This is a genomic window from Desulfosalsimonas sp., from assembly GCF_046483245.1.
GTDB lineage: Bacteria > Desulfobacterota > Desulfobacteria > Desulfobacterales > Desulfosalsimonadaceae > Desulfosalsimonas.
In genome coordinates this window covers 1-41,580 of sequence record NZ_JAWODO010000079.1, presented here as the reverse complement: position 1 = coordinate 41,580, position 41,580 = coordinate 1, and the positions used below count along the sequence as shown (strand labels likewise).

The window sequence follows — 41,580 nt, the reverse complement described above, 5'->3', positions numbered from 1 at the left end:
CTTTTTTGATGCGTTTGCGGTACTCCTCGACTTCAGCGGACCGCTCATCCTGCTCACCCAGTTCCTTGTGAATGGCCCGGACCTGTTCGCGCAAAAAATAATCCCGCTGGTTTTTCGATATTTCATCGCGCACATGGGACTGGATCTTGGCCTGAACCGTGGAAAGCTCAACTTCCTTGGCCAGGTAGTTGTTGACCTGCTTGAGGCGTTCCACGGGGTCTTCGGTCTCCAGCAGCCCCTGGGCTTCTTCGGTTTTGAGCTTCAGGTTGGAGGAAACCAGGTCAGCGAGTTTTCCGGGATTTTCGATCTCATCGAGCAGCATGCTGATCTCACCGGTATACTCGCCGCGGATGTTTAAGATCTTTTCACAATTTTCCCGGACATTTCGCATCAAAGCCTGATGCTCCACATCGGATATATCCGCCAAATCATCCGGAAGTAGATCAAATGACACCTCGTAGAACTGTTTTTTACTGGCAAACCGCTTGACCCGGCCCTTTTCCAGGCCGTGGATCAGCACCTTGAAGTGCCCGTCCGGCAGCTTGATCATGCGCAGAATCCGGCAAACCGTTCCCACTCGGTAAATATCTTTGGATTTCGGATCCTCGGCCATGGGATCCTTTTGTGCGGCCAAAAAAAGCAGCCGTTCATTTTTCATGGCCGCCTCCACTGCGCGCAGGGATTTTTCCCGGCCGATATAAAGGGGCAAAACCATGTCTGTGAAAATCACCATGTCCCGCACGGGCAGCAGGGGAAGCCGATCCGGGATTTCAACCTCCCGTTCGTCGCTTTCATCTATGAGTCGAATCAGATCGTCCTTATCACTTTCGGCCATTGTTACTCCTGAAAAAAAGTCAAATATTTAAATTTTTGCCATCCTGACCGCCGTTTGTAATCAAACCACGATCCCGAGTCAATAGCCTTGTGACGGCAAAAAACGATTTTGCATCCCCCGGGGATATGATAATTGGGGTTTTACTGCGTCAGTGTTTTGAAATATGGAGATGAAGAATAAACCCATTTTATTTTTCGCCTGTATGTATGATTCATTATTTAACAGGGTTGAGGACATGTCAAATCTGATTTTCTGGTTTCTGGTATTTTGCACCGGTCTTTGCATGGGAAGTTTCTTAAATGTCTGCGTCAGCCGGCTTCCCCAGGGACTGTCCATTGTCCGGCCGGGCTCCCGGTGCCCGGACTGTTCGGCGCCCATTGCCTTTTTTGACAATATCCCGGTTATTAGCTGGCTGCTGCTGAGGGGCCGCTGCAGGGCCTGCGGCCGGACCATTTCAGTACGCTATCCCATAGTGGAACTTGCCGCCGGGGCCATGGCTGTGCTTGTGGTTGTCCAATACGGTCCCGCTCTGTCCGCCCTGATTTATTTTCTGTTGATCTGTGCACTGATTACCATTTCCCTTATCGATTTGGATCATCGCATCATCCCGGATTCCATCAGCCTGCCAGGCATCGGCGCCGGGTTTTTGGCCTCGTTTCTGCTCCCTGAACTTTCCTGGCTTGACTCATTGATCGGCATACTGGTTGGCGGCGGCATGCTCTATGCTGTAGCCCTGGGCTATTACCTGTTTGCCGGCAAGGAAGGCATGGGCGGCGGCGACATCAAGCTGCTGGCCATGCTCGGGGCCTTTATCGGCTGGAAAGGCGTTTTTTTCACCATTTTTGTGGCATCACTGATCGGAACCCTTACCGGGATTGTCATGATGCTGGCGGCCGGGAAAAATCTCAAGTTTGCCGTGCCTTTCGGACCGTTTCTGTCACTGGGCGCCTTGGTTTACCTGTTTTTCGGGCAAAGCCTGATTCAATGGTACTTTTTTGGCCCCCGGCCCTGGTAACCACCCGGCAAACCCCCATGAATTTGGACAAGCCTTTAAATCATGCTTGACACGGCTGTTTTGGCCAAGTATTGTTATCCAACAATCAAGATCGAAAAAATTGATTCCGAGCAATTATGATTTTCAATTGCATAATATGACTGCTGACCCGTATTTGGCCTCAATTAGCGCCATAAATCATCGCCTTTAATCGTTTCTGCCGCATCCAGCAAGGCAGACGAACCCCTGAATATCAACCACCCCAAAAGCAATGAAAGGAGTCGTGCAGTGAACAAGGCAGATTTAGTAAACGAAGTGGCAAAAGTCGTCAGCACAAAAAAAGAGGCGCAGGCAGCAGTCGATTGTGTGATCCAGACCATCACCGATGCCATGTCAAAAGGAGACAGCGTAACTCTGGTCGGATTCGGCACATTCAAACCCGTCAAGCGCGAAGCTCGCACCGGAAGAAACCCGCAAACCGGAGCCGCCATAAATATCAAGGCGCGCAAGGTCCCCAAGTTCACCCCGGGAAAAGGCCTGAAAGAAGCCCTCAATTAATTGTGCAGGCACCCCCGGTACTGTGCCGGACGGCCTTTGGTCCGACCAATGGGCAGGCATCCGCTTTTAAAAAAGGCGACACGCAGTCACATCTGACTTGCGTGTCGCCTTTTTTGATGTTGCCCATGGCTTGTCAGCCAGGTGCTTTATCTATTGCCTGAACGAAAACCGTCTTTTCCGCCAATCTCTGCGTTCGGCTCAAATTTTAATCCTCAAAATACGTCGAGTATTCCTGCGGTTAAAATTTTCGCCGTCCTTGACCTTGACGGAAAATCCTGGTTTTCGTTCGGGCACTATCTAGCAGGTTCCGCCGCAGCTCGAGCACCCCTGTCCCAGCTCAATGCTTGAGCTGATGGCAAACCCGAACCCGGTAAAATCGATTTTAATAGGCTGGGCTTCCGCCAGGAAATCCTTGTTTGCAATGAACTGAAAATGATTCACGTCAAAAACTTCATCGGATTCGTTTGGTTCATCCAGAACCATTGCCAAAGACGGCCCCCCTCACCCACCGGGGTTGAGCAGGACCCGTATTGGCTTGGGGTCCTTGTCTTTGAAAAACTCCGAGATCTTCTCGTATGCTGCATCCGTTACTTCAAGCATGTTTATCCCTCCAAGGTTCATATTATGGCGATACAAATTAAAAATTATAGAATCTATCCGCAAATATCGTCATTGTCAACAAAAATTTTATTTTGACTTGCTTTTGCGGATCTGTTATTGCACCGGAAACCGTGAAAACACGGCATATTGTTTTTTAACCGGCTGCGATCCTCCGGCGCCGTATATACACAATAACCACGATTAAATAAAAAGAAAGGATACAAGCATGGAACAAACCTTGTCCATTATCAAGCCCGACGGCGTCAGCCAAAGCCTGATCGGCGAAGTCATAAAGCGTTTTGAGACAAACGGCATACGGATTGCGGCCATGAAAATGCTGCAGATGACAAAAAAACAAGCCCAGGGCTTTTATGCCGTCCACCGGGAGCGGCCATTTTTTGAAAGCCTGACCGATTTCATGACCTCGGGCCCTGTCGTGGCCATGGTGCTTGAAGGCGAAAACGTGATTGAGAAAAACCGCACCCTCATGGGGGCCACCAACTACGAGGAAGCCCAGGAAGGCACCATCCGCCGGGATTTTGCCACGGACATTGAAAAAAACGTGGTGCACGGCTCAGATTCACCCGAAACCGCGGCCTTTGAAATCAGCTACTTCTTCAATCAGTTTGAAATTATCAAATAACCGTTTGACAGGGAGCGGATATAAAATTTTCGCCCCATGACTTTTTGATGGCACCGTAAAAAGTCTGATTTCAGATGGCGCCGTAAAAAGTTCAAGATCAAGGCTTGCGCAATTTCGAAGAATGCAGCGTACTTAGCCGTACGTGAAATTCTGAAAAATTGCGCGTAACGCAGATATTGGACTTTTTACGGCGCCATCACTTTTTTACTCTTTGCTTTTTAGCACGGAGAGAAACGCGCTTTGCGGGATCATCACCTCCCCGGCCATCTTCATCCGCTTTTTTCCCTTTTTCTGCTTTTCCAGCAACTTGCGCTTCCGGGTAATATCACCGCCATAGCACTTGGCGGTCACGTCCTTGCGGTAGGCGTTGATGGTTTCCCTGGCAATGACCTTGCCGCCGATGGCCCCCTGGATGGCGACTTTAAACATGTGCCGCGGGATTTCCTCCTTTAGCTTCTCACAGCTCTGCCGGGCCCGAAACGGGGCCTTGTCTTTGTGCACCAGCTGGGACAAGGCATCCACGCGTTCGCTGTTGATCAAAATATCCACACGCACGATATCCGACTCCCGGTAATCGAGCATGTCATAATCAAATGAACCATAGCCCTGGGTGACGGTTTTGAGCCGGTCGTAAAAATCATAAACCACCTCGGCCAGGGGCATTTCAAACACCATTTCCATGCGGTTGCTGCCAAAGTACTGGTAATTGGTGTTAATCCCCCGACGTTCCAGGCAAAGCTGCATGATCTGGCCCATGTAGGTATCCGGCGTGAAAATCGAGGCCCGGATGTAAGGTTCCCGGATATAGGCAATATTGACCGGGTCGGGATAATGGGCCGGATTTTCGATTGTCAGCACGGTGCCGTCATTCAGACCGATTTCGTACTGGACCGAGGGCGCGGTGATAATCAGGGAAAGATCGTATTCCCGCTCCAGGCGCGCCTGGACAATCTCCAGATGCAGCAGCCCCAGAAAACCGCACCTGAACCCGAAGCCAAGCGCCGCGGATGTGTCCTTTTCATACACAAGGGAGGCATCGTTTAATTTCAGCTTGTCCATGGCAGCGGCCAGATCCGGATACTCGTCTGTGTCCACCGGGTAAATGGATGAAAACACCACGGGCTTGGGTTCCTTGAAGCCCGGCAGGGCCCGGCTGCAAGGGCGTTTTTTCAATGTGATGGTATCTCCGGTGCGCGTGTCGCTCACCGTCTTGATTCCGGCAATGATATAGCCCACCCGGCCTGCGGTGATAAACTTCTGGGGCACCCGCTTGATCTGGAAAATCCCTGTTTCCTCCACCGTGTATTCCGCGTGGTTGGACATGAACATGATTCGGTCGCCGGGCCGCAGGGTGCCGTCGATCATCCGGAAATGCACCACAGTGCCCCTGAACGGATCGTAATGGGAATCAAAGATCAGGGCCTTGACAGGCGCGTCCGGATCTCCCTGGGGCGGGGGCAGCTGGGTGACAATGGCTTCCAGGATCTCTTCTGTGCCGATCCAGTCCTTGGCTGATGCCAGGATGGCCGTGTCGGGATCAAGGCCGAGTTCATCTGCAATCTGGAGCTTTACCTTTTCAATGTCAGCCGAGGGCAGATCAATCTTGTTGATCACCGGAATGATCTCCAGGTCATGCTCCAGGGCCAGATAAAGGTTGGCAATGGTCTGGGCCTGAACCCCCTGGCTGGCGTCGACCAGCAGCAGCGCGCCCTCGCACGAAGCCAGCGCCCGGGAGACCTCGTAGGAGAAATCCACATGACCCGGGGTGTCAATGAGATTGAGATAATAGAGATGGCCGTCTTTTGCGGTATACGGAAGACAAATGGTCTGGCTTTTGATGGTAATGCCCCGCTCCCGCTCCAGGTCCATGCTGTCTAGCATCTGGTCCTTGAAATCCCTTTCAGCCACAATGTCGGTGGACTGGATCAGACGGTCGGAAAGTGTTGATTTTCCGTGGTCAATATGGGCGATAATGCTGAAGTTGCGAATGTTTTTCATATAATTCCAATTGGATAAAACGATTCAAACTCTCCGGGAAAAAACCCGGAGAAAAATGTGTTCTCCTATCAATTCAAAACAGGCCTGTCAAGACAGACCAGCCTGACGCAGCGTTTTAAGTACCTTCAAAAAAGTTGCTGTTCGTGCCTGGTTCTATAATTTTCGCATGATGCCGGCCCGGTGGCGGTTTGCTCCCTGCTGACCGCGTGCGCGCTCAATGCGACTCGCAAACCACCCCCGGGCCGGCATCATGGCCGACTGTGTACAAAGTTTTACACAAAAGGGGCCCGGAAACACATCTAAGGATGCCTGAGGTCGGGGGCTGTTTTTGAAGCGACATTGAGCGTTTACGAAAAAATGTTACCAGGGCTGCTCGATGCGCACGGTCAAATACAGATCCCCCTTGTTTCCTGAACCGTCATCCCGGCCCAGGCCTTTTAAGCGTAGCACTTTTCCGTCCCGGGTGCCGGGCGGAATTTTGAGCCGGTACATGCGGTTGTGAAACCCCCAGGGAACGTTGATCCTTTTCGTGGCCCCGGCAGCAGCTTCATACGGGGTGATGCGGAGGGTCTCATGAAAATCCGGCTCACTGCCCCCGCCCCCGGGCCGGATGACCTGGAGGTGATCACTTTTTTTCCGCCGGATGCTGCTCCGGTGATACCCGTTTTGCCCGCGGTTGTCGGGCAGCAGGGGAAACAGCTTTAAAGCGATCATCCCGCAGACAAACCCGCCGATATGCGCCCACCAGGCAATGCCCGCCTGCTGGGCCTGGGCGCCGGCGGCATTGAGCAGCTGCATCAGAAACCACAGCCCCAGAAAGAAAAAAGCCGGTATCTCCACAAAAAACGGAATAAACAAAATCGGGATCAACGTCAGAATCCGGGAATGGGGATAGAGCAGAAAATAGGCTCCCATAACCCCGGCAATCGCCCCGCTGGCCCCGATAACCGGGGTTGTGGACTGCGCGTTTAAGGCAAAGTGAAACAACCCGGAAACAAGGCCGCAGCCAACGTAAAAAATCAGAAAATAAAACGACCCGAGCCGGTCCTCCACGTTGTCGCCGAAAATATAGAGGCTCCACATGTTAAACAGCAGGTGCAGAAACCCGCCGTGGAGAAACATGAACGAAAACAGGGAAAACACCTGCTGAAACGGCGTAAAATAGGCTGATATCTCCCCGGAGGTATAACGCGCCGGCACCAGGCCGTAGGTGACGATGAACTGCTGCAGTTCCCGGGGGCCGTAACTGATCTGGGACAAAAAAACCAGGACATTGACGGCAATGAGCACGTGGGTGACCAGGGGATAGTGCCTGGCCGGTATGGTATCGCGCAATGGAATCATTTATGCCGGCCTTGCCCGGGATTTTGTCCCGGAAAAAGTAAGTCGGTCACTTATTGTCCGACGGTCATGCTCAGATCCACGAACCGGGCGGCATGCGTCAGTGCCCCCATGGAAACAATGTTTACACCAAGTTCTGACAGGCGGGCAATGCGCCCGGCATCCACCCGGCCGGAAACCTCAATTTCAGCCGCATTGCCGATTTCTGCCGCAGCTTCTGAGATGGCGGCATCATCCATGTTATCGAGCATGATCACATCCGCCCCGACATCCACGGCCTCTTTAACCTGGGCCAGGGTTTCGGTTTCCACCTCGATTCGCACAAGATGGGAAATCCGCCCGCGGACCGCTTGGACTGCAGCCGTGATACTGCCGCAGGCCGCAATATGATTGTCTTTGATCAGCACCCCGTCATAGAGTCCCATACGGTGGTTAAACGCCCCGCCCACGCGAACGGCGTATTTTTCCAGGACCCGCCAGCCGGGTACTGTTTTGCGGGTGTCGGTAAGGCGCATGGGCAAAGATCCCATGGCATCCACATGACTGCGCACGTGAGTGGCAATCCCGCACAGGCGCTGGAGAAAATTTAAGGCAATGCGTTCGCCGATCAGCAGGGTGTCTAAGCTGCCGGTCATTTCAGCCACCACTGTGCCGGGACAATCAATGAAATCCCCGTCTTCAGCCTTTGCCTGAAATGAACCAAGCCCGCCCACGCGCTCATAGATCCGGGGCACAAAATCGAGCCCGGCAATGACCATGGGCTCTTTGGTTTCGATCCACGCCCTGCCCGGCCGGCCTGACAGGCCCAGGGCGCTGGTGGTGATATCGCCGTGGCCGATGTCTTCTTCCACGGCCAGATCGATTAACCGCTTGACCTGCAGGGAAAAGGGAATTCCATGAACCCGGGTCATGTCTGCACCGATTCAAGCTGTTGGATTTTTTCCCGGTTGGCTTCCAGTTTTTGGATTTTTTCGGTTGCATCCGCGTGCTGTTGCCTGACCTGCTCGACCACGTCAGCCGGTGCCTTGGCCAAAAATCCCTGGTTGTTTAATTTTTTGTCCAGGCCCTGGATTTCCTTTTCCAGCTTGGTGATTTCCTTGTCAAGCCGGGCCAGTTCCTTTGCAAAATCAATCACCCCTTCCAGGTAAACCGATACGGCGGCGCAGCTGACAATGGCCGTGGCCGTTCCCTTGGGTTTTTCCCCGGCAGAAGCGATTTCCAGATCTGCAATCCGCGCCAGGGTGACAATCATGTTCCGGTGGCCTTCCAGGTTGGCGCGCACGTCGGCATCCTCTGCCTGAACAAGCACGGACAGGGATGCGGACGGGGAAATGTTCATCTCGCCGCGAATGTTTCGCACTGCGGTGATGACTTCCATGATCTGCTCCATGCCGGTTTCTGATGCTGCATCGGCATTGATTTCCGATAATTGCGGATCCCGGCCCGGAAACGGCGCACGCATGATGGAATCGGCTGTGCCGGGCAGGCGGTGCCAAATCTCCTCTGTGACAAACGGAACAAACGGGTGAAGCAGAATCAGCACGTCATGGAGCACCCGCCACAAAACCGCCCGGGCCGCATTTTGGGATTTTTCGTTAATTTTTCCGTAAAGCGCGGGCTTGGCCGCCTCCAGATACCAATCGCAGAACTCGTGCCACACAAACCGGTACAACCCGTTTGCCCCTTCATTGAAATAATAATTGTCCAGGGACTCGGAAACCAGCTTTGTGGTGCGTTTGAGCCGGGAAAGAATCCAGCGATCGGCCAGGGACAGGTCGGATTCCGCAAATTCCGGGTGCTCGGCTTCCAGGTGCATCAGGGAAAACCGGGCCGCGTTCCACAGCTTGTTGATAAAATGCCGGTAGCCCTCAATGCGCTTTTCAGACAACTTGATATCCCTTCCCTGGGCGGCGAAGGCCGCCAGGGTAAAGCGCAGGGCATCTGTTCCGTAGTTTTCAATCACGCTGATAGGATCAATGACATTGCCCGAGGACTTGCTCATTTTCTTGCCATCTGCATCCCGCACCAGGGCGTGGACATAGACATCGTAAAACGGCACCTGCTCCATGAAGTGAATGCCCATCATCATCATCCGGGCCACCCAGAAAAACAGGATGTCAAATCCGGTGACCAGCACCGAGGTGGGATAGAATCTTTCCAGCAAAGGCGTTTTTTCCGGCCAGCCCATGGTGGAAAAGGGCCAGAGCGCAGAGGAAAACCAGGTGTCTAACACGTCCGGATCCTGGACCAGGGCGCTGGAGCCGCAATGCGGGCACACCTCGGGCGCTTTGGTGGCCACGGTCAGTTTTTCACAATCCGAGCATGTCCAGGCCGGAATCTGATGGCCCCACCAAATCTGGCGGGAAATGCACCAGTCCCGGATGTTTTCCATCCACACAAAATAGTCGTTTTTCCATTTTTCAGGCACTATGCGCGTCTGTTCCTGCCGAACCGCATTCACTGCGGTTTCGGCGAGGGGGCGGGTTTTGACAAACCACTGTTTGGACAAATTGGGCTCCACCACTGTGGCGCATCTGTAGCAGTGGCCCACGCTGTGCTCATAATCTTCGATTTTGACCAAAAGGCCCTGCTCCTGCAGGGCGCTGACAACGGCCTTGCGGCACGCAAACCGGTCCATGCCCGCAAAGTCCCCGGCAGCCTCGCTCATGATGCCGTTGTCATCAATGACCTTCACAGATTCCAGGCCGTGTTGCTGGCCCACTGCAAAGTCGTTGGGGTCATGGGCGGGGGTGATTTTCAGCGCGCCGGTGCCGAATTCCATGTCCACGTAATCATCGCGGATAATCGGAATTTTGCGGCCGGTTAAGGGCAAAATCACGTGATCTGATGAAATGTCTGCATAGCGGCCATCGTCCGGGTGCACAGCCACGGCCGTATCGCCAAGCATGGTCTCCGGGCGGGTGGTGGCCACTACGGGGCCGCCCTCTTCGTTTTCATAAGGATACCGGATGTGGTAGAGATGTCCCTCCAGGGTTTCATGCTCCACCTCAATGTCGGCCAGGGCTGTATTGCAGCGGGGACACCAGTTGATGATGTAATTTCCCTGGTAGATCAGGCCCTGCTCGTAGAGCTCCACAAAAACCTTGCGCACGGCCGCAGACAGACCTTCATCCATGGTAAACCGCTCCCGGCTCCAGTCGCACGAGGCGCCCAGGGATTTCAACTGCCGAATAATGGCGCTGCCGTATTTCTGCCGCCACTGCCACACCGCCTGGATAAAGTCCTGTCTTCCCATCTGGTGGCGGTCAACCCCGTCTGCGGCCAGCTGGCGCTCCACCACATTCTGGGTGGCAATGCCCGCATGGTCGGTGCCGGGCAGCCACAGCACATTATCCCCGCACAGCCTCCGATACCGGCACAAAATGTCCTGCAGGGTGGTGTTAAGGGCATGGCCCATGTGCAGCACGCCCGTTACATTGGGCGGCGGGATGACAATGGAGAAGGCCGGGGCCTCGTTTGCCGAGCTTTGATCGGCTTTAAACAGTCCGTTTTCTTCCCAGTACGCATACCAGCGCTTTTCCACTTCAGCGGGCTCATAGCCCTTGTTGATCTCTCTGCCAGACATTTGTTTTATTGCACTCCAATCCACAAAAAGATGGGGATTGAACCAATCCCCATCAGCAAAAGTTTTGTTTGCAAACGCACAATTCGGGCCGGCTCCGGGCCCGGTTGATGCGAGTTATCCTTCGGAATTGCGGCTCAGCAGGTATTGCTTGAGATGTTCAATATCCTCCGAGACTTTCTGCCAGATCACTTCCTTTAACACCCGGTCAATCATGTCGCCGTAGCGCTTCTCAATAACGCGTTCCAGCGCCCGCTCAAGCTGCCGCTCGGAAACCGCCTCCACCTCTTCGGTCAACTCAAGAATATCATCGCTGCCGTTTTCAGCGCCCCTGGCATTTTCCTCTGCGTTTCCGGGCTCCATGCCTTCAACGGTCTTTTCTTCCTCCGATACATCCACGCCGGGCTCAATTTCCTCTACAAGCTCAATAATTTCATTTTCAGGTGAAACCAAATCAAAATCAAACTCTGGATCCCGGGACAAATCCATTTGCCGGGAATCGCCGGACTCATCCCCGGTTGCCCCGGAAATTCCGTTTCTGGCCTCATCAAGCAGGCCCTCGGTCATCTCCACAATGGCATCATCATCCTCAGAAGTGCCCACAACGATTTCAGAAAGCTCGATGATTTCTTTGTCCGGATCCTTCTGGCTGTCCTCGGTCATAATGGGCCTCCCTGAAAAATTCAGTGCCGAATAAGTTTACTGTCTGTTGAAAACCCTGTTATAATCTTGTAAAACTATCCTAACCGCCTGATGTTGTCAAGAAATTTGAATCCTGCCGGAAAACCCGGCCGACCCCGGCCTGATGGGCCCGGAGCCGCAAACCTTATTGAACACGGCAATACAGCATGAGACGATTCTACATAAACCCGTCGGAACTGGACCGCCCCGAGCCCTGCATTACCGGAAAAGAGGCCCGCCACCTGAAAACCGTGCTGCGCCTGTCCGCCGGAGACCGCATCCGGGTCACCGACGGGGCCGGCCGGATCTGCGATGCCCGCATCATTTCCATGGAAGGAAAAACCGTGCGCGTTGTGATCGAAAACCGGATTGAAGCCGGCAACGAATCGCCCCTGGACCTTATTGTGGCCCAGGGCTTTTTAAAAGACAAAAAAATGGATGATCTTGTGCGGCATCTCACCGAGCTCGGGGTGACCCGGTGGGTTCCCATGATTACCCGCAGAACCGTTGCCCGGCCGGATGCCCGCCGGATGAAAAAGCGCACCGAACGATGGCAGGCCATTTCCCTGGAGGCCATCAAGCAGTGCGGCCGAAGCATGGTGCCGGACATCGCGCCGGTGATGGATTTTTCCGAAGTGCTGTCTTTGGGGGCAACCGTGGATAGCGGACTTTTTTTCTGGGAACAGGCCCGGGCTCCCCTGGCCGCCACCGCGGAGGACAGCCCGGGCTCCATACTGCTGCTGCTGGGCCCGGAAGGCGGGTTTACGGAAAAAGAGGCCGCGGATGCTGAAGCTGCCGGATTATGTGCGGTTTCAATGGGATGCCGTATCCTTCGGGCCGAAACCGCCGCCATTTCCGCCTGCACCCTGGTTCAGTACGTTTTCGGGGATCTTCAAAAAAGTCCTTGACAGGTTTTACCACATTGCCTATACATTTTTTAAAAATTTATGCCGAGGTAGCTCAGTCGGTAGAGCAGGTGACTGAAAATCCCCGTGTCGGTGGTTCAAATCCGCCCCTCGGCACCAATAAAATCAAGGGTTTACAGATTTTGTCTGTAAGCCCTTTTTTAGTCTGTAAGCTTGTTGTAAGTTTTGTGAAAAAAAATCTTGTTTTGCCGATGGGGTCATGGGATTATAAGTATCAGAAGCCCGGCCATTCGCAAAAAAGACCCTCACCCGTTCCTGATTGCGATTGCCGGGTTTCTTTATGCCCTGGCGTTAAAACTGGCTTGCTCATTTAACGATGGCTGGCCGATCTCGGTTGAAGCAATGCCATCCCCTTATGATAAAATTTTATCGGCCTTAAATCGCTTCTCAGGGCTTCAGTATTTTTCAAGCCCCCTGGCAATGGCACAAGTTTTTCCGTGGTGGGTTTGGCAGACCACGTGCCATACCTCCAACAATCCGGCAAAATCTTCCGGCTTGTCTGTATGGTCATGTTCATGGTCGCACCCGGTGCATATAAGCTCTCCGTGCCCGGCAAAGGCGGTTTTCTCAAGGCATTGTTCGTAAAATCTGCAATCAACGTTCCGATACGGCTGTTTTGACATGGCATCACCTCGCATAAAAAAAAGGGGCTGACATCTCCCTTGCCAGCCCCGTGGATAGAATCCATGCCTCTCTCCCATGCCTGCTACACTTCTTCAAAAAGCTGATTGACCTTGCCCACCACCTCATCAGCTTTCTGTGCCTGCCGGTCGGCTGCGTCCACGGCCTCGGCATCCTGGTAGGATTTCACAGCCTCGTGTGCGGTCTGAAAAACGCCGGTGGCCTCGGTCAAAAAGTTGTCCACGGCCTGCTGCTCGGAAAATTCATCCGGTGCAACCCGCCGCTTGTATGAATCAAGCAGATTTTTTCGGGTGTCGTCATCAAGCCCTGTGAGCACCTTGTTTCCGTTCGCGATAGCACTCAAGGTCACGGTGTCGCCGGTTTTGATGGCTTCTGTTATCATGGCAAGGCGGTCTTTTGGTTTCGCCTCCCGAATCACCTGCCGGATTTCGCTATCGGTTCCTTTGGGGGACAGGTCGGCCCTCTGGTTGATGGTCTGCTCAAGGCTCTGCCTGCGTTTGCTCAAGGCATCGTAAGTTCCGTTCTCCAACTGGGTGCATTTTTTCTGGAGGGTAACAGCCCGCTGGTGTCTTTGCCTGATCCGTGAGGCCTCGCTATCATAGGGTGACGGATTTTTCTCCAAGTTTTCCAATTCCCGGAGCCCCTCGGAAAACGCTCCGATCCTGCTTGTGGCGTTCCGTACGGTTTCCGATCCCTGGCCATACAGGGCTTGCAGGTGCTCACTTTGCTTCAATAATGCTTCGCTGGACATTTTAGACATTTTCATTTTTCCTTTCGTTTGATGTTTCTGGTTTCCGGGTCCAATACCCCGCTCCAACCACAACTTGACCGGCTTGCGGTTCAACCGGCCCGTGCCACGCGCAAATGATGGGGTTTTTTAAGCCCCGCCTTTGCTCAAGCCTTGTGATTCGTGCTTTTGTGCGTTCATTCATTGTCAATTTTCCTCCAATTCTTGTTCAAGTTTTGTAATACGTTCCTCAATATCGGAATCCTTGATACAGCCGATCAGGACGTTTGCCAAAAATCCCAACTTGCCGGCCCGGACTGCATCAATTTCCCCGGCCTCAAGCCTGTTAATGAGATTTGCCAAATATCGCCTTGTGTCGCCTAAAGATTTCAACCTTTTTTTGCTCAAATCAACCCCCTTGTTTGCTGGAATCTGTGTTATAAATTCGCCGCTGACTCCCGGCTGCTCTGGGTTTTTGGGTGCATACCCCCCTTGATTGCCTGCCTTCCGCGCCCAGGACAACCGGCCATGTTTGGGATATAATCAGGGCGTTCTGTCTGGCTGGCTTTTCGCCGCCGTGTCTTGCCATTTTTCAATTGAACCGTGATGAAGTATTCAACCCCAAAACAATCCATTTTCCACTCAAGGTCTGTCTGTTCTCGAATGGCTGGGTGGTTGCACGTTGCCTGGTTCGGAATGCCACCAGCCCATTTCGGCATTTCCTGAGGGCGATAATACGGGCAAAGTTTCCCGTTTGCTTCACAATGGGTCCGCGTGAAATCGTCCGGTAGCTTGCTGGACTGTTTTTTAAATAGTGCTTGCTGTTTCATGGCTTGCCCCCTTTTTTTAGATTATCAATCTGAAAACTTACAATGAGCTTACATTTTTGATAGTTCTGATTCAAATGCCTGTAATTCTGCATTATAACATGGATAATATGGGGATTATAAATCACTTGCCCGCAGCATGGCGGTATCTTTTTTCAATTTCCTGAATGTATTTTGTAAGCGTGCTGTAAGTTAAATACTCCGCGCCTGCCCGATTGCCGCAGAATAAGAAAGGCACCTGGTATCTGATATAAAACGCGGTCACGGATTGCAGGCAGGCTTCCGGCTTCATTTTCGATTTATACCGGCCCCTGGCTATATCATCCATTCCGGCCTCGATCACCACGGCAAACAATTCATAAGCCCTGCCCCTGGCCAGCTCTTTTTCAAATCTCTGCCGGTCCTTGCCCATCAAACAGCCGATAAGATCATCCAGGCTTTTTCGCTCAATCCCCACTCGATCATCGAATCCTGCAAGGCTGTAATCTCCGGTGGACAGTCCTGTCCGCTCGGTTTCCACCTGCCAGCGGTCGAATCGGTAAGGCTGCTGTTCTCGGGTGTCTATGTAAATTTTGAAATTATCCATCAATTTTGCCCTTCCCTATCCACCCGGCCATCCGGCCAAACATGAGCATACAGGCTGCCGTCTGGTGCCGGGGTTTCCAATAAAAGCGTATAGCGACTGTCGGCACAATTATATTGGATTTCGCCGTTCCTCGCAGCGGTGGTCCATTCGCTTTCACTGATCCCTAAAAATTCCCAAGGACGCTGGTTTGCAACTGCCCATTCCAGCTCATCCTGCGGCTTCAGATAGCTGGGGTGTGGCCCGTGGTTCTGCGGTTGCGTTCTCATCGCATCCAGGCCGGATATATCAAGCAAGCCGTCCTTTGCTTTTTTGACAAGTCCGTGCTTGTATGCTTCCTTGGTGTCCTCGATCTTACCAGCCCTGGCCGCTTGTTCGGTTTTCAGGTCGATGTATTCGAGCTGCTCAGCAGACAGACCATAGCGGTTGCTATCCACGGTAGGCGGTTCATCTTCCAGGTGGACAGTTTCTTTTTCAGATTCATTTTTACAACCACAACCACTGCTGTCTGTTGTAGGAGTGTCTATTGTAGGAGTGTCTATTGTGGGGGGTGAATTTGACAACGGTGCGTTGTCATTTTTGACACCAGTTATTGTCAATTTTGACAACGGTGTCTTTTTGGACAACGCTTTCCATTGATTGAATTTTTCGTTTATTCGGTAGCTTGGATGTTTTTTGTTGTCATTTTTGACAACGATAACGATTTTTCTTTCCTCTAAAGCCTGGATAGCTCGCAGCACGTTTCGCTTGGAAATGCCGGTGGACTCTGCAAACTGATTCAGTGCTATCCAGTCGGACCGCTTCTCCCATCCATAGGTTTTTCGGATTATGACCATTAACACCTGCATCTGTTCTCCGGGTATCCGAAGATGTGTCAAGCGATCAAGCAAGCCATTCGGGATCTTTGCATAATTATCAGTAATCCTTGACTTGCTGCCGGTTTTTTGGTAATTTTCAGTCATCGCTTCACCCGCTTTTTTTGCCCGTGCCCCGGATCTGGCCCGCCGCCTTCCGGGGTTTCTTTTTGTTTATCCATTTTGCAGCCTCACTTACATGGCACGTACATTTTTCAGCCCTGCCCCATAATTGCCTGAAATAAAAATCACTTTGCCACCTGGACAGGTGATTCAGGGTCCCCGGCCTGGCTGGTGTTCTGGCGGGTCTGACTATCAATCCAGGCTTCCAGATCATTGCTCTTGTAACGGACAAGGCGGCCCATTTTTATAAATTTTGGCCCGGTGCCGCGGTGCCGCCAGATTTCGAGTGTATTCGGCTGAATGCCTAAAAGATTTGAAACTTGCTCTGTAGTGTAGAATTCCATGATTGCCTCCAAATAAGGGTTTTCGATGTTTTGGAGACAAGATACGGCGGGCTTGCCGGGGCTGTCTGTACTGATAACCCCGGTTTTGTTTACCTGGCAGGATTTTACTTTTTGGGATTTTTGGTAAGCTTCTTTACTCTGTCAAAGCTTATTTTTTCGGTAAGTGTATGAATTTTTGATATATTGATTGCAACCCAACTGCACGCGGCATTATAAGACTTGCCATTTTCCAGGCATAGGCGGTCAATCTCTGCTTGCATCAGCCGGTTTCTTTCCTGGCGTTCCTCTGCTGTCAAACCCCAGGACTCTTTTCCGCCCTGGCTGCGTTGCTGCTCTGTCTTTTCGGCCATCAATTTATAAGCCGTTCCGTGGATCTTGTCCTGTGCCTTCTCCAGGATAACATCAAGCGCGTTTAGATCCTCTGTGCCTTCCAGGATCTCTTTTGCCCGGCCCAACTCTGCTGGCGGGTCAATGCCCAAATCGTTTACAATCTCATGCAAGAAACTTATCTGATCCGCCGGGGTTCCCTGCCATTTGCCGGGCTCAATTTCCCGGACAAGCCGTGCGCGTTTTTTGGGCGGGTTTTCAAGTAGGTAATCGCCCTCGTTTCCCGTATGGACAAAACAGCCCATGAAAACCGGGTCCGCCCCGGCTTCCGGCGGGTTAATCATGGTTATGGTGTCGCTCACGCGGGCCTTGACATAAACAACCATTTTATTCATTTGCAGCCCTCCCCACGGATATATCAATCACGTTTCCACTTGCTTCATGGGCGGCCTGTCGTTCGATCCACGCGCCGATTTTTTCAATATCCGGCCTTAGGTATTCCAGGTCGAATTTCTCGGTATAACTGGCTATTGTGACATCATTGTTTAGGCGGTGGTTCAACAATAGTTTTGTTCTCCATAGCTCCACGCCGATCTCCGCCGCGATACTCCGAAAGGTCCGCCTTAGATCATGGGCGGAAATTTCCGTGCCTATAATCTCCGTGATCTGATCCGTAATAAACCTGGACGGCCCTATGTGGCCTGTCTTGCTCTTGTTGCTGCAAAAGACATGGTCGTTATACCTTGGCCTTTCCTGGAGCAAAGCTTGTGCTTGTGTGGACAATGGCAGGGTTACAGGCTGTTTATTTTTCGGGTCCGGTATATGCCACGTGCCGGCCTCCAGGTTCACCCGGTCCCAGGTCAGCCCGGAGACTTCGCCCCACCTTGCCCCTGTCAATATGGCAAAAGATACGGCATCAACGATTGATCCGGCGGCCATTGTGGTGGCAGGGTCCGCCCGGAGACTTTCAAGAAAATTCCAAACTTCGCCGATCCGGTCTAATGGTATGCGCCGGTTTTTCGGCTCAATCCGGTGCCATAGCTTCGCCCCTGACAGGACATTGACCGGGTTTGCTGTGATAATGGGGGTGCCGCCCGGCCTGTATGCTTCCATTGCATAATTGAAAAGCGCCCGTGCTATCCGAAAAGACAGGTTTGCGCTGGCCTTGCCCCGCTCGGATAATTCCCGGAATAGCCTCATGACATCATCACGGGTTATATCCACCACGGGCTTGTCCTTCCAGACCGACAGCGGCCCATTGAGTCGCTTGTCAATATCCTTGATAGAGGTTTCCTTTAGATCCCGATCCCTTTTGTAATCCTCTGCCACCTGCTCAAGCGTTATGGATTCGGCAATTTTCCGCCTTTTAGCCCCATTCGGGTCAATGCCGTTTGCCATATCCTGTAAATACTTCTTTGCCTGCTTCCGGGCCTGATCCACGGTGAAAATGCCAAACTCTCCAATTTTGACGCGCCGGTCCTTGGCGTTCACCTTTCCCTGGCAGATAAACACTTTGCCTTTCGGGGTTAAGCGGATACCAAAACCACGGGTTTCTGCATCCCAAATAAGCCGCTGCCCGGATTCCGGGAGTTTAAGGTTTTCAATAACGGGTTTTGTAAGCTTTTGGCGGTTAACCTTTTTGGACTTCTTTTCAGGCATGGCGGGCCTCCGTGGTTAAAATTGTGTAAGTTTTTCTGTAAGCGCCTTGTAAGTTAGCTGTGTAAAATTAGGTAAAGCAAACTGGGGACTAATTTAAAAGAATAATCCCTGTTTGTCAAGCTTTAAGAAACTTACATAAGGTTAATAAAACCACGTAAAGCCCCGCGTTTTAGGACTGAAAATCCCCGTGTCGGTGGTTCAAATCCGCCCCTCGGCACCAATAAAATCAATAAGTTAAGGCGGCCCCTAAAAAGGCCGCCTTTCTTATTTGTAAACTTGATGGCGCCGTAAAAAGTCCAATATCTGCGTTACGCACAATTTCTCAGAATTTCACGTACGGATAAGTACGCTGCATTCTTCGAAATTGCGCAAGCCTTGATCTTGAACTTTTTACGGCGCCATCTGAAATCAGACTTCTGAGTAACTTCAGAAAAAGTTACTTCGAAGACTTGGATGTGTTGCTCCGGACTCCTTTCGTGTGAAACTTTGCACGCAGTCGGCCATGATGCCGGCCCGGGGGTGGTTTGCGAGTCGCATTGAGCGCGCAAGCGGTCAGCAGGGAGCAAACCGCCACCTGGTCGGCATCATGCGAAAATTACAGCAACTTTTTTGAAATTACTTAGTGCCCGAACGAAAACCAGGATTTTTCGTCAAGGTCAAGGACGGCGAAAATTTTAACCGCAGGAATACTCGACGTATTTTGAGGATTAAAATTTGAGCCGGACGCAGAGATTGGCGAAAAAGACGGTTTTCGTTCAGGCACTACTTAGAAGGAACGCATATGAAAGTTGATCTCTACAATTGCCGTGCCCCCAAAAGAGCGACGAATCTGAGCATCAATAGAAAATTCTAAAATCCCCCATGGAATCAGGACGGATTTAATACAATACCCACCGGGCAGTGATCCGAGCCGTGGATGTCGTTGTCGATAAACGCGTCTGCAATCCGGCCGCTGTCAAACAGGTCTTTTGAGACGAAAAAGTAATCGATACGCCACCCGGCGTTATTTTTTCGGGCGTTAAAACGGTAGGTCCACCAGGAGTACTTCACGGTATCCGGGTAAAGGGCCCGGAAAGTATCCACATAGCCCCTTTGCTCGATATGATCGAGCCAGTCGCGCTCAATGCGCAAAAAACCCGAGCGGTTGGCATTGGATTTCGGGTTTTTCAGGTCAATTTCATTGTGGGCGGTGTTAAAATCACCGGCCACAATAACGCCTTTGCCCTGTTTGCGCAAATCATCGGCATGATCAAAAAACGCATCGTAAAAATCGAGCTTGTACTGCAGCCGCTCGTCGCTCATCTGGCCATTGGGAAAATAGACGTTGAAAAAGACAATGTTTCCCAGAGACATTTCTATAATGCGCCCCTCATTGTCAAAGCGCGGCTCGCCGATGCCGTAGCGAACGTGTTCGGGGGTGATGCGGGTATAGGTGGCCACGCCGCTGTAGCCTTTTTTCAATGTTGCGTGGCTGAAATAGGCTTTGTAATCTCTGACCCTGTGCATGCTTTCCGTGAGCTGGTCCTGCTGGATCTTGGTTTCCTGGAGAGCCACGATGTCGGCATCGAGTTTGTCAATGGATTGCAGAAAATCCTTTTTCATGACCGCCCGAAGGCCGTTGACGTTCCAGGAAATCAGTTTTAAAGGGGTATTTGCCAAGCTGTTTTCTCCTTTTAGGCTTATGCAAAAGCCGGCCGGCCGGATAAAGGGTTTGCGATACCATTTTTCACAGTTCCATACCACATGTCCGGCCCGGCTGCAACCACTGCTCCATGCCCTGTGTGCTTGACTTTCTGGCTTTAGATGCTAACATCAGAAAAATGAAATCATTGTTCCCATTGCCGACCCGGATTCTCATCGGTGTACTTTTGTTTGCAGGCTTTTGTGTGGCTGGCTGTGATCAGCAGGATGCGACCCGAACAGTTGATCTGAGCCAGCGCAAACAGGTCGAGACCCCTGCAGCGCTTGAATCGCTGACCTATGCATGCCTGCCCCAGTATTCCCACAGGGTGTCATTTGCCAGACATCACCATTTGGTGCAATATCTAGCCAAAAAAACAGATCTGGCCATCCGGCAGGTTTTTCCGGATACATTTGAAGAGCACATGCAAATGGTCCGGTCCGGACAAATCGATATCTCATTTTCCAATCCTCTGGTTTATACCCGCATTGCCGACCGGGATCAGGCCCGGGCCTTTGCCCGGATCGTGGAGAAAAACCAGACCCCCACCTTCAGGGGCCAGATCATCTGCCGAGCAGACAACAAGGCCATTGAAACCCTGGAGGACTGCCGGGGAAAAAGATGGATGGCCGTGGATCGGTCATCTGCAGCCGGCTATTTGTTTGCTCTGGATCATTTTCTGGAAAACGGCATCTCCAAATCCGATTTCCAAAGCATATCCTTTGCACCCGGGCCCGGCGGCAAGCAGGAAACCGTGGTCCAGGCCGTGTACCTGGGCCAGGCCGATATCGGCTCCATCCGGGAAGGCACCCTTGATCTGGTCAAAGACCGGGTGGATCCCGCGGCCATTCGCGTACTGGATCAAACCCGGGCATTTCCCAGCTGGGTGTATGCCGCAAGAAAAGACCTGGAAACCGAGGTGGTGGAGAAAATCAAGCAGGCTTTACTGGAACTGGACCCCGACAATGCCGATCACCGAAAAATCCTTGAAAAGGCGCATTTTGAGGCGGTGATTCCGGCGCAGGATACTGACTTTGACGCCATCCGCAGGCTTCTGGAAAAAATCGGGGAAAACGCATATGAATAAGCTGCCATTCTCCTTTCAGCGCCTGAAAATCAAGAGCAAACTGCTGTTGGGACTGTCGGCTGTTGTTCTGTGCCTGGGCCTGATTCTGGGCATTATCGGCACTCATATTGCCTCCACGGAACTGATACGGGAAAACAAGGAACGCGGCAAGATACTGGCCGCCAACCTGGCCTACAGATCTGATGAAGCCATGCTGACCCGGGATTTTCTGCGCCTCAAAAACCTGGTGGATGAATTAAAGAATGCCAATTCAGACCTTGCTTATGCGTTTATCCTGAATCCGGCCGGCCGGGTGCTGGTGCATACGTTTGAACAGGGGTTTCCGGTGGGGCTGTTAAATATCTATTCGGAAAACCAGCCAAACACTGCCACCATGCTTCTGCTGACCAATGAGGGAAAGATCTACGATTTTGTCCAGCCCGTGGAAATCCAGCAGGAGCGGATCGGAATGGTGCGCATCGGCATGCACCGGCAGCGGCTGGAAGCCATGATCAACCGGCTTCGTCTCTGGATTTTCGGGCTCACGGCTGCGGTCACCATTGGTGCCATCATACTGGTTCTGTGGTTTTCCTCAAAATTTACCAACCGGATCAGATGCCTCACGGAATCGGCCAACGAAGTCATCAAAGGCAATCTCGAGGTTCAGTCCGCCCCGGAGCCGAAGCGCCAGTGCTGGGAAATCAACAAATGCCAGGCACACTCCTGCCCCGCATACGGGGATACCCGGCGCAGATGCTGGTATATCACAGGCACCCTTTGTCCTTCCTATCATTTGAAGCAGGATGCCCAGGGTGATTTAAACTGCCTGAACTGCCCGGTTTATCAGCAGAATGCAGGAGATGAGATCCAGGAACTGGCAGAAGCCTTTGATTACATGGCCATGACCCTGCAGGAGCGCATTGACCAAGCCCGCAACGCGGAAAAGGAGCTTTCCAGGCAAAAGGAACTGCTGCGCACAACTCTGGATGTCACCCCCGACATGGTGGCCCTGCAGGATGAAAACCTGATTTACCGGGCCGCAAACAAAGCCTTCTGCTCTTATTTTCAATTAAATGAATTCGATATTGTGGGAAAAACCGATTTTGATATTTTCAGTGAAGCCCAGGCGGATCAAAATTACCATGAAGACCGGCAGATCCTGCAGACTGGAAAGCCCATGTCAAAGGAAATCAGCGTCAAGCAGGGGGACATGGTGATATGGTTTCATATTTTAAAGGTTCCGGTGTACGCCGAGGGCCGGATTTCCGGTCTTCTGCTGACCGCCAGAGACATTACGGTGATCAAGCAGTACCAGGAACGCCTGGTGCAGTCCCAGAAAATGGAGGACCTTGGCCGCCTGGCAGGCGGAGTTGCCCACGAGATCAACACGCCTTTGGGCATTATTCTGGGCTATGCACAGATGCTGCTCGAAGACGTGGACCCGAACAGCCAGATGGCGGCGGATCTGAAAATCATTGAAAAACAGACCAAGATCTGCAGCAGTATTGTCTCGGATCTGCTCGGGTTTTCCCGGCAGAGTCAGACCGCACGTACGGATGTAGATATCAACACATCCATACAAGAAGTCATCTCCCTGGTGGAGCACACCTTCAGCTTAAACCGGGTCCGGATTCTTTATGACCTGGATCCCAACATCCCGGAAATCGAGGGCGACAAGGACAAGCTCAAGCAGGTCTGGTTAAATCTTTTAAACAACGCCCTGGATGCAATCGAGCATGACGGCTGCATCCGGATTACCACAAAGCTTTGTGCCCACCGGCGGCGGGTGGCCATTACCGTCACCGATACCGGCACGGGCATCAAGCAGGAAATCCTAAACAAAATCTTTGACCCGTTTTTTTCAACCAAGCCGGTTGGCAAGGGCACCGGGCTGGGCCTGTCTGTGACTTTTGGCATCATTCAGAATCACGGCGGCCGAATCAATGTCTTAAGCCCGGCGCCCAAAGAGTATCTCCAGGAGATGGGAAATTCCGATTCGTGCACCGGCCCCGGAACCGTATTTCTCGTGGAACTGCCCCTCTGGCAGATGGAACTGCCGGAAGAAGAGTGCGAGGAACTCGGACTACCCCCAAACACACGACAAACCTTATGATTTCGGAGGTATGAGATGAGCAGCATTATGGTCCTGGACGATGTGGAGGATGCCGGCGCCATGATCAAACGCATCCTTGAACGCAAAGGACATTCCGTGGCGGTTTTCACAGAAGAGCGCGACGCCCTGGCGCACGTACGCGATCAAAATGTGGATATTGCCATTTTGGATATCAAGCTGAAAAAAATCAGCGGCGTGGAAGTCCTGCGGCAAATCAAGGAAGAACGCCCGGAAACCGATGTGGTGATGCTCACTGGCTATCCCACTCTGGAAACCGCCAAGGAAGCCATGGGTTACGGCGCCCGGGAGTATCTGGTCAAGCCCATTGACAAAAACGAACTTGAAGAAAAAATTGCCGGCATTCTGGAAAGCCGGGAAGCCTCTGCCTGATGTCCAAAAAAACCCAGGAAACCGCATCCGGACCCATTCCATTGACCCGGGTCCAGCGAATCGGCTCACAGACACGTCATTTGCTGGAAAACTGGTTTTTGCGAACCTGTTTTCCCGGATCCCTGATCCGCAAAAAATACGCTGCATTCCAACACCTGCGCGCCGGCGACCGCCGGGCCCTGGAGCTCATCGCACAGCTGGAGGAAATCCGGCAGAAAAACAGTCCCTGCGACATCGAATACATTCGTCATGTGCTGGGTCTTTTGGATTATGAGATCCAGGCCCTGATCGAAGCGCTTGTGAGATTCAATCCGGTCAAATATGCGCTTTTGCGCAACTATCACCGCAAATACGCATTTTATGCGCACATGGCCCTGGCCGAAGATAATCCAAAAATCGATCCGCCTTTTGTGCTGGGACTGGACCAGGAGTTGTCCGAATCCCTGGCCGGCGGAAAGGCGGCTCCGCTTTCCCGGCTGATCCGGGATTTCGGCATTCCCGTTCCTGCCGGGATGGTGATGACCACAAGGGCGTTTTACCGCCTGCTGGAGGCCAATGACCTTACTGCCTGGATTCAGAGACAGCTGGCGCGCATCGGGCCCGGCAATCATTCGGAAATAAACGAAATCAGCCAAGCCCTCCAGTTTGCCGTCACTGAAGCCCAAGTGCCGCCTGAACTGGAAAGGGAATTTTTAAGCGGAATCAAGCGTCTGGGCATTGAAAACTCGCCCCTGGCCCTGCGCAGCAGTGCCGTAGGAGAGGATCTGCAGGCTTCTTTTGCCGGACAATTTAAAAGCTGTTTGAACGTGGGATTGGAAAACTGGTTTGAGGCCTACAAGCAGGTGGCGGCCAGCAAATACAGCCCGCATGCCATCCATTACCGGATGCGCCAGGGCTTTACCGATCAAATGACACCCATGGCCGTGCTGGTCATGCCCACCATTGCGGCAAAAATCAGCGGGATCCTGTACACACGCGATCCCCACCAGCCGGAAATGGCCGTATCCTACATGGTCTTGGGCAGCGGGGAAAAACTGGCGGATGGCGGGCAGTACCAGGGCCGGGCGGATTTTGACCGCCAAAGCAGCCGGGTACGGAGGGTGGCGCCCCGGGATTTTCTCGGCCCGGATACCCTGGAGAACCTGTTTGCCCTAGGCATGAAACTTGAGGATGCCGCAGGCCAGGTGCCCCAGGATGTGGAATGGCTTTTGGACGCCTCGGGCAAGCTTCATATTCTCCAGTCCAGGCCCCTGGGAATGCCGGCTGCGGATGAGCCCGATATTCAGCCGGATTACCCGGAAAGTGCTGTTTTGATAACGGGACAGTGGGTCAGTTCCGGCCAGACTGCCGGGCGGGTGTATAAACTAAATGATCTGAAGTTTTTATCCGACATACCCGACCAGGCCGTTCTGGTGACTGATGAACTGCCTCCGGAACTCACCCTGGTATTAAACCGGGTCCGGGCAGTGGTGGCGGAAAAAGGATGCCCGGCCTGCCATTTTGCTTCCGTGGCCCGGGAAGCCGGTATTCCGGTGATCTGTAACGCCCGCGGAGCAGCCGATACCCTGGAAAACCAGCAGGATGTGAGCATTGACGGCAACTTTGGAAAAGTTTTGGCCGGGACCTTTTTCCGGGCAAAACCCGGCAAAACAGCATCCGGCGCTCCGGAAACCCTGGTGATCCAGAAGCTGGCCGCCGCACTGAAATATATCTCTCCCCTCACCCTTCCTAATTCTGAAAGCCATGATTTTACAATTGGATCCTGCCAAAGCCTTCATGATATTGTCCGGTATGTGCATGAAGCCGGGGTTCGGGAGATGTTTTCCCTGGTGGGCCGTCGGGGGCTGGACCGCTACGGCGCCAAACGCCTGGAATCCGGCCTGCCCCTGGTGATGCATGTGCTCGACGTGCACAAGGGGCTTTGCCCGGAAGCGGCCGGCCAAAAATCCGTTGCACTCAAACACATTGAGAGCCGGCCCATGCAGCAGCTGTTTGCCGGCCTGGGGTCGCCGGCAGTGCAATGGAACAGCGGCATCCTGCACTATGACTGGGATGCTTATTACAAAAGCTCAGCGGATTTCGTGGATGTTGAGAAATCCACCCTTTTCAGCAGCTATGCCATCGTCGACCGGGAATATCTGCATGCCCTGCTTCGGTTCGGGTATCATTTTGCCGTCCTGGATTCAGTTCAGGGAACGGTCCCGGAGCAAAACTACATTCATTTCAGCTTCAAAGGCGGGGGTGGCAGCCCGGAGCAACGGGACATGCGCATTTATCTGATTCAAACCATTCTGGAACATTTCGGGTTTGTGGTGCACACCACTGCAGATCTACTGGAAGCCGCATTTGACCGCAAATCCATGGATGATACCGGAACCGGACTGGTGGTGCTCGGCATTGTGCTGGGCAAAACCGTCATGCTGGACATGCGGCTGGAAAACCAACAACAGATTCAAACCCTTGCCCGACAAATCATACAGGAAACCCATGATATTTTTTCCGTCCAAGAAAAAAGGTGATTTCATTTATCCCTTGACCTGGGTGACGCCTCAGCTGGCAGTGGGACATGCTCCAATGTCCATTGCAGAGCTCGACAGCATCAAACACCAGGGCATCCGGGGCATTATGAACCTGTGCATGGAAATCAGGGAACTGGTTGCATTAGAAGAGCAGCAGGGCTTTGAAGTGTATTACCTGCCTGTGCGGGATGAGGGGTTTCCGGAGCTCAATGAACTGGAAAAGGCCCTGGACTGGCTCGATGAATGCATTTATCTTGGCAAAAAAGTCCTGGTTCACTGCCGATTCGGCATCGGCCGAACCGGCACGATTGTATATGCCTATCTGCTGCGCAAGGGATATGATACCAAAAGCGCGGCCCGAAAAATGCACGGCATCCGCTCCCAGCCCACGGAACAGCCCCAGAAACGGTTTCTGCACCAGTACTGGAAAAAGGAAAAGCCTTATAAAATATCTATGGAACCGTCTTTGGCCCCGGGTTACAAGGTGGATCTCCAGCCCTATTATGACCAGACAAAAGCAGCCCTGTCCGGGGCCGAGGCAGATGTCCCGGAAAATGCGGCCCGTTGCGGAAAAGACCATTGCCAATGCTGCTTTGCCCCGGTTACCATGTCCCTTGCAGAGGCCGTTTACCTGCAACTCGGGATCAATAGCCAGCTCAGCAGCACCCTGCGCCAGCAGGCCATTGACCGGGCCATGACCGCAAGCACCCCTTCAGAAACCCGGACTCCGGAAAAACAACAGCCCTGCCCGCTTCTTGACAACGATTTCTGCCTGCTTTACGCGTTCAGGCCGGCCCAGTGCCGGGTATTTGACCGCAACCCCCGGGAAATTACCAAAAACTCCGCATGGCAGCTCATGGTTCTCTCCCATGAACTGCTGGAAGTCTTTCTTGAAGACACCACCCCGTATACCCCCCCGGAAATCAATTTACCGGACGTGGTGTCCGGTAAATTTGTCCAGCAATTGTTTCATCTGATGGCTGGGGGCAGCAATGACCCTGTTATCCCGCCGGAATCAGGGCAGTGACCATGATGTTCATCATGGTTTAGGCGTCACCTGTCTGGTATTTAAAGGAAAGTTTCACCACTGCACGAAAAAATGCCACCTTGCCGCCCTCGATTTTGACATCCAGATCCTTGACCTCGGCCACGCGGGTATCCCGCAGGGATTTGGAGGCTGTTTCAACTGCGTTTTTCACTGCCTCCTCCCAGGATGTGGGGCTGGTGCCGACCAATTCGATAAATTTGTACACGCTCTCACTCATGGTCCCTCCTTGTCCATTAAGTTTGAAAAGAAACCTTTGTTTAATATAAGAAACCATGTTTGCTTTGTCCAACGATAATTTGTCTTCATGGTGGCAATTTTTCGCGGATCCTCGGGTTCCAGACCATTCCCGGGCAAACCTTGCATTTACAGGGCAAGTGATTATAGTGTAACCATCGAAAATAACCACTGAATATCAATACCTAACTTGCAAATCGCCCAATTTAGGCAACAGTTTAAATGATCAGGATGAAATGAAAATGAAAGATGCAAGCATTCCGGATCCACGGGAAATTGAAAAAGAAATATCCGATTTTCTTACAAAAAAATATGGAAACCAAGTCAAGATCGTCTCACCGGTGGTGGTACCGGATGAACAATCCCCGGAAGATTCCGCTGGCAGTGGTGCAAATACTGATGGCATCCGTTTTGACCTAAAGCCCGAAGAACTCATCGGGTATCTGGATCAGTACATTATCAAGCAGGACAGCGCCAAGCAGACCCTTGCGACCAAGATCTGCACGCATTTCAACCGCATCGAGCACCAGCGGCAAACCGGCACTCAGGACGAATTTGAAGGCCGGATCAAAAACAATATCGTCATGATCGGTCCCACGGGTGTGGGCAAAACCTACATGATCAAGCTGATTGCCAAAAAAATCGGGGTGCCATTTGTCAAGGCAGACGCCACCAAGTTCAGCGAAACCGGCTACGTGGGCGGTGATGTGGAAGACATGGTGCGCGACCTGGTCCGCGAAAGCGGCAATGATATTGAGCGGGCCCAGTACGGCATCGTCTACATTGACGAAATCGACAAAATCGCCGGCAGCCGGCAGCATTTCGGCACGGATGTGTCGCGAAGCGGCGTGCAGCGGGCACTTTTAAAACCCATGGAGGAAACCGAGGTGGAGATGAAAGTCCCGCATGATCCCATCTCCATGATCCAGGAAGTCGAACAGTTCAGAAAGACCGGCAAAAGAGAGAAGCGATCTGTTAACACCAAAAACATCCTCTTTATTGTCAGCGGGGCGTTTTCCGAACTGCCCGAGATCATCAAAAACCGCACCACCCAGCAATCCATCGGATTTGGTGCAAAAATCGACAGCTCCCGGGAGCCCACATCCTTTCTTTCTTTTGTAAAGTCCGAGGATCTGGTGGAATACGGATTTGAATCCGAATTTATCGGCCGCCTTCCGGTGCGCTCGGTATTTGAGCGCCTGACCCGGCAGGATCTGCTCGATATTCTCCAAAACCCCAATAACCCGGTTATTTTGAGCAAGCGGCTTGATTTTGCCACATACGGCATTGACGTGCGGTTTTCAGACGAGGCCCTGGAGTTGCTGGCCGGGCAGGCCTATGATGAAAACACCGGCGCCCGGGGACTGGTCAGCGTTATTGAGCAGGCTTTGATTCCGTTTGAAACCCGTCTGCCGTCCATGAACGTCCGGCGATTTCCGGTGACACCGGAAGCCATCCAAAACCCGGAAAAGGCCCTGAAAACCATGGGCCCCGATGCCGACAGCACACCCCGGGAGGCCGAGTTTGCCCGTATCGCCGAACAAAACCGTGGCCATATTATTGACTATATCCGCAAAAACCGCAAAAAACTGGTTAAACAATACGGCCTGCCGTTATCCGAATCCAGAATTACAGCCATTGCCGATTATTACTGGAACTATGTGGTGGAAATCGGCACAGCCATGCGCCGGATAAAGCATTTCTACGACCGGATCAAAAAAATTGAAATTGACTTTTACAATCGCCATGATGTCAATATCGTATTTGAGGAAGATGCCATTGACTTCATTTCCGAGAAGATGACAAATGAATCGTTGAATATTGACCAGATCTATCGTAAATTATCCGGTGATTTTGAATACGGCCTGAAACTGGTTCGGGACAAAACCGGAAAAAACCGTTTTTTTATTCCCGGCTACGCCTTAGAACAGCCCGAAGCGTTTCTGGACAATCTGATTAAAACCGAATTTGCCAAACACAACATCACCCCGGAATCCATACACAAGGAAGACCGGGCGGAATAAATCGGAAACGAGGCATCCATGATCGGAATTTCCAAGCTTTACTGCGGCACGGTGGAGCCGTCTGACGCGCTTCGCTACGGCCGCCAGTCCGGGCAACTGCCCTCACACCTGCTCCAGTTCTCAATTGACAAGCGCCCGGTGGTGGTCTGGAACATCACCCAGCGATGCAATCTCAAATGCATTCACTGCTACGCCCATGCCAAGGCCAGACAGCAGGACAATGAACTGACCACCGACGAAGGCAAGGCCTTAATAGACGATCTGGCAGGCATGGGTGTGCCGGTGCTGCTGTTTTCCGGCGGCGAGCCCCTGATGCGCAAGGACATGCCGGAACTGGCGCAATACGCGGTAGAAAAGGGCATGCGCGCGGTCATTTCCACGAACGGAACCCTGATTGACGCAAAAACCGCCGGGATTTTAAAAGACATCGGCCTTTCCTACGTGGGCATCAGCTTAGACGGCAGCCGGGATATCAATGACCGTTTCCGGGGCGTGGATGGCGCATTTGACCAGGCCCTTGAAGGCATTCGCAATGCAAAGCAAGCCGGCATCAAGGTGGGGCTGCGTTTTACCATCAACCGGTTTAACGCAGAGGAAATCCCGGCCCTGTTTGATCTGCTGGAGCAAATGGATATTCCCCGGATTTGCTTTTATCACTTGGTCTATGCCGGCCGGGGATCCACACTTGTCAACGACGATGTCAGTCACGAGGAAACTCGCCGGCTCCTGGACCTGATCATGGACCGCACAAAAGATCTCCATGATCGGGGCAAACCCAAGGAAGTGCTCACCGTGGACAACCATGCAGACGGCCCCTACGTATACCTTCGCATGCTGCGCGAAAATCCCGAGCGGGCCGCCGAAGTCCTGGACCTGCTGCAGATGAACGAGGGCAACAACTCGGGCCGGGGCATCGGGTGCATCAGCTGGGACGGCGAGGTGCACGCAGACCAGTTCTGGCGGCATCACAGTTTCGGCAACGTCCGCCAGCGGCCCTTTTCCGAAATCTGGACCGACACCGCAGCCGATCCCCTGCTGGCCAGGCTCAAGGAAAAGAAAAACCATGTCAAAGGACGATGTGCCCAATGCCGGTGGCTTGACATCTGCAGCGGCAATTTCCGTGTGCGCGCCGAGGCGATCACCGGTGATGTCTGGGCCCCGGACCCGGCCTGCTACCTGACAGACGAGGAAATCAAAACAACGCAGTAAAAAAACCCGCGTTTCACCTTTGATGGCGCCGTAAAAAGTCCAATATCTGCGTTACGCGCGATTCCTCAGAATTTCACGTACGGATAAGTACGCTGCATTCTTCGGAATCGCGCAAGCCTTGATCTTAAACTTTTTACGGCGCCATCTGAAAACTTACTTTTTACGAAACCATCACCTTTAAGCTCGCAAGGACAAAAAAATGCAGTTTCCCGACTACCGGCCCCGGCGCCTGCGTCAGACCGGGGCTTTCAGACGCATGATCCGTGAAACAACCTTGAAAACAGACGATCTGATCATGCCCTTTTTTGCCATCGGCGGAAAAGACGTGAAAAATCCCGTTCCCTCCATGCCGGGACAGTACCAGTTGTCTGTGGACAACCTGGTCAAAACCGTCAAGCAGGCCGCAGACCAGGGGATTTTGTCAGTGATTCTCTTCGGCCTGCCGGACAAAAAAGATCCCTTGGGCACCCAGGCCTATGCAAAAGACGGCATTGTCCAGCAGGCCGTGCGCGCGGTCAAGGACAAGTGCCCGGACATGATGGTAATCACTGATGTGTGCCTGTGCCAGTATACGGACCACGGCCACTGTGGCATTGTGGAGAAGGGCGTGGTCGACAATGACGGCTCCCTTGACCTGCTGGCCCGCACCGCCCTTTCCCATGCCCAGGCCGGCGCGGACATGGTGGCCCCGTCAGACATGATGGACGGCCGGGTGGGAATGATCCGGGAGACCCTGGATGAAAACGATTTTGCCCATGTGCCCATCATGTCCTATGCAGCCAAGTACTGCTCGGCCTATTACGGCCCGTTCCGGGAGGCGGCCGATTCCTCCCCGCAGTTCGGCGACAGGCGCACATACCAAATGGACCCGGCCAATGCAGTCGAAGCTGTCAGGGAGGCATCTCTGGATGTCACCGAGGGCGCAGACATTCTCATGGTCAAACCCGCCCTGCCCTACCTGGACGTGATTTATCGCATCCGTGAGGAATTTGACCTGCCAGTGGCCGCCTATAATGTTTCCGGCGAGTATGCCATGATCAAAGCAGCCGATCAGATGGGCTGGCTTGACGGCAAAGCCGTGGCCATGGAAACACTGACAGCCATCAAGCGCGCCGGGGCGGACATGATTCTGACCTACTTTGCCATGGAAGCCGCCCAAGTGCTAAATCAATAAGGATTTGATTCAATGAGTTCTGATCCACAGCATCCCCATGCACAGTCATCCGCCAAGGGCGGTCCTCCCGGCGGCCCCGGCACCCTACGGCTGGTGGCCTGGGAAACCACCCGAAACTGCAATCTCTCCTGCGTGCACTGCAGGGCCGCGGCCACCTGCGGGCCGTATACCGGAGAACTCGATACGCAGGCCTCTTTTCATTTGCTGGACCAGATCGCGGAAACCGGCAGTCCCATTGTAATATTGACCGGCGGCGAGCCCATGCTGCGCGAAGATATCTACGATATTGCCGCCTACGGCACCCGGCTTGGCCTTCGCATGGTCATGGCGCCCAACGGGACCCTGATCACACCGGAAACAGCCAAAAAAATCGCCGATTCCGGCATCCAGCGCATCAGCGTGAGCTTAGACGGTGCTTCAGCCGAAGGTCATGACGGGTTCAGGGGCGTAAAAGGCGCCTTTGAAGGAGCCCTTTCCGGCATCCGGGCGGCAAAGCAGGCAGGCATTGAATTTCAGGTCAACACCACCATCACGCAGTTAAACCGCGACCAGATCCCGCAGATCATGAAACTGGCAGAGGACCTGGGGGCCGTGGCACTGCACATTTTCCTGCTGGTACCCACGGGCCGGGGCAAATATATCGTGGATCAGGCCATCACTGCACAGGAATACGAGGAAACCCTGAACTGGTTTTATGACCAGAAAAGCCGGACAAACCTGCAGCTCAAAGCCACGTGTGCGCCCCATTACTACCGCATATTGCGCCAGCGGGCCCGCCAGGAAGGAAAATCCGTGACCTGGCAGACCCACGGGCTGGATGCGGTCACCCGGGGTTGTCTGGGCGGCACAAGCTTCTGCTTTATCTCCCATCAGGGAATCGTCCAGCCCTGCGGGTTTCTGGATTTAAACTGCGGGGATGTGACGCGGGATTCCTTTGTCCATATCTGGAAAAATTCCGAACAATTCCAAAAACTCCGGGATTTTGACCAATTAAAGGGCAAATGCGGGATCTGCGAATACAAGCGGGTCTGCGGCGGATGCCGGGCCCGGGCATACGAAGCCACCGGCGACTGGCTGGCAGAAGAACCCCTTTGCCTGTATGAGCCCGCCAAAGGCAGGGTGAATGCAGCCCCATGACCTGAACCGCCGCCAGATGGCTGGCCAGCGCATTATCGCCGGTTTTCAGGGAACAGGGTTCAACGCGGATTTAAAACATCTGATCCGCGATCTCTGTGTTGGCGGCATTATTTTGTTTTCCCGAAACATTGAAAGCCGGGCGCAGCTGCGGCAGCTCACTGCAGATGCCCGAGATTACGCCAAAGACTGCGGCCAGGCGCCGCTGTTTGTTGCCGTGGACCAGGAAGGCGGGAGCGTGGCAAGGCTAAAAGCGCCCGAGTTTACGGAATTTGGCGATGCCGCTGATTTTTCCGGCAAAATCGACGCGGCCCGGTTTGCCCGGATCACGGCGGCAGAGCTATCTGATTCAGGCATCAACATGGACATGGCCCCGGTCATGGACGTGGCCGACCCTGGCATTGAAAGCGTCATGGCCAGGCGCGCCTTTGGCACGAATGCCGGTTATGTGGCCGAAATAGGCACAGAGATCATCAACGGCCTCCAGAGAAACCGCATCATGGCCGTAGCCAAACACTTTCCCGGTATCGGCCGCACTACTCTGGATTCCCACCTGGATCTGCCGGATCTCAATACCCCGGTTCAAAGCCTCCAGGCCCGGGATCTTGTCCCGTTTCAGGCGGCTATCAAGGCAGATGCCGCCGGCATCATGCTTTCTCACATCCGGTATGGGGCCTTTGACCGCCATTGGCCGGCCAGCCTGTCTGCTGCCGTGGCCGAAAGGTTGCTACGCGCTGAGATGGGTTATAACGGGTTGGTGATGACCGATGATCTGGAAATGGGGGCGGTGGAAAAGCACTACGGCATGGAAACCATGATTTCCCGAATCATGGCTGCAGGCATTGACATTGCATTGATTTGCCACTCAATGGACAAGATCAGGACAGCGGCCCAAATATTTAAACAGACCATAAAGGACGAAAATCAACACCGGCGCCAGGCTGAATCGGTTTCCCGCATTTTTTCAGCCAAGCGCCGGTATCTGTTGTAAAAATGCCTTTTGTCTATTTCAGTGCCTCCAGGGCCTTTTTGCGCTGCTGTTCGTATTCGGATTCCGTGATCAGGCCCTCTTCGTAAATCTCCTTTAAATATTCCAGCTGATCTCTGACTTCCTTACGCAGAGCTTCTTTGTCCTGTGGGAAAGGTGCCGGTGCGGGCTGAACCTGCTGGGCAGGCTGCCGGGTCTGCATCTGCTGCTGCTCCTGCGGCTGCCGGAAAAACTCATCCTGCTGCGAGCCGGAGGGTGCGGCATACTGCATACCGGTCTGCTGGCCAATTTCCCGGGCAACGGTTGCCCTGAGATGTTCGACATTGACAGCCAGGCGCATGGGCGCTGATTTTCCGTCTTCAAACTGATATACCTGCATGTAAGGCTTGGGCGCGATCACCTCGGTGTCTGCGTGCCGGAGCTCCAGCACGTCAAACTGTTGACTGGACCTTGAATCCTTGGGCTCGCCGTCCACGTCAATCACCGCATTGATCCAGGCAAAAGCGATGTGCAGGGTGCCGTTTTGATCCACAAACATCACGCCTTCGGTTTTGCGCTTTTTTTCGAAAATCAACCCAACTGCCCGGTTATAAGAGGTAAAATGAACCCGCTGGCCGGAGTCTGCCGAAGCCAGGGCCTTGGAAAGCGCAGGGGCCAGACGGTCGATTTCCCTCTGTTGAAAAACCTCGGTTTCACCGGATCGGCCTATGAACGACGGCTGGGGCATGTAGCGAAGATCCTCGAGCAACCAGCTCATTATAAACGACTTGATTTCCGCCGGGTGCCTGTAGTTCTGATCCACCACCTGCCCGTTTTTCATCTGCTGTTCCAGGCGGACCACCACGTCCTTGTCCTTGGCCACATCCGTGTCCTTCCTTCCCCCGCCGAAACTGCAGCCCGCTACAAACAGCGCAACCAGTAAAACCGCGATCATGTATCGCTTCATTTCATTTCCCCCAAACATTTGAGATTAGTTAAACAAATCATTTCAGTGAGATGCAATTAGAACAGTAAAGCGCCGGGACAGGCTTCACCCCATGATAAATCCAGAACCCGCCATTTCAGATGCCCGGTACACGTCATAGGCGGCCTCGTCCAGGGGGTAGTCCCAGCAGCCCTGGCGATGCAGCATCCAGCCGCCAAAGCCGGTTTTAAAACGATAAAGCCCGTACATGGGATGCTCGGGGTCCGGGTACGGGGAGACGCCAAACAGGTCGTATTCCCGGCATTCGGCCTTGTGGGCCCGGCTGATGGCCTCCCACTGAACGGCATAGGAAGCCATCCGGTTCTTATGGACCGAAGACGAGGCCCCGTAGAGATAAGTCGCCCGTGATCCGGAAATGGCCAGGATGATTCCGGCCAGGGGCTTTCCCTCTGCCTCTGCCAGAAGAAGATGCACACTTGCTGGTGACTGGCACTGCCGGTTTTTCACCTGAAACACGGATGCAAAGTAATCCATATCATTTAAGCTCATGTGGTGCCGCCGGGCGGTCTGGCAGTACAGATCATACCAGGCCGGCAGACCCTCCATTCCGGCATCCCGGACACTTACCCCCTTTCTGGCAGACAAGCCGATATTGTAGCGGGTTTTGGGCTTCATACGGGCCAGTATCCGGTCCCGGTCAGAGGCCACGTCCACCAGCACGGTATCCGGCGGCAAAAGGTCAGTCGGGGCTTTTCTTAGGTTCCAGTGCTCGGTATCAAAATTCATTCGCATTTCCTGGATCCTGATCTTCGGGGCACCCTTCCACTGGTTGTCCCCGGTGTACCGGTCCGGCTCATCCACCCACGGAGACTGCCATGGCAAATCATAACGGATAAAAACACAGTTTTCCGGCAATTGCGTTCGGAGTTCTTCCGAAAGATTTTCCAGCCAGCACCCGCGGCGTTCTTCATCCGGCAACAGCTCCGGGCCAAAGGGCACGTACGCCATGCAAGAATCCGGGCCAAGGCTTCGCAGCACCACCAGCATATCCCGGCTGCCGCCTTCGGGATATGCGTGCATAGACGCGGTTTGTGAATTTTCGCCCGGGTCCTTTGGCTTTACCATGAGGTCAAATGCCCGGGCCTGCCGGCCCTGCTGTTTTTTGAGCCGGCCCCAGTAAGCGGTCTGCTGCAGGTGCGGGGTGGGAATCAGATGTCTTGTTTTCTTCGGGATTACGGATACATCCATGGTCAATGCAATTTTAATGATTTTGTAAAAAGTCGGTTTCTTCGCTCCGTGATCCTTTTGCGCGCGGTTAAATTTGTGCCACATTACACAACATGGCCCCCAAAGGTCAAGCCTTCATAAAGTTTTTGCCCCGGATCTGGACAATACGGCCCCACATGTGTAAATATGCCGGCTGCATTTAAAATTCCAAAAATACACAATCCGGAAAAATACAAGGAGTTACAAAGGAGGCCATTGCTTCATGAAGGGAAGCCATCTCACATTTTTGCTTGTTGTGATCACCGCGGTTGACTGCTTGTGCCCTATTTGTGGATCGGCGATATTACCAGCCTCGGGGCCTCTTTTCTGTTCTGGTACGCGCTGACCCTGGCTGTGATCGTGTTTGTCGTCGCGGCCACACGCAACTGGGGGAGACCGGTTTGAATTCCTTTTTTTGTATGGGTGGCCATGATCATCTGGTCTGCGGCTGCGGGCGCTTTGGTCCATGATCATCGGCGGGCTGGTCACTGCAGTGATGTATCTGGCAAAGATCCATCCCCTGGGCTGGTGGCCCAGTGTCTGGGGCGGCGGACTAACGGTTATTGTGTTTGTCTGCGTCAGCCTTTTAACAACCCCGCCGGACAATGCAGAAGCCTTTATTGACCGGGTGGAAGAAGAACTTGACCGCCACAACTTCCGCCCGTGGTATGGCCGGGAAAAAACACGACAGCCCGGGAAATACAGGCATGTCTAGTATACCGGAAATGTATCCATGACTTCATTGACGCCGGATTTGGCAAGTTCCCTTGCGGTTAACCATTTGGCCCCGCGCCTGAAAAACTTTTTGGCTTTCAGCAGATTTTCAGACAGAGATTGCTGGGTTTCAGCAAAAGTCTGCGACCAGAGGACCTCTCCGGTGTCAACTTCCACCAGATACAGGGCAAAAGCCACAGAGGCGGGCTGCGCAGCGCTGTAATCACTTCCGATCCGCTGCTGGTACCGCCAAACATTGCCAACCAGCATATAATCAACATTCAGGTTTTCTCCCACCTCCATGACCAAATCAAGGGGCGTTTTTTCCTCAAAACCGTACTTTGCCGAATCATAGGCTTTCTGGACGATTTCCTGCGAAACGGCCCGGGATTCCAAACGCTGCAACAGTTTGGACTGGACCATGTCGGTGAGGATCTGATCTGCATCATCTTTTAAACCGGTATCATCATCGCAGAACCGGCCCATGGGACAGGTCAGGGTCTGGCCCTGCCCCTCGGGATTCTGGCCCTTGATCAGGGGCAGTAAAGCAACAGAGGCCGCCTCATCTATTCTGTTATCATTGCGGTCATGGGTTTTGGCCTGCAATGGGCTGCATAAAAACAGCAACAATAAGAAAACAAGCAGTACCTGCCCCGTTTTTTTGAGAAAAGCCGCCTGCCTGCCTGTTTTTTTCCTGTCCTGGAAGTTTTTCATTTTTTTGCTCCGCTGTGAACCTGTATTATGTTAGTGATTAAAATAAACCCTGGTGTATACTTTATTATAATCATTTAGCGCAAATTTGTCAGCTCTGATCCGGCAAAATCCGTAAACTCAACCAATAACACTTACGCGCGAGGTGGACCATGACCCAAAATCGCATCTGCAGTCTGCTCGGCATCCGTTATCCCATCATCCAGGCCCCCATGAACTGGGTCAGCGGCGCTGCTCTGACCGCTGCAGTGTCGGAAGCCGGGGGCATGGGCACCATCGGACCCAATGCAGGGGCGGATAAAATCAACCCCGATGTGGAGGCCACCGGAGAGCTGGTGCGAAAACAAATCCGGAAGGTGCGGGAACTCACAAACAAGCCCTTTGCCGTAAACGTGGTTGTGGGGTTTGGTGAGGACACGAAATATTCAAAAAAAATCGTGGACGTGCTTGTGGAAGAAAAGATCCCGGCCGCTATCGTCTCTGTGGGCCGGCCCGACACCTACACCCAAACCCTGAAAAATGCCGGCATCAAGGTGCTGCACGCCATCTCAACAGCCCGCCATGCCCAAAAGGCCCGGGATGCCGGCGTGGATGCGGTCATCTGCGAAGGTTTTGAAGCCGGCGGCCACAAGGGGTTTACCGAGCTGACCACATTCGTGCTCACCCCCATGGTGGCCGATGCAGTGGATATTCCCGTGGTGACCGGCGGCGGCATCGGCGACGGACGCGGAATTCTGGCCGCCCTGGCCCTGGGGGCCGACGGCATTTACATGGGCTCGCGCTTTATGGCCACACTCGAGTCTGAAAGCCATGACAACGTCAAACAGGCCATTGCCGCAGCCAACGACGTTTGCACCGTATCCGTGTCAAAGGAATTCATGCTGGCCCGGGATCTGGCCAACACGTTTACTGAACAATTCCAGGAAATGCGCAAATCCGGCGCTTCCACCCAGGAGTTGATCGCTTTTCTCGAAGAGCACGGCCAGTACCAGTCCCAGCACCTGGGACAAGCCGAGGACGCGGAAATCTGCTGCGGTCAGGTGGCCGGCCTGATCCACGATATCCCCCCGGCAGCCCGGCTTATGGAACAGCTCATATCAGACATTCAAAAGCGCTTTTCGCAACTGGAGCAGCAGGTCAAAAATTTTTTCTGAGCCAACATCCGGCCGGGCTATTGGCTCATACGCCAAATTTCAACAAATATGGATGCTGTTTCACCAACAACCCAGCCCGGCAGCCCCGGGGGTCTTGACGTGCGGATCCGGCGGCCGGGCCATAAGCCAGCTTTGAGATGAACCGACCGACCACCAAAGAATTGTTCAACAAAATCCGGGATGCCCGGCAGGCGGTGGCCAGCGAGCGCATCGAGATCGTGGAGGCCGAGGCAGTGGCCGGTGATGCCATTGAGCTGGAATACGACCTGGAAACCGAGCTCAAGGCGATCCTGGAGGATTTTCTGGACAGCATTTCCCCACAGGACTATGCCGGCCCCCGGCCGCCCCAGAAGTCCTACAAAGACAAAATCCAGGGACTGGATATTTTTGCCTTTGTGTTGGATTCCACATATTTTAAAATGACTGCATATATCAAATTTGCCATTGCCCATGAAACATTCTGGCTGGTTTCTTTGCACAAAAACCGGCTGAATAAGGAGAAGCCATGAGCCATAATGAATCCGGCAAGCACTGCCCAATGGAGTGCGGCTTCATGGAGCCGGAAACCTGCGAAAAAACCATTGTGTTTCGCGGAATTAAACTGTGCGTTCCCATCACCCGGCACACGTGCCCGCACTGCGGTATCACCGGCAGCGATGTGGCATGCACGGCTGCCGTGCAGCAGGAAATCGCCGATCAGTACCGCCGGAAAACCGGTCTGCTCACAAGCCGGCAGATCCAAACCCTGAGAGAGGCAAAAAACATGACCCAACAGGACCTTGGGGAAAAGCTCGGCGTTGATGCTGCCGTTATCCGGCGCTGGGAAAAGGCCAATATCCAAAGCCAGGACATGGATCAGCTCCTGCGTAGCATTCTGAAATAGCCGATTTTTGCCTCCCCCTTTTCTCCTCTGTTTCCTGCCCTTTTGATTGAATGATTTCAGTTCGATAATTTTCAAAATGGTTTTGCTTGACAAAAAAAATGATCATTGATCTAATAAAGTAACCATTGGTTATTTTACGGGTGCATCATTTTATTGACTATCTAGTGCCCGAACGAAAACCAGGATTTTTCGTTAAGGTCCAGGACGGCGAAAATTTTAACCGCAGGAATACTCGACGTATTTTGAGGATTAAAATTTGAGCCGGACGCAGAGATTGGCGGAAAAGACGGTTTTCGTTCAGGCACTATCTATAAAGGAGATCGTCAGATGGAACGCAATCCAAGGGAAATCAATCCCTACAATTTCGACCCGTTTCTTGAGTGGCGGAATCAGGTGGACTTTTACCGGGATGATCCGTTTATCCAGCAGGTCCTGAAATGCTACACCGGAGACAAATTCGAAATGGTCGACCAGGCGGCCGGAGAAGTCTCTGAAAAAGCCTCCTTTCGGTGGCGGGATCTGGCCGATGCCATTGCCTGGCCGGAAAAGCGGCCGTACATGATGCACTATGACGGCCACAATCACCGCATCGACCGCATTGTCCGGCCCATGGAAACCCGCGTCATGGAAGAGGAAGTCTTCAAAGAGGCCCTTTTTTCGGAAAAAACCCACCCATGGGTCAAACTGATCAAAATGTATCTGATCTATCAAAATAGCGAGGCCTGCATTGCCTGTCCCGTGACTTGTACCGAGGGACTGGTGGCCATTGTCGAACAATTTGCCGACACCCCGGAGCTAAAGCAGATCGTAGAACACTGCAAGGAGGGCATTGACGGCGATTTTGCCATCGGCGCCCAATATTTGTCCGAAATCCACGGCGGCTCTGACGTGCCGGCCAACGTGCTTGAAGCCGTGGAACAAGACGGAACCTGGCGGCTGTACGGAACCAAATTTTTCTGCTCCGCCACCCATGCCGACTACGCCGTCGTCACGGCACGGCCCAAAGGTGCGGAAAAAGTGGCCTTGTTTGTGGTGCCCTCCTGGCTGCCGGGAAACAAGAAAAAGGAGATCCGAAACGGGTATACCATTGACCGGATCAAATGGAAAATGGGCACCAGCGAGCTGACCACGGCAGAACTGACTTTTGACGGGGCCGTGGCCTATCCCGTGGGCCCCCTGGACCGGGGGGTGGCTAACGTGGTGGGCGTGGTGCTCACCTATTCACGACTTACTGTCGGGCTTTCGGGTGCGGCCAGCATGACCCGGGCAGCCCGGGAGGCCAAAAAATACAGCGAGTACCGGGAGGCCTTTGGCATGCCCATCAACCGCTTTCCTCTGGTGGCCGGCCAGATCCGGGAGATGGAAACAGCCGCCCGCAGAACCACAGCCGGGGCCTTCCGGCTTTACCGGGATTTTCTGGCCCTGGAAGGCGGGCTCAAAGGCGGGATGACAAATGATGAAACCCAAGCGCAGAAACGCCATCGCTTTGACATCCGGGAACTGATCATGCTGCAGAAGATCACGGCTTCCTGGGATACTGTTGACATCACCCGGATGGCCATGTCCATTTTCGGCGGCCACGGGGTCATGGAGGATTTTTCCTCCCTTCCGCGCATATACCGGGACGGGGCGGTCAACGAGCTCTGGGAGGGGCCGCGAAATGTTCTGCTCACACAGATTTACCGGGACATTCAGCGGGCAAAGTCCTGGTATCCGCCGGAAGAATTTGTTGCCGGAGTGCTCAAAGGCACCAAATCCGAGGTCATCACTGCCCTGGCTGAGGAAATCAAGGAACTGATTGCAGTCGCCGAACCCTTTGGCACAGACGATGCCTCACTGGATTTCTGGAAGCAATGGGACGAATTCTGTCACCGCTTGTTTCATGCCTATCAGGATCTGGCCTTGTCTGAAGTGATGGAGCAGTAAAAGTTCAAGGTTCAAGGTTCAAGGTTCAAGGTCTAAAGTTTAAGGTTTAAAGTTTAAAGTGAATGGTTTAAGGTTCAAAAAATAAAATCAAAGCTTTTAAACAACCATGAACCATTGAAACAGGAGAATCAACCTGGCGCGCGCAATGGACATACCTGAAAAGCAAACCTTTGCGG

The 41,580-nt window shown here is 53.1% G+C and carries 41 protein-coding genes and 1 tRNA gene; 21 read left to right on the top strand and 21 right to left on the bottom strand.

The features are described 5' to 3' along the window. A partial coding sequence (locus R6U41_RS07415; RefSeq protein ID WP_410269198.1) for an LON peptidase substrate-binding domain-containing protein occupies nucleotides 1-835 on the bottom strand: 835 nt, incomplete at its 3' end. A gap of 235 nt (nucleotides 836-1,070) precedes the next feature. Here R6U41_RS07415 and R6U41_RS07410 point away from each other — a divergent pair. Both R6U41_RS07410 and R6U41_RS07405 read left to right on the top strand, forming a co-directional pair. Continuing rightward, nucleotides 1,071-1,850, top strand: coding sequence for a prepilin peptidase (locus tag R6U41_RS07410; RefSeq protein WP_410269197.1), 780 nt, complete (start codon nucleotides 1,071-1,073; stop codon nucleotides 1,848-1,850). Nucleotides 1,851-2,117: 267 nt separating this feature from the next. After that, entirely contained in the window at nucleotides 2,118-2,387 is a 270-nt protein-coding gene (locus tag R6U41_RS07405) for an HU family DNA-binding protein (RefSeq protein ID WP_181550269.1), read from the top strand. 297 nt (nucleotides 2,388-2,684) lie between these two features. On the opposite strand, the gene R6U41_RS07400 is transcribed toward R6U41_RS07405, so the two are convergent. Further along, complete coding sequence (locus R6U41_RS07400) at nucleotides 2,685-2,870, bottom strand: hypothetical protein (RefSeq protein ID WP_410269196.1); 186 nt, start codon at nucleotides 2,868-2,870, stop codon at nucleotides 2,685-2,687. Nucleotides 2,871-3,213: 343 nt separating this feature from the next. Here R6U41_RS07400 and ndk point away from each other — a divergent pair, with 343 nt between their 5' ends. Next, nucleotides 3,214-3,630, top strand: a complete 417-nt coding sequence (ndk, locus tag R6U41_RS07395) for a nucleoside-diphosphate kinase (protein ID WP_410269195.1) — start codon at nucleotides 3,214-3,216, stop codon at nucleotides 3,628-3,630. Between the two features lie 204 nt (nucleotides 3,631-3,834). Here ndk and lepA read toward each other — a convergent pair whose 3' ends face one another. From lepA to R6U41_RS07370, 5 genes are all read right to left on the bottom strand, one after another. After that, nucleotides 3,835-5,628 (bottom strand): translation elongation factor 4, encoded by a 1,794-nt coding sequence (lepA, locus tag R6U41_RS07390; protein ID WP_410269194.1) that lies wholly within the window; start codon nucleotides 5,626-5,628, stop codon nucleotides 3,835-3,837. 360 nt (nucleotides 5,629-5,988) lie between these two features. Continuing rightward, nucleotides 5,989-6,972 carry a rhomboid family intramembrane serine protease gene (locus tag R6U41_RS07385; RefSeq protein ID WP_410269193.1) on the bottom strand — a complete coding sequence of 328 codons (984 nt, stop codon included), beginning with the start codon at nucleotides 6,970-6,972 and terminating at the stop codon, nucleotides 5,989-5,991. A 50-nt stretch (nucleotides 6,973-7,022) separates the two neighbouring features. Next, complete coding sequence (gene nadC / locus R6U41_RS07380) at nucleotides 7,023-7,880, bottom strand: carboxylating nicotinate-nucleotide diphosphorylase (protein ID WP_410269192.1); 858 nt, start codon at nucleotides 7,878-7,880, stop codon at nucleotides 7,023-7,025. Beyond that, complete coding sequence (locus tag R6U41_RS07375; RefSeq protein ID WP_410269191.1) at nucleotides 7,877-10,555, bottom strand: valine--tRNA ligase; 2,679 nt, start codon at nucleotides 10,553-10,555, stop codon at nucleotides 7,877-7,879. The genes nadC and R6U41_RS07375 overlap by 4 nt, the downstream gene beginning before the upstream one ends. A 114-nt stretch (nucleotides 10,556-10,669) precedes the next feature. After that, nucleotides 10,670-11,215, bottom strand: coding sequence for a hypothetical protein (locus tag R6U41_RS07370; protein WP_410269190.1), 546 nt, complete (start codon nucleotides 11,213-11,215; stop codon nucleotides 10,670-10,672). A gap of 185 nt (nucleotides 11,216-11,400) precedes the next feature. On the opposite strand from R6U41_RS07370, the gene R6U41_RS07365 reads away from it, so the two are divergent. Both R6U41_RS07365 and R6U41_RS07360 read left to right on the top strand, forming a co-directional pair. Continuing rightward, nucleotides 11,401-12,141 (top strand): 16S rRNA (uracil(1498)-N(3))-methyltransferase, encoded by a 741-nt coding sequence (locus R6U41_RS07365; protein WP_410269189.1) that lies wholly within the window; start codon nucleotides 11,401-11,403, stop codon nucleotides 12,139-12,141. 41 nt (nucleotides 12,142-12,182) lie between these two features. Further along, a tRNA-Phe gene (locus R6U41_RS07360) sits at nucleotides 12,183-12,258 on the top strand. 296 nt (nucleotides 12,259-12,554) lie between these two features. Here the strand turns inward: R6U41_RS07360 and R6U41_RS07355 are convergent. The 10 genes from R6U41_RS07355 to R6U41_RS07310 form a co-directional block, all read right to left on the bottom strand. Continuing rightward, entirely contained in the window at nucleotides 12,555-12,782 is a 228-nt protein-coding gene (locus tag R6U41_RS07355) for a hypothetical protein (protein ID WP_410269188.1), read from the bottom strand. A gap of 83 nt (nucleotides 12,783-12,865) precedes the next feature. Continuing rightward, nucleotides 12,866-13,561, bottom strand: coding sequence for a hypothetical protein (locus R6U41_RS07350; RefSeq protein WP_410269187.1), 696 nt, complete (start codon nucleotides 13,559-13,561; stop codon nucleotides 12,866-12,868). Nucleotides 13,562-13,735: 174 nt separating this feature from the next. Continuing rightward, nucleotides 13,736-13,936, bottom strand: coding sequence for a hypothetical protein (locus R6U41_RS07345; RefSeq protein ID WP_410269186.1), 201 nt, complete (start codon nucleotides 13,934-13,936; stop codon nucleotides 13,736-13,738). Between the two features lie 29 nt (nucleotides 13,937-13,965). Further along, entirely contained in the window at nucleotides 13,966-14,358 is a 393-nt protein-coding gene (locus tag R6U41_RS07340; protein ID WP_410269185.1) for a hypothetical protein, read from the bottom strand. A gap of 121 nt (nucleotides 14,359-14,479) precedes the next feature. Beyond that, entirely contained in the window at nucleotides 14,480-14,941 is a 462-nt protein-coding gene (locus tag R6U41_RS07335; protein WP_410269184.1) for an ERCC4 domain-containing protein, read from the bottom strand. Further along, nucleotides 14,941-15,900 carry a replication protein gene (locus R6U41_RS07330; RefSeq protein ID WP_410269183.1) on the bottom strand — a complete coding sequence of 320 codons (960 nt, stop codon included), beginning with the start codon at nucleotides 15,898-15,900 and terminating at the stop codon, nucleotides 14,941-14,943. The genes R6U41_RS07335 and R6U41_RS07330 overlap by 1 nt, the downstream gene beginning before the upstream one ends. Before the next feature lie 140 nt (nucleotides 15,901-16,040). Beyond that, on the bottom strand, nucleotides 16,041-16,259 hold the full coding sequence (locus tag R6U41_RS07325) for a helix-turn-helix transcriptional regulator (protein ID WP_410269182.1): 219 nt from the start codon (nucleotides 16,257-16,259) through the stop codon (nucleotides 16,041-16,043). 104 nt (nucleotides 16,260-16,363) lie between these two features. After that, nucleotides 16,364-16,981 carry a hypothetical protein gene (locus tag R6U41_RS07320; protein WP_410269181.1) on the bottom strand — a complete coding sequence of 206 codons (618 nt, stop codon included), beginning with the start codon at nucleotides 16,979-16,981 and terminating at the stop codon, nucleotides 16,364-16,366. Further along, nucleotides 16,974-18,245 carry an integrase arm-type DNA-binding domain-containing protein gene (locus R6U41_RS07315; RefSeq protein ID WP_410269180.1) on the bottom strand — a complete coding sequence of 424 codons (1,272 nt, stop codon included), beginning with the start codon at nucleotides 18,243-18,245 and terminating at the stop codon, nucleotides 16,974-16,976. Before R6U41_RS07315 ends, R6U41_RS07320 begins: the two co-directional genes overlap by 8 nt. A gap of 867 nt (nucleotides 18,246-19,112) precedes the next feature. Next, on the bottom strand, nucleotides 19,113-19,904 hold the full coding sequence (locus R6U41_RS07310) for an exodeoxyribonuclease III (RefSeq protein ID WP_410269179.1): 792 nt from the start codon (nucleotides 19,902-19,904) through the stop codon (nucleotides 19,113-19,115). Nucleotides 19,905-20,131: 227 nt separating this feature from the next. Between R6U41_RS07310 and R6U41_RS07305 the strand changes: the two genes are divergently transcribed. From R6U41_RS07305 to R6U41_RS07285, 5 genes are read left to right on the top strand one after another with little or no spacing between them, the layout of a single operon-like run. Further along, entirely contained in the window at nucleotides 20,132-21,013 is an 882-nt protein-coding gene (locus R6U41_RS07305) for a phosphate/phosphite/phosphonate ABC transporter substrate-binding protein (protein ID WP_410269178.1), read from the top strand. After that, nucleotides 21,006-23,105, top strand: a complete 2,100-nt coding sequence (locus R6U41_RS07300) for an ATP-binding protein (RefSeq protein ID WP_410269177.1) — start codon at nucleotides 21,006-21,008, stop codon at nucleotides 23,103-23,105. Before R6U41_RS07305 ends, R6U41_RS07300 begins: the two co-directional genes overlap by 8 nt. Before the next feature lie 15 nt (nucleotides 23,106-23,120). Then, nucleotides 23,121-23,495, top strand: coding sequence for a response regulator (locus R6U41_RS07295; RefSeq protein ID WP_410269176.1), 375 nt, complete (start codon nucleotides 23,121-23,123; stop codon nucleotides 23,493-23,495). Beyond that, nucleotides 23,495-26,014, top strand: a complete 2,520-nt coding sequence (locus tag R6U41_RS07290) for a PEP/pyruvate-binding domain-containing protein (RefSeq protein WP_410269175.1) — start codon at nucleotides 23,495-23,497, stop codon at nucleotides 26,012-26,014. The genes R6U41_RS07295 and R6U41_RS07290 overlap by 1 nt, the downstream gene beginning before the upstream one ends. Then, nucleotides 25,983-27,041 (top strand): dual specificity protein phosphatase family protein, encoded by a 1,059-nt coding sequence (locus tag R6U41_RS07285; protein WP_410269174.1) that lies wholly within the window; start codon nucleotides 25,983-25,985, stop codon nucleotides 27,039-27,041. The genes R6U41_RS07290 and R6U41_RS07285 overlap by 32 nt, the downstream gene beginning before the upstream one ends. A 19-nt stretch (nucleotides 27,042-27,060) precedes the next feature. On the opposite strand, the gene R6U41_RS07280 is transcribed toward R6U41_RS07285, so the two are convergent. Continuing rightward, the gene (locus R6U41_RS07280; protein ID WP_410269173.1) at nucleotides 27,061-27,279 is read right to left on the bottom strand and encodes a dodecin family protein; all 219 of its coding nucleotides are present in this window, start codon (nucleotides 27,277-27,279) and stop codon (nucleotides 27,061-27,063) included. 259 nt (nucleotides 27,280-27,538) lie between these two features. Here R6U41_RS07280 and R6U41_RS07275 point away from each other — a divergent pair, with 259 nt between their 5' ends. From R6U41_RS07275 to nagZ, 5 genes are all read left to right on the top strand, one after another. Beyond that, nucleotides 27,539-29,320 carry an AAA family ATPase gene (locus R6U41_RS07275; protein WP_410269172.1) on the top strand — a complete coding sequence of 594 codons (1,782 nt, stop codon included), beginning with the start codon at nucleotides 27,539-27,541 and terminating at the stop codon, nucleotides 29,318-29,320. Nucleotides 29,321-29,338: 18 nt separating this feature from the next. Next, nucleotides 29,339-30,529 carry a 12,18-didecarboxysiroheme deacetylase gene (ahbC, locus tag R6U41_RS07270; RefSeq protein WP_410269171.1) on the top strand — a complete coding sequence of 397 codons (1,191 nt, stop codon included), beginning with the start codon at nucleotides 29,339-29,341 and terminating at the stop codon, nucleotides 30,527-30,529. Nucleotides 30,530-30,728: 199 nt separating this feature from the next. After that, nucleotides 30,729-31,703, top strand: a complete 975-nt coding sequence (hemB, locus tag R6U41_RS07265) for a porphobilinogen synthase (RefSeq protein WP_410269170.1) — start codon at nucleotides 30,729-30,731, stop codon at nucleotides 31,701-31,703. Between the two features lie 12 nt (nucleotides 31,704-31,715). Continuing rightward, complete coding sequence (gene ahbD / locus R6U41_RS07260; protein ID WP_410269169.1) at nucleotides 31,716-32,840, top strand: heme b synthase; 1,125 nt, start codon at nucleotides 31,716-31,718, stop codon at nucleotides 32,838-32,840. Next, complete coding sequence (gene nagZ / locus R6U41_RS07255) at nucleotides 32,827-33,828, top strand: beta-N-acetylhexosaminidase (RefSeq protein ID WP_410269168.1); 1,002 nt, start codon at nucleotides 32,827-32,829, stop codon at nucleotides 33,826-33,828. The genes ahbD and nagZ overlap by 14 nt, the downstream gene beginning before the upstream one ends. Nucleotides 33,829-33,841: 13 nt before the next feature. Here the strand turns inward: nagZ and R6U41_RS07250 are convergent, their stop codons facing one another. Next, nucleotides 33,842-34,771 (bottom strand): SHOCT domain-containing protein, encoded by a 930-nt coding sequence (locus R6U41_RS07250; RefSeq protein WP_410269167.1) that lies wholly within the window; start codon nucleotides 34,769-34,771, stop codon nucleotides 33,842-33,844. Between the two features lie 84 nt (nucleotides 34,772-34,855). After that, nucleotides 34,856-35,998: a lipid II:glycine glycyltransferase FemX gene (locus tag R6U41_RS07245; protein ID WP_410269166.1), complete on the bottom strand. Its 1,143-nt coding sequence runs from the start codon at nucleotides 35,996-35,998 to the stop codon at nucleotides 34,856-34,858. 297 nt (nucleotides 35,999-36,295) lie between these two features. Between R6U41_RS07245 and R6U41_RS07240 the strand changes: the two genes are divergently transcribed. Both R6U41_RS07240 and R6U41_RS07235 read left to right on the top strand, forming a co-directional pair. Then, entirely contained in the window at nucleotides 36,296-36,421 is a 126-nt protein-coding gene (locus R6U41_RS07240) for a hypothetical protein (RefSeq protein WP_410269165.1), read from the top strand. A 61-nt stretch (nucleotides 36,422-36,482) separates the two neighbouring features. Next, entirely contained in the window at nucleotides 36,483-36,731 is a 249-nt protein-coding gene (locus tag R6U41_RS07235; RefSeq protein WP_410269164.1) for a hypothetical protein, read from the top strand. Here the strand turns inward: R6U41_RS07235 and R6U41_RS07230 are convergent. Then, nucleotides 36,728-37,444, bottom strand: a complete 717-nt coding sequence (locus tag R6U41_RS07230) for a hypothetical protein (protein WP_410269163.1) — start codon at nucleotides 37,442-37,444, stop codon at nucleotides 36,728-36,730. The two genes, R6U41_RS07235 and R6U41_RS07230, sit on opposite strands and share 4 nt — an antisense overlap. Nucleotides 37,445-37,593: 149 nt before the next feature. On the opposite strand from R6U41_RS07230, the gene R6U41_RS07225 reads away from it, so the two are divergent. The 4 genes from R6U41_RS07225 (at nucleotide 37,594) to R6U41_RS07210 (ending at nucleotide 41,404) form a co-directional block, all read left to right on the top strand. After that, nucleotides 37,594-38,595 (top strand): NAD(P)H-dependent flavin oxidoreductase, encoded by a 1,002-nt coding sequence (locus R6U41_RS07225; RefSeq protein WP_410269162.1) that lies wholly within the window; start codon nucleotides 37,594-37,596, stop codon nucleotides 38,593-38,595. Nucleotides 38,596-38,732: 137 nt separating this feature from the next. Then, a complete protein-coding gene (locus tag R6U41_RS07220; RefSeq protein ID WP_410269161.1) occupies nucleotides 38,733-39,104 on the top strand; it encodes a hypothetical protein in 372 nt (123 codons plus the stop codon). Beyond that, complete coding sequence (locus R6U41_RS07215; protein ID WP_410269160.1) at nucleotides 39,101-39,478, top strand: type II TA system antitoxin MqsA family protein; 378 nt, start codon at nucleotides 39,101-39,103, stop codon at nucleotides 39,476-39,478. The genes R6U41_RS07220 and R6U41_RS07215 overlap by 4 nt, the downstream gene beginning before the upstream one ends. Before the next feature lie 327 nt (nucleotides 39,479-39,805). Next, nucleotides 39,806-41,404 carry an acyl-CoA dehydrogenase family protein gene (locus tag R6U41_RS07210; protein ID WP_410269159.1) on the top strand — a complete coding sequence of 533 codons (1,599 nt, stop codon included), beginning with the start codon at nucleotides 39,806-39,808 and terminating at the stop codon, nucleotides 41,402-41,404. The last annotated feature ends 176 nt before the right edge of the window (nucleotides 41,405-41,580 follow it).

Excerpts from the sequence above, each read along its gene's own strand:
- R6U41_RS07250 (WP_410269167.1), bottom strand. The coding sequence starts at position 34,771 with ATGAAGCGATACATGATCGCGGTTTTACTGGTTGCGCTGTTTGTAGCG.
- R6U41_RS07370 (WP_410269190.1), bottom strand. The coding sequence starts at position 11,215 with ATGACCGAGGACAGCCAGAAGGATCCGGACAAAGAAATCATCGAGCTT.
- lepA (WP_410269194.1), bottom strand. The coding sequence starts at position 5,628 with ATGAAAAACATTCGCAACTTCAGCATTATCGCCCATATTGACCACGGA.
- hemB (WP_410269170.1), top strand. The coding sequence starts at position 30,729 with ATGCAGTTTCCCGACTACCGGCCCCGGCGCCTGCGTCAGACCGGGGCT.
- R6U41_RS07320 (WP_410269181.1), bottom strand. The coding sequence starts at position 16,981 with ATGAATAAAATGGTTGTTTATGTCAAGGCCCGCGTGAGCGACACCATA.
- R6U41_RS07235 (WP_410269164.1), top strand. The coding sequence starts at position 36,483 with ATGATCATCGGCGGGCTGGTCACTGCAGTGATGTATCTGGCAAAGATC.
- R6U41_RS07315 (WP_410269180.1), bottom strand. The coding sequence starts at position 18,245 with ATGCCTGAAAAGAAGTCCAAAAAGGTTAACCGCCAAAAGCTTACAAAA.
- R6U41_RS07225 (WP_410269162.1), top strand. The coding sequence starts at position 37,594 with ATGACCCAAAATCGCATCTGCAGTCTGCTCGGCATCCGTTATCCCATC.
- R6U41_RS07300 (WP_410269177.1), top strand. The coding sequence starts at position 21,006 with ATGAATAAGCTGCCATTCTCCTTTCAGCGCCTGAAAATCAAGAGCAAA.
- R6U41_RS07375 (WP_410269191.1), bottom strand. The coding sequence starts at position 10,555 with ATGTCTGGCAGAGAGATCAACAAGGGCTATGAGCCCGCTGAAGTGGAA.
- R6U41_RS07335 (WP_410269184.1), bottom strand. The coding sequence starts at position 14,941 with ATGGATAATTTCAAAATTTACATAGACACCCGAGAACAGCAGCCTTAC.
- R6U41_RS07285 (WP_410269174.1), top strand. The coding sequence starts at position 25,983 with ATGATATTTTTTCCGTCCAAGAAAAAAGGTGATTTCATTTATCCCTTG.
- R6U41_RS07295 (WP_410269176.1), top strand. The coding sequence starts at position 23,121 with ATGAGCAGCATTATGGTCCTGGACGATGTGGAGGATGCCGGCGCCATG.
- R6U41_RS07215 (WP_410269160.1), top strand. The coding sequence starts at position 39,101 with ATGAGCCATAATGAATCCGGCAAGCACTGCCCAATGGAGTGCGGCTTC.
- ndk (WP_410269195.1), top strand. The coding sequence starts at position 3,214 with ATGGAACAAACCTTGTCCATTATCAAGCCCGACGGCGTCAGCCAAAGC.
- R6U41_RS07230 (WP_410269163.1), bottom strand. The coding sequence starts at position 37,444 with ATGAAAAACTTCCAGGACAGGAAAAAAACAGGCAGGCAGGCGGCTTTT.
- R6U41_RS07400 (WP_410269196.1), bottom strand. The coding sequence starts at position 2,870 with ATGGTTCTGGATGAACCAAACGAATCCGATGAAGTTTTTGACGTGAAT.
- R6U41_RS07355 (WP_410269188.1), bottom strand. The coding sequence starts at position 12,782 with ATGTCAAAACAGCCGTATCGGAACGTTGATTGCAGATTTTACGAACAA.
- nadC (WP_410269192.1), bottom strand. The coding sequence starts at position 7,880 with ATGACCCGGGTTCATGGAATTCCCTTTTCCCTGCAGGTCAAGCGGTTA.
- R6U41_RS07385 (WP_410269193.1), bottom strand. The coding sequence starts at position 6,972 with ATGATTCCATTGCGCGATACCATACCGGCCAGGCACTATCCCCTGGTC.
- R6U41_RS07245 (WP_410269166.1), bottom strand. The coding sequence starts at position 35,998 with ATGGATGTATCCGTAATCCCGAAGAAAACAAGACATCTGATTCCCACC.
- nagZ (WP_410269168.1), top strand. The coding sequence starts at position 32,827 with ATGCAGCCCCATGACCTGAACCGCCGCCAGATGGCTGGCCAGCGCATT.
- R6U41_RS07330 (WP_410269183.1), bottom strand. The coding sequence starts at position 15,900 with ATGACTGAAAATTACCAAAAAACCGGCAGCAAGTCAAGGATTACTGAT.
- R6U41_RS07365 (WP_410269189.1), top strand. The coding sequence starts at position 11,401 with ATGAGACGATTCTACATAAACCCGTCGGAACTGGACCGCCCCGAGCCC.
- R6U41_RS07290 (WP_410269175.1), top strand. The coding sequence starts at position 23,495 with ATGTCCAAAAAAACCCAGGAAACCGCATCCGGACCCATTCCATTGACC.
- R6U41_RS07410 (WP_410269197.1), top strand. The coding sequence starts at position 1,071 with ATGTCAAATCTGATTTTCTGGTTTCTGGTATTTTGCACCGGTCTTTGC.
- ahbC (WP_410269171.1), top strand. The coding sequence starts at position 29,339 with ATGATCGGAATTTCCAAGCTTTACTGCGGCACGGTGGAGCCGTCTGAC.
- R6U41_RS07220 (WP_410269161.1), top strand. The coding sequence starts at position 38,733 with ATGAACCGACCGACCACCAAAGAATTGTTCAACAAAATCCGGGATGCC.
- ahbD (WP_410269169.1), top strand. The coding sequence starts at position 31,716 with ATGAGTTCTGATCCACAGCATCCCCATGCACAGTCATCCGCCAAGGGC.
- R6U41_RS07275 (WP_410269172.1), top strand. The coding sequence starts at position 27,539 with ATGAAAGATGCAAGCATTCCGGATCCACGGGAAATTGAAAAAGAAATA.
- R6U41_RS07340 (WP_410269185.1), bottom strand. The coding sequence starts at position 14,358 with ATGAAACAGCAAGCACTATTTAAAAAACAGTCCAGCAAGCTACCGGAC.
- R6U41_RS07280 (WP_410269173.1), bottom strand. The coding sequence starts at position 27,279 with ATGAGTGAGAGCGTGTACAAATTTATCGAATTGGTCGGCACCAGCCCC.
- R6U41_RS07350 (WP_410269187.1), bottom strand. The coding sequence starts at position 13,561 with ATGTCTAAAATGTCCAGCGAAGCATTATTGAAGCAAAGTGAGCACCTG.
- R6U41_RS07210 (WP_410269159.1), top strand. The coding sequence starts at position 39,806 with ATGGAACGCAATCCAAGGGAAATCAATCCCTACAATTTCGACCCGTTT.
- R6U41_RS07325 (WP_410269182.1), bottom strand. The coding sequence starts at position 16,259 with ATGGAATTCTACACTACAGAGCAAGTTTCAAATCTTTTAGGCATTCAG.